Source organism: Streptomyces sp. NPDC002076 (assembly GCF_053593835.1).
In genome coordinates, this window is sequence record NZ_JBSFDI010000026.1 from 1 (window position 1) to 55,759 (window position 55,759).

Sequence of the window (55,759 nt, forward strand, 5' to 3'; positions counted from 1 at the left end):
AGAGCACGCACCTACTGCATACATCAGCCGCTCCGCGGCGGGCGCGAGGCCCGCCCTCCGGGCGGACGGCGGGAGTTCGACGACAGGACCTGGGCCGCGTCCGCGCAGGCCGGCCCGCACGACCCGGTGCCACTCCGTGCGGGGCCGGTCGTGCGGGCCAGGACGCTGTTACGGGCTCTCGGCGGGTTCCCTGCCCTGGACCACGCACAGAGCCCAGATGATGAACCCGGACAGCGCGATCATCACGACGGACCACACCGGGTAGTACGGCAGGGACAGGAAGTTGGCGATGATCACCAGTCCGGCGATGCCCACGCCGGCGACGCGTGCCCACATCGACGGTGTGAACAGGCCGAAGCTGACGATCACGGCGATCGCGCCCAGGACCAGATGGATCCAGCCCCAGCTGGTGAGGTTGAACTTGAAGACGTAGTTCGGTGTCGTCACGAAGACGTTGTCCTGGGCGATCGCCATGATGCCCCGGAACACGCCGAGCAGCCCGGCGAGCAGCAGCATGACGCCCGCGAAGGAGGTCAGGCCACCCGCCCAGGCCTGCTTGGCGGTGCGGGTATGGGCATGGGCGCGGGGTGTCGTGGTCATAGGGGGCCTCGATTCGTTCGTGTCGTTCTCGTGGGCGCGGGTCAGCGCCCGGAGGAGGCGTGGAGGTTCTCGGAGCGCCGGGCCGCGCCGGCGTCGCTGAGGACCAGTTGCTTGGCCCTGCGGAACTCGTCGTCGGTGATGTCACCGCGGGAGCGCATCTCGGAGAGCTTGGCGAGTTCGTCGGCGCTGCTGGTGCCGGTCCCGCCCTGCGCGGTCTGCCGGACGTAGGACTCGAAGGCCTCCTGCTGGGCGCGCGCCTGTGCCACCTCCCGCTCCCCCATGCCCTTGCCGCGGGCGATCAGATAGACCAGGACGCCCAGGAAGGGCACCACGACCACGAAGAGCGTCCAGCCGGCCTTGGCCCAGCCGCTCATGCCGTCGTCACGGAAGACGTCGACGATGACCCGGAACAGCAGGACGAACCACATGATCCACAGGAAGAACACCAGCATGGACCAGAAGACACCCAGCACCGGATAGTCGTACGCGAGGTAGTTCTGCGCGCTCATGTCTTTCCTCCATCCAGGGCACCGGCTCGCGGGGGTTCGCCGGGCCGGTCTCCGCCGTTCTCACCATGCACACGCTCGGAGCGGCACGTCCTCACCCGAGGCGGGTGATCGTGCGCCCGGGTCAGTCCATCGGGCCGGGAACGCCGGGCAGCGCCCCGCTCCTGCGCACCGCGGCCCGCCACGCGAAGGCGACCGCCAGCTCGACCAGGCCCAGCAGCACGAGCCACAGACCGAGCAGCCGGGTCAGCGCCCGCGCCGACTCGGCGGGCAGCGCCAGCACGGCGATCCCGGCCACGATGCCGAGCAGCGCGGCACCCAGGACGACGCCCCGGTGCGGCAGGTCCCTGGCGGCGATCCCCGTGGAGAGGGTGAGCAGGCCGGACACCAGCCACACGAGCCCGACGACCAGCGTCAGCGCGGTGATGGTCTGCAGCGGATGGCGCAGGCAGAGCACGCCGGCCAGGACGTACAGCACCGCGACCAGCAGTCCGGGCAGCCGGTCTCCGTGGTTCTCCCGCGCGAACGCGGTCACGAACCGGATCGCGCCGCCGAGCAGCAGATAGAGGCCGATGAGGACGGCGAGGACATGCAGCGTCTCGCCCGGCCAGACGAGGACCAGCACGCCCGCCGCGAACGTCACGATCGCCGACGCCAGGATCCAGGTCCAGGAACGGGCGATCACCGTCATGGCCTGTGCGGCGCCGGTGCCCGTCTCGCCGGGCGGATACGACAGCCCGGCCCGCGGTTCCTGTCCACGCGGTTCGGTCATGGCTCCTCCTCGCGCGCTCGGCGCGGGCCGCGTACGGACTGCCCGCGGCCCTGGAGCCGACAGCATTCCCGCGGCGGCCGGTGCGCCGGATCACCCGCCGCGGGTGATCCCTCCGCCCGGACCGGGCGGTGGGGTGGAGCGGACGGGCCCACGGCCCGTGTTCCCCGGTCGCCGCGAGAGCCGGCAGGCGGCGGGAGGCAGGCCGCAGGACCAGGAGGGTGGATCATGACCGCACCGAGTGCCGACACCGTCGCCTCGTCTCCGGCCGAACGGGCGGCCTGGGGCAGGAGGGCGCGCAAGCGCGCGCCGCGCTCGGGCCACGGCGTGTTCGAGGCCGCGCCGGACCGTCCGGACGTGGTCGACGTCCTGGAGCGTCAGTCGGCCACGCGCGTACCGGAGCTGGTGCCGATCCGCTACGGCCGCATGCTCGAATCCCCCTTCCGCTTCTACCGTGGCGCGGCGGCGGTCATGGCGGCCGACCTGGGCCGGCTGCCCGGCACCGGGCTCCAGGTCCAGTTGTGCGGGGACGCCCATCTGCTGAACTTCGGGCTGCTGGCCTCGCCGGAGCGGCATCTGGTGTTCGACATCAACGACTTCGACGAGACGTTCCCGGGCCCGTTCGAATGGGACGTCAAGCGGCTGGCGGCCAGTCTCGTCGTCGCTGCGCGGAACAACGGCTTCACGGCGAGGGAGCAGGACGACGCGGTGCGCGCCTGCGTGCGGGCCTACCGGGAACGGATGCGGGATTTCGCCGGCATGCGCACCCTGGACATCTGGTACGCCCGGGACGACGCCGACCGGATGCGCCACCTGCTGGCCGCCTCGATGGACGAGGAGAGCAGGCGTCGTACGGCCGAGGCGGCCGCCCGCGCCCGTTCCCGGACGCATCTGCGGGCCTTCGCCAAGCTCACCCGGCTCACGCCCGAGGGCCGCCGGATCGCCGCGGATCCTCCGCTGCTCACCCCCCTGCGGGAGCTGCGGGGCGCGGCCTCCGCCGGTGAGCCGGACAAGGAGCTCCAGGCGCTGCTGGAGTCGTACGCGCGCACCCTGCCCGCGGACCGGCGGCACCTGCTGCGGCACTACCGGCTGGTGGACATGGCGCGGAAGGTGGTGGGCGTCGGCGGTGTCGGCACCCGGTGCTGGATCCTGCTGCTGCTCGGCCGCGACGACGACGATCCGCTGCTGTTGCAGGCCAAGGAGGCCCAGGAGTCGGTGCTCGCGGCGTACACGGGCGGCGAGCGGTACGACAACCAGGGCCACCGGGTGGTGGCCGGGCAGCGGCTCCTCCAGGCGGCCAGTGACATCTTCCTGGGCTGGACGCACGTCGTGGGCCTCGACGGGTGCGACCGGGACTTCTACGTACGGCAGTTGTGGGACTGGAAGGGCAGCCCCCGGCCGGAGACCTGGGACCCGGATCTGCTGAACCTGTCCGGCCAGGTGTGTGGAGCCGCCCTGGCGCGGGCCCATGCGCGGTCCGGTGATCCCGTCGCCATCGCCGCCTATCTCGGCGCCGGGGACCGCTTCGACCGCGCGCTGACCGGGTTCGCGCAGGCCTATGCCGACCGCACCGAGCGGGACTTCGAGGCGCTGGGCGAGGCGGTGCGCTCGGGCCGGATCGCGGCGGCCGATCTGTGAGGGACGGCCGCTCGGACGCCGGCGAGCGGCTCTCACTCGGGCAGCTGCCGCATCTCCACGACCCGAAGTCCCAACGACTGGCACCGGTTCAGCAGCCCGTACAGATGCGCCTCGTCGATGACGGGACCGAACAGCACCGTCTGACCGGACATCGTCACATGGTCCAGCTCAGGGAAGGCCTTGGTCAGGGTCTCCGACATGTGTCCATCGACGCGGATCTCGTAGCGCATGTGCCGTTCTCCCGCCGCGGGCCTGCTGCGGTCTTGTCCCCGATCCTGCTCCGCACGGCCGCACCGGGCCTCACCCGGCGCAGGTGATCCGGGGGCCCGGGCCTCAGTGCGTCAGGGCGATCTTGAACGTGGTGATCGCCAGGCCGAGCAGCAGATTGACCGCGGCGGTGCCCGCCACCAGCCGCCAGGACGCACCCGCCTGCCGTGCGCCGGCCGCGGACCAGCCCACCTGACCGGCCACGGCGACGGCGACCGCCAGCCAGACCGCGCCGTCGACGCCCAGGCCGAGCAGCGGGCTGACGGCGACGGCGAGGGCGGGCGGGACGGCCGCCTTGACGATCGGCCACTCCTCCCGGCACACCCGCAGGACGGTCGGCCGGTCCAGCGCCTGTTGTGCCAGACGGGCGCCGAACAGCTGGGCGTGGACGTGCCCCACCCAGAAGACGAGGCCGGTGAGCAGCAGCAGGACGACCAGTTCCACGCGGGGGAACTTCCCCAGCGCGCCGGCGCCGATCACCACCGACGCCGCGAGCATCGATCCGTACACGGCACCCGTGTAGTCGGCGTGGGCTCGGCGCTCGGCACGGCGTTCCCGGGCCTCGGTGCGGCCGGTGGGGGACATCGCCCTGCCTTCGTGCTCACTGCGTGGCACCGGCCACTCCCGCCGATGCGCCACCCTTCGCCCCCTGCGGCCGGCGGGCCGGCGCGGTCGGCAGGTGCGGAGTGGCGAGGAGGCTCGCGAGCGTGATGCCTCCGGTGGCGAGGATCGCCGCCTTCAGACCGTCGAGTTGTGCCGAGGCGTACGCGGAGGTGAGGGCGTCGACCTCGGACGGTGGCAGTCCGGCGCGCTGGGCGGCCACGCGCACCTGGTCGGTGGGCACGAAGCTGATCCCGGCCTGCAGGGCGACACTGGTCTGCTGCTTGGTCTGGGCCGACAGCTGGGGGTGGCTCTCCACCCCGGCGGTGAACGCGTGCGCCAGCGCGCCGATGAGCATCGACCCGATGAGCGCGGTGCCCAGCGCCGAACCCAGGTTCTGCGCCGTGAACTGCAGGCCGCCGACCTCGCTGCGCTCGGCCTCACCGGCACTCGACTGGACGACGTTGCCCAGCTGGGAGGCGAGCAGCCCCATGCCGATGCCGAGCACCGCCATGGCGCCCGCGAACTGTGCATTGTCGATCTTCGGTTCGATGGTGGCGAGCAGCCACACGATGGACACGGCCAGCGTCAGCAGGCCCAGCCGGACGACCCGGCGCGGCCCCATGGTGCGGCCGAGCCGGGCGGCTCCGAGGGAGGTGACCAGCATCGTGACGGACACCGGCAGCAGCCGCAGCCCCGTCTGGAAGGCGTCGAATCCCTGGACCACCTGCAGGTACAGCGGGATGGTGAAGAACAGTCCGAGCAGGATCAGGTTCTGGCTCAGCAGGGTGAGCAGACCGGAGCGCAGGGGCGGCCGGCCGAACAGGGACAGGTGCACCAGGGGGTCGGCGCCCGCGGCCTCCCGCCTGCGGTCCCAGCGCACGAACAGGGCCAGTACGGCCACACCTGCGGCGACGACGAAGAGGGTGGGCGCGAAGCCCAGAACGGTGAAGGGCGGGTTGCGCGGGTGCACCCAGCCCCAGGTGCTGCTCTGCAGCACACCGAGCACGCCGAGCCCCAGTCCGCCCGCCGAGAGCACCGCGCCGACCACGTCCAGCCGGGGCGGCGGTCCGGTCCGTTCGGCCTCCTTGATCACCCGGTGGCACAGCAGGACGACGAGGACGACCACGACCTCGCCCGCGAAGACGAGCCGCCAGGTCAGATACGTCGTCACCCAGCCGCCCAGCAGCGGGCCGACCGCGATGCCGGCACCCGCCAGTCCGCCGATCACGCCGTAGGCGACGGCCCGTTCCTTGCCGCGGTAGGCCTCGGCGACCAGGGCCGCCATCGCGGGCAGCACCATCGCGGCGCCGAGTCCCTCGATCACCGACCAGCCCAGGGCGAGCACCCACAGGGTGGGCGCGAGGGCGGTGAGTGCCGAACCGGTGCCGTAGACGATCAGGCCGAGCAGGAACAGTCGGCGGCGCCCGTGGATGTCGCCGAGCCTGCCGCCGATGATCATGAAGGCGGCCATGACCAGCGCGTACAGCGTGATGACGGCCTGGATGGCGGTGACCTCGGTGTGGAAGTCCTCGACCAGCCGGCTGATGGAGACGTTCATGACGGACGTGTCCAGGACCATCAGGAACTGGGCCGTACCCAGCACCATCAGAGTGCGCCAGTGTCCCATGGTGTCCACCGCCTCGCCGCGTACTCCCGTCACTCTCAGGGGAGCGTGCGGTGCCGCCGCGCGCCTCACCCGTCACGGGCGAGACGCCCGGGTCCCGGTCAGATCAGTCCGTGCTCGCGGGCCCGGCGCACCGCCTCGGCGCGCCCGTTCACACCGAGTTTGCGGTAGGCGCTCTTGAGGTGGGTCTTCACCGTGTTGACCGAGACGTACAGGTCGGCGGCGATCTCCTCGGTGGACATCAGGTCGGCCAGCCTGCCCACGACCTCGCGTTCGCGCCCGCTCAGCTCCTCGACGACCGGGGACGAGGGGTCCACGGCCGTCCCCGGACCGCCGGGCGAGGCCCGGCCGGACGCAGTGAGCCAGCCCGCGGCCAGCCCCTGCAGCGGCGGCGTCTCCAGCAGGTGCCGGATGCGCGGTCCGGCTTCGAGGAAGGGGCGCCGCAGCCGTTCCCGCCGGGCCTCCCGCAGGGCCTGGGCGAGCAGTGTGCGCGCGGAGGCGACGTCGGAATCCTGAGCGGCCTCGGCGCGCACCAGCGCGGCCCGGACGATCGCTCTCGGGCCGGTGCGGCCCTGCGTCCGCATGCGGTCGAGCAGTTCGATCGCCGCTTCGCGGTCGCCCGCGGCGAACCGGGCCCAGGCCAGCTCCGCCGCGCACCCGGGATCGTCGTCGCAGGAGACGTCGTCGAGCACCTTCAGGGCGCTGTCCGGGCGCCCCTCGGCCAGCTGGGCAGCGGAGGCGACCAGCGCCGTCTGCGCCGCCGCCCAGGGGGAGGCCACCAGGGCCAGTACGCCGAGGTCGGCCGCCGCCGCGGCGGCCCGTGACTCACCCCGCGACAGCAGCAGCCGTGCCGTCGCGAGGGCCCGGCCGGCGGCCGTCACCGGATCGGCCGGGGTGCCCGATTCGGCCACCTCGTCCAAGAGGGCCTGGGCCTGGTCCGGTTCGCCGCGATCGACAGCCACGGCCGCCAGCACCAGTCGGCCGAGGCCCGAGCCGCAGGACCGGGGGCGGCCGAGGCCGTACTTCTCCGCTTCCCGCAGGGCCGCCCGTGCCTTGCGCTCCGCCGGGCACAGCCGGCCGTTGAGGTAGTCGATCAGCGCCAGCTGTGCGAGGGAGTCCTCGCGTGGCAGCGCCGTGGAGACACCGCTGGGGAATCCGGCCACCTCGGACAGCGCGGCACGCGCCTCCTCGAAGCGCCCGGCCCACAGCCGGGCCGAGCCCAGATGGGTCAGCAGCAGGGCGGTGAACTCGGGGTGCTTCTCCAGCAGGTGGGCGGGGACCTCGCCACGCAGTTCCCCGGCCGTCGTCACGGCCTGCTCGGCCATGCCGGGCGAGCCGGTCAGCCGGCCCGCCAGGGACTGCAGCAGCGCACAGCTCAGCCGGCCCGCGGGGTCCGTCTGCGCGGCGAGGCGCTCCTCGGCGCGGCGCAGATGGACCAGCCCGCGTGCCACGTCGTACTCGGACAGTTCGCACGCGGCGCGCACGAGGTCGGCCGCCGCGGTCGTCGCCTCGGGTCCCATCCGGGAGAACAGCTCGGCGAGGTCGCTCGCGCGCAGGCCGGTGAAGAGCTGGCCGATCGCCAGGTCGTCGACGAGGGCCTGAGCGGTGAAGTTCCAGTCGCCCGCGGCGGCGCCTTGCGCCAGTGCCTCGGGCAGGGCGCCGGAGTCGCGCAGCCACCGCGCGGCGCGCCGGTGGAGTTCGGTCTCCAGCCCCGGTGAGCGGACCCTGAGATGGACCCGGAGGATCTCGCCGAACAGCGGGTGCAGGCGGTACCACGAGTGTCCGAGGTTCTCCACGAACGCGTTCTGGCCGTGCAGTTCGGCGAGGGCCTGTTCGGCGCCGTCGCGCCCGGTCAGCTCCGCCACCAGTGCCGGGGTGAACCGCTCCACGACGCTGACGCGCAGCAGGAGGTCCTGGGTGCGGGCCGGCTGCCGTTTCAGCACTTCTGCCAGCAGGAAGTCGGCGATCGGGCTGCGGCCGGCCTCGAAGTCCTTCAGATACGTCTCGGGGTCCGGGCTCTGCCGGGCGGCCAGGGCGCACAGCCGCAGCCCGGCGGCCCAGCCCCTGGTGCGCTCCACCAGGGCACGGGTGGCCGCCGTGGGAAGCCGCAGCCCGTGCAGGTCCAGGAGCGCGGCGGCCTCGTCGACGGTGAAGGCCAGCTCGGCGTCCCGGATCTCCGTCATGGCCCCGGCCGCCCGGTAGCGGTGCAGCGGCAGCAGCGGCTCGGTGCGGGTGACGAGGACCAGGCGCAGCCCCTGCCCGGCGTGGTGCAGGACGAACTCCAGCTGTTCCGCGGTCCGTGCGGAGGTCACCCGGTCGAACTCGTCCAGCACCAGGACGACGGGCCGCTCCCGCCCGCTCAGTTCGCAGGCGAGACGGGCCAGCAGCTTGTGGTCCACGCGATGGGCCTCGCCGGGGCAGCCGAGGTCGGCCGGGAGCGGTACTCCGGCGGCCCGCAGGGCCTGGAGCACATAGGCCCAGAAGACTCCGCAACCCTGGTTCCCCGCCTCGTCGGTGAACCAGGCGACCGGTTGTCCGAGCCGGGCGGCCCAGTCCGCGACCAGCAGGGTCTTGCCCGCGCCGGCCGAGCCGTTGACCATCGTCAGGGGAGTGTCGAAGGCCTGGTCGAGGCGTTCGGCGAGCCGCGGGCGGCGCAGGAACGTGACCGGCGTGGCCGGCAGGGCGAACCGGGTCTGCAGAAACGGCTCGCCCAAGGGATCGACGGGTGTGACAGCCGGTCCCCTCGTCTGCTTCTGCCGTCTGGTCACAGGGTCACCGCCCTGTCGTCGGGCTTGCGGAGCGGGCTCCACCCGATCAGGATCCCAGCTTTCCGGCCCGCCCGCAGATCGCGCAGGGCCGGCCGGCCCTGTGCACGCCTTACCGCACCGCGCCCGAAGGTCCCGGGGACGGGGCCGCGGCCGTCGGTCGGCTGCGGCGCGTGCCGCCGTCAGTGCCGGTCGCCCGCCGGACCCGGCTTGCCGCGGGCCGCGTCGAGCTGGACGCGGCCCGCGGCCGCCAGCAGCGTGAGCACCGCCAGGACGGCGAGCAGTACGAGGACCAGCAGCAGGACGGTGAGCACCGTCGGATGGTTCCAGAGCGCGAAGACGAGCGCGACGATCAGCAGGGCGAGCAGCGTGACGGCCCGGCGGTAGGCCAGCGCGTACGCGCCGACGCGCCCGGCGCTGATGTGATGGCCGGCCGCCCAGCGCGCCGCGGAGTCCGCCGTGTGGTCGGAGTAGCCGCGGACGGCCACGGGCAGTCGGCCCGGACCGACGAGATAGGCGCCCAGGGCGATGACGACGCCCAGGACGATGGCCGTACGCAGGCTGACCCGCAGAAAGCGCAGCAGGGTGTCGAAGACGGCGGCCGCCGCGGCCCTCGACTGCACCTGGGGCGGCAGGTGGTCGAGGTAGTAGGCGCGCGCCACGACCAGGCCGACGGCCACCACCAGGCAGGCGAAGGCGGCGCCCAGCGCGGTGCGCGCCAGGGCCCTGCGCCGGTGGCGGGCCAGGAACACCCCGGCGGCGCCGAAGAGGACGACGAGCACCGGGAACCAGTTCCCGACGATGTCCAGGAGGTGGGCGCCCTTGCGGAACTTGGCGAGTTCGTCGGAGTGGAACAGCACCAGTTGCTTGTTCACCTGCGGGATCCTGGCGGCGGGTTTCAGGCCGGCGTCGACGAGTTCGTTCTTCACCCGGTCGACGGCGGTGCCCACGTCCAGGGTGACGGTGCCGTCGCTGACCCCGAACGCCCCGCGTCCCTTGCCGGTCAGGGCGTGTACGACGGCGTTGTGGGCGGCGCGGTTGGCGCCCAGCCACACCGTGGCGAAGGCTTGGCTGTGGACGACGCGGGTGGCGATCCTGGTCACGGCCGTGTCGACGGCGGAGTCGATCTGCGGTCCGAGCCGGCTGATCGCGTCGGCGGCGAGCGGCGGCAGGCCCTGGGACTGCAGCCAGTGGGCGATGTCCCCGGCGACCCGTTTGCCGTCGACGTGGGCTCCCACCGCCTCGGTGATCCGGTGGACCGCCGCGTCCTGGACGGCGGGGTCGGTGGCGAGCGGCGCGACCGTGGACACATAGCGGTCGGTGTCGAGCGCGATGTCGTGGACCCAGGTGGCGAGCAGCGCGACGGGTACGAGGATGCAGGTCAGCACGATGAGCACGGCCGAGGCGGCGCTGCGCCCGACGCGCCCGGCGCCGGAGCCCGCGGGGCGGCCCGCCGGCGGCCCGCCACGGCCCGACGCGGGTGGCACCGGGTAGGGCCGCTGCGGGTCCGGACCCGGCCGGCCCGCCTCGCCGCCCGGCCGGCCCGACCGCTCCGAGCCGCTGCCCGGCTGGCCCGAGCCAGGATCCGGCTGTCCCGAGCCGCTGTCCCGCCGGTCCGAGCCAAGATCCGGCCGATTCGAGCCGCTGCCCGCCCGGCCCGAGCCCGCATCCGGCCGATTCGAGCCGCTGCCCGCCCGGCCCGAGCCCGCATCCGGCCGGCCCGAGCCTCCATCCCGCCCATCCGAGCCCGGCTTCGCCCGGCCCGAGCCGCTGTCCGGCCGGTGCGCGGCCGCGTCCGGCTCCTGCCCGTCCTCCGGGCGGTGCGCGGCGGCGTTCCGGCCCTTCGCATCCCCCGGCCCATGCCCGGCAGCATCCCGACCCTGCGCATCCCCCGGCCCATACCCCGCGGCATCCCGGCCCCGCGCATCCCCCGGCCTGGGCGGGTCCGGGTCCGGTGGCTGCGGGGCGGGCGGCTTGGTCACGGGACCTCCGGCGGGTGGTGTGCCTAACATCCCCATTGCGTCAGCCTCGTGGCCACTGCGCGCCCCGGGTGGACCGGACGGGCGACATCGCACCCCCAAAAAAGCGAGGCCTCACGAGTCCTCCGCCGCACGGTCGCGCCGCGGAGGCGGGCTGCCGAGGCGATCCGCCAGGAAGGGCTCCTGCGCCAGTACGGCGCCCACGCTGACGGCGACGGCCGCGGCGACGCACACCACGATCAGCCAGGACAGAAGCACGAACACGGACCCCACGGGGCCGTAGTCGGCGAGGGCGCGGTCGAGGGCCCGCGGCATGTACACGCGCGCGGTCACGGCCAACGCGGTGAGGACGGTCGCCGTGATCAGTGCGCCCGGCAGCAGGGGCTTCCAGCCGACCAGACCGCCGAGCAGCAGATGCTGGGTCCACCACCACAAACCCACCTGGCTGATCCAGGTGAGGGGGATGCCGAGCCAGACGCCGGCCCCGAAGCCGTCACGCAACGGGCCCTGGAGCACCAGGACTCCGACCCACAGGCCGAGCCAGGCCAGCCACCGCCAGGGGGCGATCCGGGTTCCGGTGCGCGGGATCTCCCAGGCTCGCTTGCACAGGCGTTGCATCGCCCGGCTGACGGCGGTGGCCGACAGCAGCACCATCAGTCCGCCCACCACACCGGTGGTCTGCTTCAGGTCGCCGGACGTGGGCTGCAGCGCCCGCTCCAGCTCGGCATGCGTCGCGTCCGTCAGCCCGAAGAGCGCTGTCACCGATGCGACCAGCTGGTGGCGCACCGCCTCCGGGGCATACGCCGCGATGACGAACAGCAGGGGGACGGCGGTCAGGAAGCACTGCGCCGCGAGGCGCGTACCGGAGTCGAAGATGTTCACGGACACCATCCGGTCCGCGAGATGGGTGACCACGGGGAACCGGCTTTCCGCCCGCCGGTGCACCGATTTCGCCCAGGCGGTCAGCTTCCGAGCACGCTGTGCCGTCGCCATCAGGGTCCCGGTGGGCAACTCTGCGGGCACGGCCGGCCCCCGCCCGCTGACGGCACCCCGACGGTCGGCATGACATGGCTCCTTTCGCTGGGACCAGCGTGGAGCGCCGAGCGTCCCGCGGCACCCGGGGGTCGTCCGGTGGGTCGCTGCCCGCCGCCCGCCGCATATGCGGCCCCTCGCGCCCCGTGGTGGACTGGAGAGGCGACGGGGGGCGGCGAGCGTCGGCCGCGGGCCGCCGCCGGGGGGCGACGGGCGGGCGAGCGGTGCCGATCACCTGCGCCTCATGAGGAGAAGTCATGGACAGCGTCGAAGAGATGGGTCCCGTCGACTACCTGGTCATCGAGTTCCCCGGCAACCGAATGACGGGAGAGGCGTTCCCGCTGCTGGTCGATCTCGTCGACCGCCGGATCGTCCGGATCATCGACCTCGCCTTCGTGCGGAAGGAGACGGACGGCTCGGTCGTCGCACTGGAGTTGCAGGACCTCGGCGACGAGACGGATCTGACGGTCTTCGAGGGAGCCTCCGCCGGCGTGCTCGACCAGAGCGACCTCGACGAGGCGGCCAACGCGCTGGAGCCGGGCAACTCGGCCGCGGTGCTGGTCTACGAGAACCTGTGGGCCGCTCCCCTGGCCGGCGCACTCAGGCGCAGCGGGGCGCAGCTCGTCGCGAGCGGCCGCATTCCGGTGCAGGCCTTGCTGGCGGCGTTGGACGCCACGGAGGAGACGGTGCCGCCCGGCGGCTCCGCGGCCGTCTGATCCGGAGCGTCCCGCATCCCGCCGCATCGACCCTTGGGAGATGACCGAACATGCCCGGACTGCTTCGCGGGGTCGCCCGCACGGCCGTCGTCGCCGGTACCGCCACCGCCGTGTCCAACCGCGTCTCACGGCGGCAGGCCGGCCGGTGGGCGCAGCAGGACTACGAACGGCAGCAACAGTACGAGCAGCAGTACGCGCAACCGCAGTACACCCAGCCTCAGTACGAGCAGCCGCAGCAGGCGCCGCCCGCTCCCGCCGCACCGGCCGCCGCAGCCCCCGACGACATGACCGCAAAGATCGATCAGCTCAAGCAGCTGGCGGAGCTGAAGGCCCAGGGGGTCCTGACGGACGAGGAGTTCGCGAGCCAGAAGCGCCTGCTCCTGGGCTGAGCCGCGTCCCCACGACGTACGCTCGTAGCGGCATGACCACCTCGCCCGACTCGCGTTCCCTGGACCAGCGCCTCGACGCCCTCGCCCGGCAGCCGTTCCGGGCCGGGTTCCGGTTGCGCGGCCGGGACCGGGCGACCGCCGAGCTCAGGGGCCCGGCGACGATCCGGTGGCACGCCTACGACCTGATCGCCAGGCGGCTCGCGCCCGCCGAGCCGTACAAGGACGGCAAGCAGACGCCGTACCGCGGCCACCCGGTCTTCGTCGCCCAGCACGCGACGGCCACCTGCTGCCGTGGCTGTCTGGAGCGCTGGCACGGGATTCCCAAGGGACGGGAGCTGACCCGTGCCGAGCATGTGTACGTGGTGGACGTGATCTGTCGGTGGATCGAGCGGGAGTTGACGGGCGGGACCGGTCCCGGCCTCGCCCGCCGGCGCTGATCGCGGCGCCGGCCGAGAACGCCGCTGCCGAGAACGCCGCTGCCGGGAACGTCGCGTCAGAGCGTCGCGGAGTTCTCGTGCCAGTGGCCGCCGCGCCTGCTGTGCGGGGCCATGAGCGACGAGGTGACCGGGGTCACCGTCCAGTCCGGGTGGCCCGGCATGCGCGGGGTCTTCGTGCCGTACAGCCAGTCGCCCAGGAAGCCGGACTGGTCCTGGCCGGAGACCTCCGAGGCGACGGCGATGTAGTCGTCCGTGGTCGCGGAGGAGTTGCGGAAGAGGTCCAGGAAGGCGCGCTCAACGGCGTGGAAGACGTCCTCGCCGACCAGCTGGCGGAAGGCGTACAGGACGAGGACGCCGCCCAGATAGCGCTGGCTGTCGAAGAGGTTCGTGGCGTTCGGTGCGGCCACCGGGCCGGAGTCGTGGCGCCACTGGTCGCCGCGGGCGTAGGTGTCCTTCATCCGGGCCTCCATCGTGGTGAGCCCGAGGGAGTCGGTCCAGCCGCGCTCGTAGCGGTAGAGCAGCCCGTAGAAGTCGGCGTGTCCCTCGTTCAGCCACAGGTCGGCCCAGGTGGCGGGGCTGACCAGGTTGCCGAACCAGGAGTGGACCAGCTCGTGCATCATGTGCGAGCCGATCTTCTTCTCCTCCTGGAGCAGGAAGTTCGGCTTGTACAGGGTGAGGGTCTGCGTCTCCAGGCCGGTGAAGTCGAAGGCGTTCGGGTCGTCGGAGTTGCACGGCAGCAGGCCGTACGTCTCGAACGGGAAGGCGCCGAGGCGGTCCTCCAGCCAGGTCACCAGGCCGGGGGTGAGCGCGAGGGCCGGTTCCAGGGCGGCGGCGCGGGCCGAGGGGACCACGTCGCGCAGGGGCAGGCCGTGCGGCCCCTGCCGGTCCTTGATCGCATAGTCACCGACGGTGATCTGGACGAGTTCCGTGGCGATCGGCGAGACGGAGCGGTACGAGTACGCCGTACGGCCGCCGCTCAGGCTCTCGGTGCAGGTGAGCAGGCCGTTCGCGACCCCGCGCAGCCCGTTCGGGACGGTGATGCGGAACGTGAAGTCCGCCTTGTCCGAGGGGTGGTCGTTGCACGGGAAGACGGTGTGCGCGGAGTTCGGCTGCGGGCAGATCGCGAAGCCGTCGGGGGTGGGCACCCAGGCGGTGTGGGCCAGGGTGGCGCGGGGGTCGACGAAGTAGGTGACGACGACCGGGATCGAGAGCCCGGCGTCCAGCGGCGTGGTGGGCGTGATCCGCAGCTTCTCGCCCACCTGCGCGAAGGAGACGGCGGCACCGGCGACCTGCACGGAGCGTATGTCCAGGCCGAGGGCGTCCAGCGAGAAGCAGGTCAGCGGGCGGTCGGTACGGATCCTCAGGGCGGCGGTCGCGTCGACCTTCCTGGTCGTGGCGTCGTACGCGAAGTCCAGGGCGTAGGACGAGACCCGGTAGCCCTTGTTGCCCAGGGTGGGGAACACCGGGTCGTCGAGGGTCTCCGGGCCCGGGGCCGCCACGGCCGCGCGCGCCGCCGCCGTGCGCGCGGCCGGCGCCGGCGCGGAGGGACGCGCCTGGGCCGGTGCGCCCACCGTCAGTGCCGCCGCCGTCCCCATCAGCGCGGCCGCCGGGGCCGTCACTCTGCTGCGATATCTCATGGTCCGCCTTTGCTCGGGCGGCCCGGGTGGTCGGTCCGGCCGCCGGTCGATGACGATCACCCGTGGTCCGCGGGTGACGATCACCCGTGGTCCGCGGGTGATCGTTTGTCATGACCACCAAAGGCGGCTTCCGGTTGCGCCGACGCGCGACGCTTTCCGGCCGGGACCCCTGTCGAGCCGGACCCGATCACGAGATATCTTGATGTCGAGCAATGTTGCAGACGTGGAGCGGAGCACCCGGTGACTGACTCGACCATCATCTACACCTACACAGACGAGGCCCCGGCCCTGGCGACGCATTCGTTCCTGCCGGTGGTCCAGGCGTACGCCTCGCAGGCCGGTGTGCCCGTGACGACCCGGGACATCTCGCTGGCCGGACGCATCATCGCCCACTTCCCGGAGTACCTGAACGAGGACCAGCGCATCCCGGACGCCCTGGCCGAGCTGGGTGACCTGGCCAAGACCCCCGCGGCCAACATCGTCAAGCTGCCGAACATCTCGGCGTCCATCCCGCAGCTGCGCGCCGCCGTCGCCGAGCTGCAGGGCAAGGGCTACGCGCTGCCGGACTACCCGGACGACCCGAAGACCGACGAGGAGCGCGAGATCCGCGCCCGCTACGACAAGGTCAAGGGCTCCGCCGTCAACCCGGTGCTGCGTGAGGGCAACTCCGATCGCCGTGCCCCGGCCTCGGTGAAGAACTACGCCAAGACCCACCCGCACCGCATGGGCGCCTGGACCCCCGAGTCCAAGACCAACGTGGCGACCATGGGTGAGAACGACTTCCGCTCCACCGAGAAGTCCGTCGTCATCGCCGAGGACGGCGCGCTGAAGATCGAGCTGGTCGCCGAGGACGGCACCACCACCGTGCTGCGCGAGTCCGTGCCGGTGCTGAAGGACGAGGTCGTCGACGCCTCCGTCATGCACGTCGCCGAGCTGGAGCAGTTCCTCGCCGCGCAGGTCGCCCGCGCCAAGCAGGAGGGCGTCCTGTTCTCCGTGCACCTGAAGGCCACGATGATGAAGGTCTCCGACCCGATCATCTTCGGTCACGTGGTGCGCGCCTTCTTCCCGAAGACGTTCGCGAAGTACGGCGAGACCCTCAAGGCGGCCGGCCTCACCCCGAACGACGGCCTCGGCGGCATCCTCAAGGGCCTGGACAACCTGCCCGAGGGCGCCGAGATCAAGGCCTCCTTCGACGCCGAGATCGCCGAGGGCCCGGCCCTCGCCATGGTCGACTCCGACAAGGGCATCACCAACCTGCACGTGCCCTCGGACGTCATCGTGGACGCGTCCATGCCGGCGATGATCCGCACCTCCGGCCACATGTGGGGCCCGGACGGCCAGGAGGCCGACACCCTCGCGGTCATCCCGGACTCCTCCTACGCCGGTGTCTACCAGGCCGTCATCGAGGACTGCCGGGCCAACGGCGCCTACGACCCGTCCACCATGGGCTCGGTGCCGAACGTCGGCCTGATGGCGCAGAAGGCCGAAGAATACGGCTCCCACGACAAGACCTTCGAGGTCCCGGTCGCGGGCACGGTCCGCCTGGTCGACCAGGCCGGCACGGTGCTCATCGAGCAGCCGGTCGCGCAGGGCGACATCTTCCGCGCCTGCCAGACCAAGGACGCCCCGATCCGCGACTGGGTCAAGCTGGCCGTCACCCGCGCCCGCGCCACCGGCGACCCGGCGGTGTTCTGGCTGGACGAGAACCGCGCCCATGACGCGCAGCTCATCGCCAAGGTCCGGCAGTACCTGCTGGAGCACGACACCGAGGGCCTGGACATCCGCGTCCTGTCCCCGGTCGAGGCCACCAAGCTGTCCGTGGAGCGCATCCGCCGCGGCGAGAACACCATCTCCGTGACGGGCAACGTCCTGCGCGACTACCTCACCGATCTCTTCCCCATCCTGGAGCTGGGCACCAGCGCCAAGATGCTGTCGGTCGTCCCGCTGATGGCGGGCGGCGGCCTGTTCGAGACCGGCGCCGGCGGCTCCGCGCCGAAGCACGTCCAGCAGCTGGTCAAGGAGAACTACCTGCGCTGGGACTCCCTCGGTGAGTTCTTCGCGCTCGTCCCCTCCCTCGAGCAGTACGCGACGGCCACCGGCAACGCCCGTGCCAAGGTGCTCGCCGACACCCTCGACCGCGCCACGGCGACCTTCCTCAACGAGGACAAGTCCCCGACCCGTCGCGTCGGCGGCATCGACAACCGCGGCAGCCACTTCTACCTGTCCCTGTACTGGGCGCAGGAGCTGGCGCGGCAGACCGACGACGCCGACCTGGCCAAGGCCTTCGCTCCGCTCGCCGAGACCCTCGCCGCGAACGAGCAGAAGATCGTGGACGAACTGATCGCCGTCCAGGGCAAGCCGGCCGACATCGGCGGCTACTACCAGGTCGACAAGGCCAAGGCCGACGCGGTCATGCGCCCGTCGGCCACCTGGAACGAGGCGCTGGCGTCCCTGAGCTAGTGCCTGCGGCGCCAGTGCCTGCGGCGCCAGTGCCTGCGGCGCCAGTGCCTGCGGCGCCTGAACCGCCCTCGTGAGTGCCCCTCCGCCCCGGCCGGCAGCAACACCGGCCGGGGCGGAGGCATGTGCAGGGCGGCGGGGCAAGCAGATGCCCCGGGCGTGGAGTTGCCGGGCACCGCTCACCAGTCGCGGGTGGCGATCAGCTCCTCCACGTCCGCATCCTCGAAGCCGTAGGCCCGCGCGACGAACCAGAAATCGCCGCCTATCTCCTCGCGGGCCACGGTCTCGATCTCGCTGCCGGCCGCCTCGAACTCCGCTTCCAGTGCGTTGAATTCCTCGGTGGCGGCCTGCGTCAGCCGGTACAGCGCGGTCAGGTCGTCGGGCCGCTCGGCCTCGATCCGCGCACACAGCGCGAGCAGGATCGCCCGGCCCTTGTCCACGACGTGGTCCGGGAAGTACCCGTCCTGGTACAGCCCGTCAAGGAAGGCGTGCTCCGCCACCCTCGGGTTCCTGATCGGCATGCTCCGGTACCGCCCCTCGCTCGGTTGCCGATGTGACACCTTGATCCTGCACCAGACCACTGACAACGCCCCGGAGCCACCTGTGTCCTCCTTCGAACTCCTGCCCGGTGCCCCCGAGTCGCCCGTCCTGCTGCACGTGCCGCACTCGGCGCGGGCGATCCCCAAGGACGTGCGCGGCGGGATCGTGCTGGACGACGCCGCGCTGGAGCGGGAGTTGGACCACATCACGGACGCGCACACCGCCGAGCTCGCCGAGCGGGCCACGGGTCTGGCCGCCGTCACGCCATGGCGGTTCGTGAACCGGCTGTCCCGCCTGGTCGTGGACCCGGAGCGGTTCCCGGACGGGCGCGAGGAGATGACGGCCGTCGGCATGGGCGCCGTATACACGCGGACCACGCACCGGAGCGAACTACGGCCCGCGGACACCGATCCGGGGCCGCTGCTGGAGCGGTACTTCCGGCCTTACGCGCGGGCCATGACCGAGGCGGTCGCGCAACGGCTGGCGGCGACCGGGCGGGCCGTCGTCATCGACGTGCACTCCTATCCGACCCAGCCGCTGCCCTACGAGCTGCACGGCACCGGGCCGCGTCCGCCGGTGTGCCTGGGGACGGATCCCTTCCACACCCCGCCGGAGCTGACGGACGCGGCACGCAAGGCGTTCACGGACTGCGGCGGGATCGGACTGGACAGCCCCTTCGCCGGGACGTACGTGCCCCTGGAGTTCTACGGCACCGATGCACGGGTCACCGCCCTGATGGTGGAGATCCGCCGGGACACCTATATGGCGGAGCCGGGCGGACCGGCCGGCCAGGGACTTCAGCGGCTGGCGGGCGCGCTGGCCGAGCTCATGGACGCGGTCTGAAGCGCCTCAGCGGCACCCCAACAGGCGCCCGGCCCCCCACCTGGCGCACTCCGACAGGACAACGCCCCGCCCCCATACCAGTGTGGTGCGCATGACCGAGGAGACCACGCTCACCGGCCACGCCCCGCCGCCCGTACGGGACTGGCCCACACCCGACCTGGACGGAACGGACTTCGACCCGATCCTCGCAGGCCTGATGCGCGAGGGTCCGCTGACCCGGATCCGGCTGCCGTTCGGCGAGGGCTGGGCGTGGCTGGCGACCCGCCACGACGACGTGAAGCTGATCACCAACGACCCGCGCTTCAGCCGCGCCGAGGTGACCGGCCGCCAGGTGACCCGCATGGCGCCGAACTTCGCGCCCCGCCCGGGCTCGCTCGCCTGGGCCGACCAGCCCGACCACAACCGGCTGCGCAAGCCGGTCGCCGGCGCCTTCACGGTGAGCGCCATGAAGCGGCTGCGGCCCCGCGCGCAGGCGGTCCTGGACGAGCTGGTGGAGGCCGTCGTACGGGACGGGCCGCCGGCCGATCTGATGGAGCGGGTGCTGGAGCCGTTCCCGCTCACCGTGGTCAGCGAGGTGATGGGTGTGCCCGCCGCCGACCGGGCGCAGGTGCACGCCTGGACGCGCGAGATCATCTCCACCAACGGGGCCGAGGCGGCCGGCCGGGCCAAGGAGGGCCTGTACGGGTGGATCACCACGACCGTCCGGGCCCGCGCCCACAGCCCCGGCGAGGACGTCTACTCGATGCTGGGCGGGGCCGTGGCGCGCGGGGAGATCAGCGAGGAGGAGGCCGTCGGGCTGGCCGGCCCGCTGCAGATCGGCGGCGAGGCCGTCACGCACAACTGCGGGCAGATGCTGTACCTGATGCTGACCCGGCCGGAGCTGATGGAGCGGATGCGGGCGCGGCCCGAGGCCCGCGGTCCTGTGCTGGACGAGCTGTTCCGGTGGATCCCGCACCGCAGCTCGGTCGGGCTCGCCCGGATCGCGCTGGAGGACGTGGAGATCGCCGGCCACCGGATCGCCGCGGGCGAGCCGGTCTACGTCTCCTACCTCGCCGCCAACCGCGACCCGGCCGTCTTCCCGGACCCGGACCGCATCGACCCCGACCGCGATCCGAACCCGCACGTGGCGTTCGGCAACGGGCCGCACTTCTGCACCGGCACGCTGCTCGCCCGGCTGCAGACCGAACTGCTGGTGGACACCCTGCTGGACCGGCTGCCCGGGCTGCGGCTCGCGGTGCCGGCCGAGGACGTGCGGTGGCGGCACAGGACAATGATCCGCGGGCCGCGGACGCTGCCCGTGACCTGGTCCGTGTGACGTCGTGACGTCCTGAGCGGGGTCAGGCCCGCAGCCACTCCGTGACGATCACCTCCGCGCCGGTCCGCAGCCTGAGGGCGAAGGGGCCGGCCGGTGGCGTGTCGCTGGTGAAGCGGCCGAGCGTGTCGACCGCGACCGGGAGAGCGGTCTGCGGGCCGCCGAGCACCTCGATGCGCGCGGACTGCGGCGGCAGCACCTGGCCGATCAGCCCGTCCTCGGTGACCTCGACGTCGACGGTGACCTCGCCCGCGCTGAACGTCAGCATCCGCGGGGTGTCCGGCATACCCCGGACCGGCAGCGCGTCCACCAGCGAGTCGAAGGTCAGCTCGGCGATCCGCGCGTCCAGGTCGTGCAACGCGTAGGCGTCCAGGGCCACTTGGAGCAGAGTGTCCGGGACCGGGTCGAGGACGGCGGCCGCCTGGCGCAGCTCCTCCTCCAGCAGGGAGTCCGCCAACTCCTCGTCCGTCGTGCCCGGTTCCGGGAACCGATGGTCGTCGTTCACGCCGCACCCCGTGCGTCCATCCGGGCCCGCAGCCGGCGCAGACAGCGCTGGCGCAGCGGTCCGATGCTGCCGACCGCGATACCGAGCGCGGCCGAGATCTCACCGTAGCTGGGCGGCGGAGAGGCCACCAGCACGCGCAGCAGCTGCCGGCAGCGCTCCCCCATTCCGTCCAGCTCCTGCCACAGGCGGCGCACCCGCTCGGCCCGGTCCGCCTCGTCCTCCGAGTCGATCAGCGACTCCTCCGGGGTCCGCTCGTCGCTGGCCCGGTCCAGCACCCGTGGATCGTCCGTCAGGGTCAGCCGGGTCAGGCTCTTGAGCACTTTCAGGCACTCGTGGCGGGCCGTACTGGCCAGCCAGGAACCCGCCTTGTCGGGTTCGCGGATCCGGCCCAGATGCTGGGCGAAGCGGAACCACACGGTCTGGTAGACCTCGTGCCCGTCGGCGTCGGAGAGCCGGTGTGCGCGCACGACCGACCACACCAGCGGACTCATCCCTTCCACCAGCGCTTTCCAGGCCGCGGCGTCCCCGTCGACGGCGGACTGGACGAGCGCGCCGACCTCTGTTCGGTCCACGGCTCCACCCCTCGTGTACGGCACGTCATCGTACGCCGTGGAGCGGAGCGTTCCGGACCTCATGCGGGCACGGCGGGGGCCACGACCGGGACCGGGCGCCAGCCGGCCGGCCGGAGCGCCGGGACATGCGCCCCGCGCACCACGGCGGTGTCGGTGGTGGCCGCGAGCAGCCGGGCGAGCGCGGTGCGCGGGTCGCGCTCCCCCTGCGCCGCCATCAGCGCGGCGACGAGACCGGCGGCGACCGGGGTGGCGAAGGAGGTGCCGCTCCACTGCGCGAGGCCGTCGAACATCACCTGGTCCGGCTTGGCCCCGGTGCTCTCCCGGCCCTCGCTCAGCACGCCGGTGTGGCGCGGGAACTGACAGGTGCACGGGTAGTCGAAGCCGAACCGGCAGGCGTCGTAGGTGGAGTGCTGGTAGATGTACGGCACGGGGGTGCCAAAGCCGGTGAGGGCGCTGGTGAGGCGCTCGCCGGGGGCGTGGACCCGCACCCAGGGGCCGTGGTTGCTGAAGCAGGCCGCGCCGTCGCCGTCGGCGCGGAGGGCACCGACCGAGAGCACGCTGTCGGCGTACTCGGGCAGGGCGGCGTAGGCGGCGGGCCAGAACGGGGTGTCGCCGGCGTTGTTGCCGGCGGCGGCCACCAGCAGGGTGTGCTGCTCGCGCAGTTCGCGCATGAAGGCGTCCAGGCCGAGCAGTCCGTCGCCGCTCTCGGTCGTGGTGCCGGCGGACAGGCTGATGATGTCGGGCCAGCCGCCCTGGTCGACCGCTTCGAAGAGCCGGGCGCCGAACTCGGACTCCAGGATCGCTCCGGCGTCGTTCAGGGTGCCGCGGACGGTGATGTCGGTGCTGGGCGCGACGGCCGCGAGGATTCCGGCGATGAAGGTGCCGTGGCCGACGTACTGGCGCAGCACGCCGTCGGCGTCGGTCTCGGCCGCCTGGGCGTCGCCCGTGGTGTGGGCGAGCAGCGGATAGGAGCCGTGGTCGTGCACCAGGCCGGTGTCGATCACGAGGACCCCGACGGCGCTGTCCGCATCGTAACCGCCGTCGGCGGCGGCCGGGTTGGCCGGCTGGGTGCGCGCGACCGGCACCGGCTCGTCGCCGGGGCACGCGTTGACCGCGATGTGCACCACATGGTTACGGCTCACCAGCCGGCGCCCCTGGCGGTCCTCGGCCTCCCGCAGGGCGCGCAGCGCGTGCGGGACGGTGTCGTCGCCGGAACTCGGGGCGGCGACCCGGATGCGGGTGACGCCGGTGCGGTTGGTCTCCGGGCCGTCCCGCCGGACATGGTCGGGGACCAGACCCTCGGTCGCGGTGAAGTGGGCGCGCACGGCGTCCTCGACGACCCGGGCCTCCTCGCCGTCCCGGGCCAGCACGACGCCCTTCTCGTAGAGGAAGTGGGCGTCGTCGTCCGGCCCCATGGCAAGGGATGTGTCCGGCATGGAGCGCTGGATGTGCTCGAACTGCTCGTGGAACCGCTGTGGAGCCATGGCCTGTCCTCCCCCTGAAGACGGTGTTCGACAGTGAGAGTCGCGGGGCCACCGTCTGATACAGGTGGCCACTACCATGCGAGACGTGACGGCGGGAAGCGAGTCGGTTCTCGAACTGCTGCCCCTGGTGTTCGCCGACCCGGGCGAGGCCCGGGCACGCGCGGAACAGGTCCTGGGGGCCGGTCCGCCGCCGCTGCACGCCAGCGTCGCCCACCAGGTGCTCGGCATCTGGCAGCGGGACTTCGGGGATCTGCGGATCGCGCTCCGTCATCTGCGCCGGGCCCGGGACCTGGCCGCGCGCGCCGAGTCGGCCGACCGCGAGGCGGATGTGCTCGCCACGCTCGGGGTCGCACTGGTGCACGCGGGGCGCACGCGGCAGGGGCTCACCTCCTTCGAGCGCGGGGTCGCCCGGGGCAGCGGGCACACCCGGGCCCGGGTGCTGTACCGGCGGGCGTACGTGTGGTGGGTGCTGGGACATCACCGGGAGGCGCTGGAGGACGTACGGCGGGCGCTGCCCGTGCTGCGGCAGCTCGGCGACGACATCTGGACCGCGCGGGCGTTGACCCTGCGGGCCACCGTGCATCTGGCGCTCGGCGCGGTGGACCGGGCGGTCGCCGACTTCACGGCGGCCGAGCGACTGTGGGACACCACCGGCCAGGAGCACGACAAGGCCGACGCGGTGGAGAGCCGCGGGCTCGCCGCCTTCCGGTCCGGGGACATCCCGGCCGCGCTGCGGCTGCTGGACGAGGCGGAGGAGCGGTACGCGAAACTCGGCACGCCCACCTACATGCTGGCCCTGCGCCGCTGCGAGGTGCTGATGGCGGCCGGCCTCGCGCCGGAGGCGCTCGCCGAGGCGGACGCGACGATCGCGCTGCTGGACCGGATCGGCGGGCAGTCCACCCGCAAGGCCGAGCTGCTGCTGGCCGCCGCGCGGGCCGCCCGTTCGGCCGGGGACGCGCACACCGCCGTGGCCCGCGCCGCCGTCGCCGTACGGCTGTTCGCGGCGCAGCGCCGGATGTGGTGGGAGCAGCACGCCAGGCTGGTGCTGATCGAGGCGCGGGTGGCGGCCGGGCGCCGCTCGGGGCGGCTGGTGGCGGACGCGGCTGCGGTCGCCGAGAAGCTGGCCTCCTTCGGCTCCCCCGCCGCACCGGAGGCCTCCCTCCTCGCGGGCCGGATCGCGCTCGCACTGGGCTGGACCGCCGACGCCGAACGCCACTTGGCGGTGGCCGCGCGCAGCCGGTACGGCGGCCCGCCCCCGGCCCGGGTGACGGGCTGGGCGGCGCAGGCGCTCCAGGCGCGCGCGGCCGGGTCCCGGCGGGGCGTGCTGGAGGCCTGCCGGCGCGGCCTGGACGTGCTGGACGACCACCGGACGACCCTCGGCGCCTCCGAACTGCGGGCGCACGTCACCGCGCAGGGCGCCGAACTGGCGGCGCTCGCCCAGGAGGTGAGCCTCGCCCACGGCGGTCCCCGCCGGCTGCTGGAATGGAGCGAGCGCTGGCGGGCGACCGTGCTGTCCGCGCCGCCCACCCGGCCGCCCGCCGACCCGGCACTGCTGAGCGGCCTGACCGCCTACCGGGAGATCGCGGCCCGCGCCGAGGAGGCCCGGATGGAGGGCCGTCCGGTGCCCGCGCTGGAGCGCGAACAGCGGCGCCTGGAACGGGAGATCCGCTCCCGCACCCACCACATACGCGGCTCCGCGCCGCACGAGGGCGACCGCTTCGAGGTGGCCCGGCTGCTGGACCGGCTCGGCGAGGCACGCCTGGTCGAACTCGCCGTGGTCGGCGGGCGGGTGCACGTCCTGCTGTGCGGACAGGGCCGGGTGCGGCGGTTCACCGGCGGCCCGCTGGCCGAGGCGGTGGCCGAGGCCGAGTACGTCCAGGCCGGTCTGCGGCGCCTCGCCCACCCCGGCGCCGAGGCCCGGCTGCCGCTGGTGGAGGCGGCCGGCCTGCGGCTGCAGGAACTGCTGCTGGGCGGGGCCGTACCGCATCTTGGCCCGGGCCCGGTGGTGGTCGTGCCACCGGGGGCGCTGCACCGGGTGCCGTGGGCGCTGCTGCCCGCGCTGCGGGACCGGGTGCTCAGCGTGTCCCCGTCGGCGGGCAGCTGGCTGCGCGCCCGCGAGACCGAGCCGCCGCCGGGCGGCCGGCCTGTGCTGGTGCGCGGGCCCGGCCTCGCGACCGGCGGCGCGGAAGTACCGGAACTGGCCGCCCGCTACGGCACGGCGACCGTCCTGGAGGGCGACGACGCCCAGGTCCCGCGGATCCTGGAACACCTCGACGGCGCGGCACTGGCCCACCTCGCGGCCCACGGCACGTTCCGCGCCGACAGCCCGCTGTTCTCCGCCCTGCGCATGGCCGACGGCCCGCTGATCGTCCACGACTTCGAACGGCTCACCCGCAGCCCGTACCGGATCATTCTCTCCAGCTGCGACACCGCCCGCCTCGCCTCCGTCGGCGCCGACGAACTCCTCGGCCTCGTCACCGCGTTGCTGCCGCTCGGCACGGCCGGGGTGGTGGCGAGCAGCGCACCGGTCAACGACGCTGCCGTGGTCCCCCTGATGCTGGCCCTGCACAAGGGCCTGGGCGCGGGGCTCTCGTTGGCGGAGGCACTTCGGGACGCCCGCAGCGCGCTGCCAGGCGACGCGGTGCACCAGGCGACGGGATGGGCCTTCGCGGCCTTCGGGGCGGCGTGAACGTCCTCACGCCGAAGCACAGAGCAACGGCAGCGCTCCCCGATCAGCGGTGCCGAGCCGGCTGTAGGCGCTGTACAGATGATTCCCCACCGTCCGCACGGACAGGGTCAACCGCTCGGCGATCTCCCGGTTGCTCAGCCCCGCCGCCGCGAGCGCGACGATCTGCCGCTGGCGGGCGGTGAGTTCGCCGAGGACCAGCCCGGCCAAGGCGGGTGTCCGCGCGCCCTGGCAGCGGCGCGCGAGCGCCACCGCGCGGGTCCGGGACACCCGCGCGGCACGCGGATCGCGGTGCACCCGCACGGCCTGCGCCCGGGCCTCGGCCGCGAACAGCAGGAAGCCGTGCTCTTCCAGGGCCTCGGCGACCCGGTCCAGGCCGTCCCCGTCCCTTCGCGCCAGCGCGTCGGCGTGCCGCGCGAACACGCTCCCCGCAGGCAACCGCCCGGCCGCCCGTTCCGGGTCACCGAGGCGTACGGCGTCGTACCGGGCGTACACGTCGTCGTCCCCGCTCGGACCCGACTCCCCACCGGCCCGGCGAAGTTCCGCACGGCATCCGTCATCTCCCGGCGCCGCCCGCAGCCCCTCCCGCGCCCAGGCGGCGGCGTCCCGAACCTCCCCCCGCAGCCATGCGAACCGAGCGCGCACGGCGGCGTACCCGGCCGGGAGCACCGCACCCTCCGCCACCAGCCACTCCCCCACGGGGGTGGGCACCGAGCGGACGTCCAGCCGCTCGATCGCGCGCTCCAGGAGCCGCCGTTCGGCCTCAAGGGCCGGACCGTGGTCGCGCGGCGCGCCGGCCAGCCGACGGGCCCGCAGCCGGCCGGCCGTGACGCGCAGGGCCGCCCCGTGCAGGGGGTGGGCGAGGGTGACGGCGCCGTCCTGGTCGTCGACATCGATCAGACCGTCGGCCTCCAGCGGCTCCAGGACATCCGGTTCGAGGTCGTCCAGCGGCAGGGGCAGCGGCTCGGCGAAGGCCAGGCGCTCCAACGTGTCCCGTTCACCCGAGCCGGAGCGTTCGAGCACCGGGGCGAGCCGCTCCCGTACGGCCGCGGTGACCGGCAGCGGCCCCCGCCAGGCCCGCTCCTGCGTACCAGGTACGGGAATCAGCCGCCCCGTCCTGCCCAGCGCCGCGACCAGGTCGCGCAGCAGCCGCAGATCGCCCCGGCACATCCGGTGCAGGCGGCGGACGGTGAGCGGTTCCAGCTTGGCGGCGGCGAGCAGCTGGGCGACGTCCTCGCCGGGCAGCGGTTCGAGGGCCAGCCGGGGCAGCAGCTCGCCGGTCCACAGCCGGGAGACGGCGCCGGGCGCGGGCACGCCGTCCACCGCGGCCACGACGAGCCGGGTGCGGCCGTGCACGGCGAGCTGGTGGACGAGGGCGGCGGAGGCCTCGTCCAGCAGATGCGCGTCGTCGACGACGAGGAGCCGTACACCGGACAGGGTCCGCACCGCGCGGTGCAGCGAGACGGTGTCGGGCAGCAGGTGGGCGAACGCCGCGAAGGGCAGGCTCCGGGTCTCGGGCGTGCCGGTGACCAGGGCGTGCTCCGTGCCCCGGACCGCCTCCGTGATCAGCCGGGTCTTGCCGTGGCCGGCCGGTCCGGTCACCACGATGCCGTGCCCGCCGCCGGCCGACGAGGCGCGGACCAGTTCCAGTTCGTCCTCCCGCCCGGTGAACGGCCAGGGCAGCTGAAGCGTCTTGGCGTCCTGCTCGTAAGTCCTCACATCATGCAGAGCGCGGGTACTCAGGTTTGATACAGGGCGACTTGAGTAGCCCCCGACTCAGGCGCCCGGCCGCGGGGGCGGGCACGCTGGCCGCATGACCCGACGCCTCTGCTCGCTCCCACGGCAGCCGGCCCCGTGCTTCGCACCGGGGCTGACCGCCGAGCGGCAGTGCGCGCTGCTCGCCGGGCGGCGGATGTGGGTCAACGGCACGGTCCTGCACTACTACCTGTACGACGGCTCCGACGCCTCGGTGATCCCGGTCCCCGGGACCGGTGAGCTGCGCCGGGTGCCGTGGGCCGGCGGCGAGGAGCAGCGGGACATGGTCCGCGAAGCCTTCCGCGAGTGGCAGGGACTCGGCATCGGCGTGACGTTCGCCGAGGTCGGCGACCCGCGCGAGGCGGAGCTGCGGATCGGGTTCCAGGCCGGCGGCGGTTCCTGGTCGGCGGTGGGCCGGGAGGCGCTGTCGGTCGGCCGGAGCGAACGCACCATGAACCTGGGCTGGGACGTGACCGGGCCCGGGGAGCGCGGCACGGTGCTGCACGAGATCGGGCACGCGCTCGGCATGGTGCACGAGCACCAGAACCCGTACGCCGGGCTGCACTGGGACGACGAGGCCGTCTACGCCGAGCTGGCAGGCCCGCCGAACTTCTGGAGCCGCGAGACGGCGTACACGAACGTCCTGCGCGAGCTGGACGCGGGCGAGGCGAGCGGCTCGGTGTGGGATCCGCAGTCGGTGATGACGTTCCCGTTCGGGCCGGGGCTGGTGCTGGAGCCGGAGCAGTACCGCGGGGGGCTGTCTCCGTCCGGTGACCCGTCCCCGGCCGACAAGGAGTTCGTGCTGCGCTGGTACCCGCCCGCCGACCCGGCCGGTCCGGCCGAGCTGGTGCCGTTCCGGTCGGCGCCGCTCGGCCTCGGGCCGGGCGAGCAGGCCGACTTCACCGTCGAGCCGCCGGAGACCCGCGACTACGCCGTGGGCACCTTCGGCGACGCCGACACGATGCTCGTGGTCTTCGAGGAGCGCGACGGGGTGCCGCGCTTCCTCGCGGGCCACGACGACGGCGGCACGCCGGACAACGCCGCCGTCGGGGTCCGGCTCGTCAAGGGCCGCCGCTATGTCGTCCGCGTCCGCCTCTACTCCACCTGGGGTTCGGGGGAGACAGCGGTCATGTGCTGGTGACAGCACACGGGCGAACACCGACCACATGTCCGGCACCGGGGGAGCGGTCGCGGTCGTCACCTACGGGGGAGGTGACGACCGCGACCACGCTTTGCCGGTGATCGCGAGGAACCTCACGATGCGGCCCGTGGGCGCGAGGCGCCGGAGTCCGCGTCCGGGTGGGCGAGGCCGAGGTGGTCGCGCAGGGTCGTCCCCTCGTAGTCGGCGCGGAACACGCCCTGTTCCTGGAGCAGGGGTACGACCTTGTCGGCGAAGGGGTCGAGGCCGCCGGGGGTGATGTGCGGGACGAGGATGAAGCCGTCGGAGGCGTCCGCCTGCACGAAGTCGTTGATGGTCCGGGCGACGGTCGCCGGGGAACCGACGAAGGTCTGCCGGTTGCCGGTGTTGATGACCAGGTCACGGATGGACCACCTGTTGGCCTCGGCGAGCTGCCGCCACTCGCGGGCGATGGCGATCGGGTCCCGGTACATCCGCACCTGGGCGCGGCCCCGGGAGATGTGCTCCTCGCTCACCACCGGGTCGACGTCGGGCAGCGGCCCCTCCGGGTCGTACGCCGACAGGTCCCGGTTCCAGACGAACTCCAGGTGCTTGAGGGCGGTCGCACCGCTGACCTGCTGCCGGCGCACCTCGCGGGCGAATTCGGCGGCCTCCTGGTCGGTGTCGCCGAGGACGAAGGTGGCGGCGGGCAGGATGAGCAGGTGGTCGGGGCGGCGGCCGTACTTGGCGAGGCGGGACTTGACGTCCGTGTAGAAGGCCTGGCCCTCCTTCAGCGTCGAGTAGCGGCTGAAGATCGCGTCCGCGCCGGACGCCGCGAACTCGCGGCCCTCGTCGGAGTCGCCGGCCTGGAAGATCACCGGGCGGCCCTGCGGGGAACGCGGGACGTTGAACCGGCCGTGGATGTCGAAGTGCTGCCCCTGGTGGACGAAGGCGCCGGCCTTGGCGTCCCGCAGGAAGGTGCCGGTGGCCTGGTCGGCGACGATCTCGTCGCCACGCCAGGAGTCGAAGAGTTCGTGCGCGGTGGCGAGGAACTCCTTGGCGCGGGAGTAGCGCTCCTCCTGCGGCAGGAAGCCGCCGCGGCGGAAGTTCTCGCCGGTGAAGGCGTCCCAGGAGGTGACCACGTTCCACGCGGAACGGCCGCCGGAGAGGTGGTCGAGGCTGGCGAACTGGCGGGCCACCTCGTAGGGCTCGTTGAAGGTGGAGTTGATGGTGCCGGTCAGGCCGAGCCGGTCGGTGACGGCGGCCAGTGCAGCCAGCACGGTGAAGGTGTCGGGGCGGCCGACGACGTCCAGGTCGTAGATCTCGCCGCCCTGTTCGCGCAGCCGGAGTCCCTCGGCGAGGAACAGGAAGTCGAACTTGGCGCGTTCGGCGGTCCGCGCGAAGTGCGCGAAGGAGCTGAACTCGATGTGGCTCCCGGCGGCCGGGTCGCTCCACACGGTGGTGTTGTTGACGCCGGGGAAGTGGGCGGCCAGATGGATCTGCTTCAGCGGCTTACTCATGGTGCGGTCGTCCTCTCCGGCTGCTCAGGCGATGGCTGCTGCTGCGTAGCGGTTGGCGGGGCGGGCGAGGCCGAGCAGGCCGCGCAGGGTGTCGGCCTCGTAGGCCTCCCGGAAGCGGCCCCGGCGCTGCAGTTCGGGCACGAGGTCACGGCTGATGCGGGGCAGATCGTGTCCGGCGACGGCGGGCCGCAGCCGGAACCCGGTCAGACCGCTCGCGGCCAACTCCTCCAGCAGATCGGCGAGTTGGTCGGCTGCACCGGTGAAGATCCGGGCGTCTCCGGTGTACGGCTCCCCCGCGAGCGCGTCCAGCCGCTCCCGCCTGGCCTCGGCCTCGACCCGGCTGTCGTCGAGGAAGACGACGAGGTCGCCGAAGATGTGCAGGGTGTCCCCGGCACGGCCCGCCGCCCGCTGCTCGGCGCGGATCTCGGCGACGATCGCCCGGGCCTGCTCGGCGTCGTGCGGGGTGACATAGCCGACGTCGGCCTGGCGGGCGACGAGGCGGTACGGGACGGTCGAGTGGGCGAGGGCGGTGACCAGCGGCTGGCCCTGGGGCGGGCGGGGTGTGATCGAGGGGCCCTTGACACTGAAGTGACGGCCCTCGAAGTCGATGTAGTGCAGCTTGTCCCGGTCGATGAAGCGGCCCGTCGCCGCGTCCCGGATCTCGGCGTCGTCCTCCCAGCTGTCCCAGAGCCGGCGCACCACCTCCACATGGTCGGCGGCCTCGTCGAACAGCTCGGTGACGATGTCCTGTGCGGCCGGGCTCTCGTAGGCCTCGATCCGGCCGATGGTGCGGCGGCCGAAGTGGGCGGCCTCGTTCGGCCGGGCGCTGATCTGCACCCGCAGCCCCGCGCGGCCGGTGCTGACGTAGTCGAGGGTGGCGATCGCCTTGGAGATGTGGAACGGCTCGGTGTGCGTGGCCACCACGGTCGGGACCAGACCTATGTGCCGGGTGAGCGGGGCCACCCGGGAGGCGACGAGGACCGCGTCCAGCCGGCCGCGCACCTGGTCGGTGCGCTCGTCGGGGTCGAGGAAGTGCGCGGACTGCGGCCCGAGGCCGTCCTCGATGGTGACGAAGTCGAGGAGGCCGCGTTCGGCCTCGGCGATCAGATCGGCCCAGTAACCGGCGGTGAACAGGTCCCGGGGGCGGGCGACCGGCTCACGCCAGGAGGCGGGGTGCCAGCCGGTGCCGTCCAGGGCGACGGCAAGGTGCAGAGGGGAAGCAGGAGTTGAGGACACGTCGGTGCCTTCCTTGATGTCCATGGCGGATGTCCGTGGCGAGAACACCGGCTCGCGAGGGCGGGCGTCGGCGAGGGCGAGCGCGGCAGGGGCGGACCCGGGCCTTGGGGCTCGTCAGGCCGGGGAGAAGGTCAGTGGCGACAGAGCGCGGCGGACACGCGCTGGAGATCTATGTGCGGCCGGGATATCAGACGGACGGAGCGGTACGGACGCGGAGCGCGCAGCGCGAGTACACGTGTCACGCCCGTCACCTCCGTCCGTCGGGCGGGGCGGGCCGGTTGGGTGACCGCCTCGCGGATCTCGTCATGACTCACAACGCGCGGCCGAACGCGGTTGTTCCCACCCGGCCGTCCGCGATCGCTCCCGCGCTGCGAACCCGCTCGCGTGTCTCCTCGCTGCGGACCTGCACGATCCGCGAGCGGCGGCGCAGGGTGAACCCGATCGACTCGTACAGCCGGATCGCCGGCGTGTTGTCCGCGGCGGCGTGCAGGAACGGGCTGTCCCCGCGCTCCCGGATCCCCCACGCGACCGCCCGCACCAGCCGGGTGGCCAGCCCCCGGCCGCGGTGATCCGGGTCGGTGCACACGGCGCTGATCTCGGTCCAGCCGGGCAGCCGCAGCCGCTCCCCCGCCATCGCGATCAGCCGCCCCTCATGCCGTATGCCGAGATAGGTGCCCATCTCGACGGTCCGCCGCAGGAACGGGCCTGGCCGGGTCCGGGCGATGAGGCCGAGGATCTCGGGGACGTCGGCGGGCCCGAGCCGTACCGCGTCCGGGGCGGGTTCGGCGCGCAGCGCGGTGTCGACCAGCTGCACGCCCTCCCCGCCGACTTCGACCCGCCAGCCGTCGGGCACCCGGTCGACGGGCTTGACCCGTACAGCGGTTCCGGGGCCGACGAGGGCACGCAGGTCGTCCCAGGCGGCCGGGTCCGCCGGGTCGGCGAGCGCGGCGAAGGCGTAGACGCCGTCCCGGTAGCGGGCGGCACGGCCGAGGCGTTCGGCCAGGTGGGCGTGCGGACCGGACAGGGCGGCCCAGACTGCGTTGTCGAGCACATGGGTGCCGGACGGGGCTCCGCCTCCGCGGAGGTCGGTCTGCTGGGGCACGGAGGCGGAGTCCTCTCCACTCGACTCGAACGGGGCTGCGTGGGTCAGGAGTTGTCCAGCGGCAGCCCGGGCGGGTTCACCTCGGACTTGGCGACGGCCTCGTTGGAGAGGTTGTAGGCCTTGAGCCACTCGGCGTACTGGCCGTTCTTGATCAGGTAGTTGATGGCGTCGGCGAGCGGCTTGGCGAGACCGCTGTCCTTCTTGGCGGTCGCCGCGATCAGGCCCTGGAGGGTCTCGCCCGCGCCGGAGAACTTGCCCGCGTTGCGGGTGGCGTTGGGCGTGTTCGCGACCTGGGTGATGTGGTACGCGATTCCGGGATTGGGGCCGAAGTAGGCATCGATCTTGCCGCCGGCGAGGGCCAGGTAGGTGCTGTTGTGGTCCTGGTAGTACTTGATGTCGAGCTTCTTGCCCTCCTTGGCCAGCTTGGCCTTCCACTCCAGGAGGATCCGCTCCTGGTTGGTTCCGGAACCGACGGAGACGGTCTTGCCCGCGAGGTTCTCGTAGTTGCCGTCGAAATTCCAAGTGCTCTTCTTCGGCACCTCCCAGGCGAGGTTGTCCTGCCGGTAGGAGGCGAACTCGTACTTCTTCTTGCGCTCCTCGGTGTCGGTGACGTTGGAGAAGGCGACGTCGACCTTGCCGCTGTCGATGCCGACGAAGAGGTTCTCCCAGGTGAAGTTCTTCAGCTCCGGCTTGAGGCCGAGAACCGCGGCGACCAGGCGGCCGAGGTCGGGTTCGGAGCCGGTGAGGGTCCTCTGGTCGCTGCCCACGTAGGCCAGCGGCGGGAACCCGGCGGGCAGGGCGCCCTCGCCGATCACTAGCCTGCCGCTCTTGCGGACGGAGGCGGGCAGTTCGGCGCTGATGGACTTCACTTCGGACACCTTGATGGCGGTCTGCCTGGCGGCGCCGTTGGAGACCTGACCGACGACGACCTCACCGGACCTGGCGCTGTCGGTGGTGGTGGCCGCGTCGCTGTTGCCACCGCAGGCGGCGAGCCCGGTGGCGAGGGTGGCGGCTGCGGTCGCGGCGGTGATGCCGCGTGTCAGGCTGCGTCGGGAGAGGTGGCTGCGCATGGCTGTCCTTGTCGTTCGGAAACTACGGGGGGAGCTACGGGGGTCACGGGGAGGTCAGAGGACCTTGGCGAGGAAGTCGCGGGTCCGTTCGTGGCGGGGCCGGTCCAGCACCTCTTCCGGCGGGCCTTGTTCGACGATCCGGCCGCCGTCGATGAAGACGATCCGGTCGGCCACCTCGCGGGCGAAGCCGATCTCGTGGGTGACGATGACCAGGGTGGTGCCGCTGGTGGCCAGGTCCTTGATGACCGAGAGCACCTCGCCGACCGTTTCGGGATCGAGCGCGGAGGTCGGCTCGTCGAAGAGGATGATGCCGGGGCGCAGCGCGAGGGCGCGGGCGATGGCGACGCGCTGCTGCTGTCCGCCGGAGAGTTGGCGCGGATAGGCGCCGGTACGGTCGCGGAGGCCGACCCGGGTGAGCAGTTCCCGGGCGAGTTCGCGGGCCTCGGACCGCGCGAGCCGGCCGGTGGCGACGGGCGCGGCGGCGACGTTGTCGAGGACGGTCAGATGCGGGAAGAGGTTGAAGTTCTGGAAGACGAAGCCGATCCGGCCGCGCTGGGCCAGGATGGCGCGCTCGCTGAGCTCCTTGAGCCGGCCGCCGTTGCCGCGTTTGACGCCGATCAGCTCGCCGCCGACGCTGACGTGGCCGACCTCGGGTTTCTCCAGGTGGTTGATGACCCGCAGCAGCGTGGACTTGCCGGAGCCGGAGGGCCCGATGACGACGGTGACCTCGCCGGGCCGCACGGTCAGATCGATGCCGTCCAGGACGCGATGGGTGCCGTACCACTTGTGGACGTCGTGGACCTCCAGCGCGGCCGGGGTGGTCTCCAGGGTGGCGGTGGCGGTCATACGGCGGCCTCCCTGCGCAGCCGGGCCCGGAACTCGGCGGCGCCCGCGCGCGCCTTCTGCAGCGGGGTCGGCGGCAGGGTGCGGGTGGCGCCCCGCGCGAAGTACCGCTCGACGTAGTACTGCACGACGGACACGGCGCTGGTGAGGATGAGGTACCAGACGGTGGCGACCAGCAGCAGCGGCACGATGTCGCCGGGGTAGGTGCTGCCCATGGTCTGCACGGAGCCGAAGAGGTCGAGCAGCGAGACGTAGAACACCAGCGAGGTGCTCTTGATCAGGCCGATGAGCTGGTTGACGTAGTTCGGCGTGATGGACCTGAGGGCCTGCGGGAAGACGATCCGGGTGAACTGGTAGCCCCTGGGCAGGCCGAGCGCGGCCGCAGCCTCGTGCTGGCCCTGGTCGACGGAGAGGATTCCGCCACGGACGACCTCCGCCGCGTAGGCCGCCTCGTTGAGGCTGAGTCCGACCACGGCGACCGTCATGTCGGTGGCGAGCCTGGACTCGTCGAAGGTGACGAAGGCGGGGCCGAAGGGGATGCCGAGGCTCACCGTCTTGTACAGGGCCGAGAAGTTGTAGAGGAAGATCAGGACGACGATCAGCGGCACCGAACGCAGCAGCCAGGTGTAGGTCCAGCTCACGGCGCGCAGCACGGGGCTGCCGGACTGCCGGCCGAGGGCCAGCAGGATCCCGCCGAGGAGGCCGAAGACGGCGCTGAGCGCGGCGACTTCGAGGGTGACGAGGAGTCCGTCCAGGACGGTGGGGCGCAGGAACCAGTAGCGGAAGCGGTCCCACTGGTAGAACGGGTTCGTGGCCAGTCCGTGCAGGAACTGTGCGACGAGCACGAGGACGACGGCCCCGGCGATCCAGCGGCCGGGCCGACGCAATGGTTGAACTCGCTGTGGCTTCAGAGACTTTGACGGTATGTCGGCTGGTGGCGTCTCGGCGAGGGAGACGGTGGCGCCTGGGGGTTCACTCATGGCGGGCTCCGGCGGAGTCGGACACCCCGGTCGCGGCGCGCGGGCGCGGGCGCCGCGACGGCACTACGGCACGAGGCGGCGCACGGCGGCGGACGGGAACCGTGGGCAGGGCGGGCGACGGCACACCGGCGCAGCGGTGTGCGTCAGGAACACGGCGGCTGGAGAAGGTGGGGCTGGAAAGGGTCGTCAGCCCCGGCAGCGGGCAGAGCCCGGTGCGGTACACAGTGCGCTGTTGACGCGGAGCAGATCGACGGCGCGGTCGGCGACGAGGAGCCCGGCGTACGACCGTACGCAGCCCTGGGCGCGGCTCGCGGCCGTCCTGGGAGCTGCGTACATGGCGTCACCTGTCACTGTTCCGGCCCCGCGGGGCCCTCGCGCTTACCGAAAACGTCATTCCGGTCCGGTCGTCACCTGGGGCACCCCACCGCGATGCGAGGGTTGCCGGTCAGCGAGCCAGGGCTTGGCGCTGACGCTCATGACCGTTCTGAGCCGTAAGTAAGGCAGTTGTCCGTTCGAATGTCAACGGTCGTCCGCAGAGTGGACGCCTCCCGACCGTTTCTCACCTGCGGGAAGTGTCTTCGGCGTCCGCGGCGTGGGCCGCCCAGTCCAGGATCTGGACAGCGGCCCCGGCGGCCTCCAGGCCCCGGCAACGGCCGTGGTGGCGGCGGGAGATGCCGTCGAGGTCGAGATGGCGGCCGAAGGCGGGATGGGCGGCCAGGCGCCGGGCGTAGGCCCACAGGGCGCGGTGGCCGGCGATGCGCTGGACGGCGGAGGCGTCGAGGTGACAACGGTGGACGGTGTCCAACTGCACCAGGCTGACCCACAGTTCGACGTCGGCGGCGGTGAGAAGGTCGTCGACCAGGTGCTCCTCTCCGGCCAGTCGGTTCTCCAGCCGGCCCAGGGTGTCCAGGAGCACGTCCAGGGCGGCGGCCCGCCCGGCGGGGTCGGTGCCGGCCTGCCCGGCGCGCTGCGCGGCCTGCTCGATCCCCTCGGCGCACATCCGCTCGACGGCCTCGATCACCGACTCCAGGCCGCTCGGGTACAGGGCGGCGCGGCCCTCGTGCGGGAAGCGGTCGAGGTCGCGCAGGATGTCCCGGGCCTGGGTGCTGACGATGCGTCCGGACCAGTCGTCGCTGAGCACGGGCGCGAGGGCCGGGCCGGTGTAGCGGTGGGCGCTCGCCTCGTACAGCGGGCGCAGCGCGGAGTGGCCGCCGCCGGGACAGTCCGGTACGGCGGGCAGGACCGTGACCGGACAACTGCCGTCCAGACCGAGGAGGCTGTGTCCGACGGCCAGGCGCAGCCCATCGGGGCAGGCGGTCGACAGATGGAGCCGGTAGCGGTGCGGCACGGCGTAGTGGCCGCCGCTGCGTGCGTCCCGGCCGATCCGGCCCCGGAAGACGGAGGCGGCGCGGTGGGCGGACGGGAGGGTGGCGAGCGGAGTGATGGACATGCGTCTCCCCGGTGGTGGGCGTGCGGATATGCGGCGTCGGCCGATGGGCGCGCAGCGCCTCGGCTCAGCGGTGGGCGCTGATCGCGCTGCAGACACGCAGCAGGTCGATGTGCCGGCGGGAGGTGAGCAGGGGCGCGCGCAACGGCGTACGGCCCGCGAGGCCGGTGACCGTTCCGAGGCGCGTCATCATTCCCTACCTGTTCACTAGGATTCCCACCCTGGAGTGTCGATCCGGCATCAGGCGACGTCAAGGGGGCGTCCACGCCTGGGACATGTGCGCGACCGGCCGAGAGTGTGCGAGGTCTCCCCAGAACCAGCGCCATGTGACATAGTACTGCCCGTGACAAAGGGACTGACCTGCGATGTCGTGGTGGTCGGAGCCGGCATGGTCGGCGCGGCCTGCGCCCTGTACGCCGCACGGGCCGGGCTCGATGTGCGGGTGGTGGACCGGGGCCCGGTGGCCGGCGGCACCACCGGCGCGGGCGAGGGCAACCTGCTCGTCTCCGACAAGGAACCGGGCCCCGAGCTCGATCTCGCCCTGTTGTCGGCCCGATTGTGGACACGGCTGGGCGACGAGCTGGGAGCGGCGGTCGAGTACGAGCCCAAGGGCGGCCTCGTGGTCGCCTCCACCGCCGAGACCCTCGCCGCGCTGCACGCGTTCGCAGACGGCCAGCGGACGGCGGGAGTCACGGCCGACCCGGTGAGCGCAGACGAACTGCCCTCTCTCGAAGCCCACTTGGCCCCCGGCCTGGCAGGCGGGGTGCACTATCCGCAGGACGCCCAGGTCATGCCCGCCCTCGCCGCCGCCCATCTGCTCCGCGCCTCCGGCGCCCTCCTGCACACGGGGTGGACCGTGACCGGGGTGCTGCGCACGGCCGCCGGCACGGTGGCCGGCGTCCGCACCGACCAGGGCGAGCTGCACGCACCGGCGGTGGTGAACGCGGCCGGCACCTGGGGCGGCGGCCTCGCGGCGCTCGCCGGCGTCCGGCTGCCGGTGCTCCCCCGGCGCGGCTTCGTCCTGGTCACCGAGCCTCTGCCGCGGATGGTGCGGCACAAGGTGTACGCCGCGGACTATGTGGCCGACGTCGCGAGCGACTCGGCCGCCCTGCGCACCTCGCCGGTGGTGGAGGGCACGGCCGCCGGTCCGGTGCTGATCGGCGCGAGCCGGGAGCGGGTCGGCTTCGACCGCTCGCTGTCGCTTCCGGCGGTACGGGCGCTCGCGGCCGGGGCGATCGGGCTGTTCCCGTTCCTGGAGCGGGTGCACGCGCTGCGGACGTACGCGGGCTTCCGGCCGTATCTGCCCGACCACCTCCCGGCGATCGGCCCCGACCCCCGCGCGCCGGGGCTGTTCCACGCCTGCGGACACGAGGGCGCCGGCATCGGACTGGCCGCCGGCACCGGGCAGTTGATCGCGCAGGCACTCACCGGGAAGACACCGGAGCTGGATCTCACGCCGTTCCGGCCGGAGCGGTTCGAGGGATACGACACCGACGGAGGCGACACGCCGTGAATCCCCTGGAGTTGGCCCGGGCCCGCCCCGGCGAGGCCTTCACCGTCACCTTCGACGGGCGGCCCCTCGCGGCCCTGCCCGGGCAGACGGTCGCGGCTGCGCTGTGGGCGGCGGGGGTGACCGCCTGGCGCAGCACCCGCGGGGCCGGCCGGCCGCGCGGGGTGTTCTGCGGGATCGGGGTGTGCTTCGACTGCCTGGTGACCGTCAACGGACGCGTGAACCAACGGGCCTGCCTGCTGCCGGTGCGGCCGGGAGATGTGATCCGCACCCAGGAGGGAACGGGACGGGACGATGACTGAGCGAGCGCGCCTCGCCGTCCTCGGGGCGGGCCCGGCGGGGCTCGCCGGGGCACTGGCGGCGGCGGCCCGGGGCGTGCGGGTCACCCTCGTCGACGCGGCCGAGCAGGCGGGCGGCCAGTTCTACCGGCAGCCCGCCCAGGCCCTCGGTGCTCGCCGCCCCGAGGCCCTGCACCATCAGTGGAAGACCTGGGAGCGACTGCGGGACGGCATCGACCGGCACATCGCCGCCGGACACATCACGCATCTGACGGGCCACCATGTCTGGTGTGTGGCACGGGAGTCGGACACCTTGGCGGTGCACGCCCTGCGCGGCCCCGACCAGGAGGAGGGGGTCGCCGTCCGCGCCGACGCCGTCCTGCTCGCCACCGGCGGGTACGAGCGCGTGCTGCCCTTCCCCGGCTGGGCGCTTCCCGGTGTCGTCACGGCGGGCGGCGCACAGGCCATGCTCAAGGGCGGCCTGGTGCTGCCCGGCCGCAGGGTCGTGGTCGCCGGCACCGGACCGCTGCTGCTGCCGGTGGCCACGGGGCTCGCCGCGGCCGGGGCGCGGGTGGCCGCGCTGGTCGAGTCCGCCGACCCCGGGGCCGTGCTGCGCCGTACACCGGCCCTGGCGGCTGAGCCCGGCAAGCTCGCCGAAGCCGCGTGGTACGCGGGGCAGTTGCTGCGGCACAGGGTGCGCATGCTGGCCCGGCACACCGTGCTGGAGGCACATGGCACCGACCGGCTGGAGGCGGTCACCGTCGCGGCGCTGGACAGGGAGGGGCGGCTCAGGGCCGGCAGCGCTCGCCGCATCCCCTGTGACACCCTCGCCGTCGGACACGGCATGCTGCCGCACACCGACCTCGCCGAGACCCTCGGCTGCACCCTGACCGGCACGGACGTACGGGTGGACGACGAGCAGCGCACCGATGTGCCCGGGGTCTGGGCCGCCGGCGAGACCACCGGGATCGGCGGCGCGGCCCTCGCGCTCGCCGAGGGACACATCGCAGGCCGCTCGATCGCCGCCCGCCTGCGCGGCACCGCCCCCGACCCGCGCTCCTGGGCGGCGGCTGCCCGGGCCAGGACCCGTCAGCGGGCGTTCTTCGCGGCCTTGGAGACGGTGTACGCGCCGCCGCCGGGCTGGGCGGACCGGATCACGGACGACACGGTGGTGTGCCGGTGCGAGGAGGTCACCGCCGGTCAGGTGCGTACGGCAGCCGGCGGGCTCGGCGCGGGTGATCTGCGCACCGCGAAGCTGCTCACCCGGGCCGGGATGGGCTGGTGCCAGGGCCGGATGTGCGCGCCCGCTGTGGCCGGCCTGACCGGATGCCCGCTCACTCCGGGCCGCCGCCCCTTCGCCCGGCCGGTACCGCTCGGCGTCCTGGCCGCGCTGCCGGAGGACTGAACAACCCGGCCCGAATCACCCGAACAGAGCCCGGACCAAGACCTGTCCACAGGTCACGGCACTCAGTAATATGTCACACCTCATTGGATGGGGGATCCCCGCATGACCCAGTCACCGAACCGCCCCTGGCGCGGCGTGCTCGTCGCCACCGCCCTGCCGCTGCGCGACGACCTCTCGATCGACTACGACCGCTATGCCGAGCACTGCGCCTGGCTGGTGGCGGGCGGCTGTGACGGTGTCGTACCGAACGGCTCGCTCGGCGAGTACCAGGTGCTCACCCCCGAGGAGCGCGCCCGGGTGGTGGAGACGGCCGTGGCGGCGATCGGCGGCGAGCGGGTGATGCCGGGCGTCGCCGCGTACGGCTCGGCCGAGGCCCGGCGCTGGGCCGAGCAGGCGGGCGAGGCGGGCTGTGCGTCGGTGATGCTGCTGCCGCCCAACGCCTACCGCGCGGACGAGCGTTCCGTCCTCGCCCACTACGCCGAGGTCGCCCGCGCGGGCCTGCCGGTGGTGGCGTACAACAACCCGATCGACACCAAGGTCGACCTGGTGCCCGAGCTCCTCGCCCGGCTGCACGGCGAGGGCCACATCCACGGCGTCAAGGAGTTCTCCGGAGACGTCCGCCGCGCCTATCGCATCGCCGAACTCGCCCCGGAACTGGACCTGTTGATCGGCGCCGACGACGTCCTGCTGGAGCTGGCCGTGGCGGGCGCCAAGGGCTGGGTGGCCGGCTACCCGAACGCACTCCCCCGGGCCTCGGCGGAGCTGTACCGTGCCGCGACGGCCGGGGACCTGACCACCGCCCTCCCCCTGTACCGGCAGCTGCACCCGCTGCTGCGCTGGGACTCACGGGTGGAGTTCGTGCAGGCGATCAAACTCTCCATGGACGTCGTCGGCCGGTACGGCGGCCCGGTGCGCCCGCCGCGCGTGCCGCTGCTTCCCGAGCAGGAGGCGGCGGTCCGGGCGGCCACCGAGAAGGCCGTCGCAGCGGGCCTCGCATAAGCCGGGAAAGGGAGGCGGACCATGCGCAGCAAACTCGTCCTGCACGCCGTCGACTCGCACACCGAGGGCATGCCGACCCGGGTGATCACCGGCGGGATCGGCACCGTACCGGGTGCGACGATGAACGAGCGGCGGCTCTACTTCCGGGAACACCGCGACCACATCAAGCGGTTGCTGATGAACGAGCCGCGGGGCCACTCCGCGATGAGCGGCGCGATCCTGCAGCCGCCGACCCGTCCCGACTGCGACTGGGGCGTCATCTACATCGAGGTCTCCGGCTATCTGCCGATGTGCGGGCACGGCACCATCGGGGTGGCGACGGTGCTGGTCGAGACCGGCATGGTGGAGGTGGTGGAGCCGGTGACCACCATCCGGCTCGACACCCCGGCGGGGCTGGTGGTCGCCGAGGTGGCGGTGGAGAACGGGGCCGCGCGGAACGTGACCCTGAAGAACGTGCCGTCGTTCGCCGTGGCCCTGGACCGCAAGATCACCCTGCCCGATGGGCGTACGGTCACCTACGACCTCGCGTACGGCGGCAACTTCTACGCCATCCTCCCGCTCGACGCCTTCGGGCTGCCCTTCGACCGCGCCCGCAAGGACGACATCCTGGCGGCCGGTCTGACGCTGATGGACGCCATCAACTCCGAGGCCGAACCGGTGCATCCGGAGGATCCCTCCATCCGCGGCTGCCACCACGTCCACCTCTACGCGCCCGGCGCGACGGCACGCCACTCCCGCCACGCGATGGCCATCCACCCCGGCTGGTTCGACCGCTCCCCCTGCGGCACGGGCACGAGCGCGCGCATGGCGCAGTTGCACGCACGGGGCGAACTGCCGCTGCACACCGAGTTCGTGAACGAGTCGTTCATCGGCACCCGGTTCACCGGACGGCTGCTGGGCACGACGGAGGTCGCGGGCCGCCCGGCCGTCCTGCCCAGTTTCACCGGCCGCGCCTGGATCACCGGCACCGCGCAGTACCTCCTGGACCCCACCGACCCCTTCCCGGAGGGCTTCGTCCTCTAGCCCGTCCTCTAGACTCACCCGGTGATGCGTGACATGGCACCCGACACGCGCGGCACGCAGATGCCCGCGCTCCCCCGGCTGGGCGGCCGGCGCAGCAGCTACCGCGAGCGGGTCGCCGACGCGCTGCGCGCCGCGCTGATCGCCGGTGAGCTGCGGCCGGGCGAGGTCTACTCCGCGCCCTCGCTCGCCGCCCGCTTCGGCGTCTCGGCGACGCCGGTGCGGGAGGCGATGCTGGACCTCGCCAAGGAGGGCCTGGTCGACACCGTGCCCAACAAGGGCTTCCGGGTCACCGTCGTCTCCGAGAAGCAGTTGGACGAGTACACGCACGTCCGCGCCCTGATCGAGATCCCGACCGTGGTCGAACTGGCCCGCTCCGCCGACCGCGTCTCGCTGGAGGCGCTGCGTCCGGCGGCCCGCGAGATCGTCACGGCGGCGGTGGCGGGCGATCTGATCGCCTATGTCGAGGCCGACACCCGCTTCCACCTCGGCCTGCTCGCCCTCGCGGGCAACGCCCATCTGGTCGAGGTGGTCGCCGACCTGCGCAAACGCTCCCGCCTGTACGGTCTGACGGCACTGGTGGAGGCCGGCCGGCTGCTCGCCTCGGCCGAGGAGCACCTGGAACTCCTCGACGCCCTGCTGGAACGGGACGAGAAGGCCGTACACGCGATCATGACCCGGCATCTGGGGCATGTGCGCAGTCTGTGGGCCGAGGGCACGGACCGCGGTTAGCCGAGGCCGCCGGTCCGAGCGCGGGGGCGCGCGGGCCGTCGGGAGAGGGAGCGCGCGTCCACCCCTGGGCGCCGAACATCTCGCGGTGCAAGCGCCGTGCCAGTGCACTTTTTCCACCGTCAGGGGGGCCGGACGGCACAAGAAGCGGCGATTTTGCGGTGGGCAAGGGCATACCGGACCATTGCAGCGTCCCGGCGATCCTGGGACATCTGTTCGATGAGAGGCGCACCACCCATGCACGTCACCGGAACCGCCCCGCAGCCGGCTCCGGCCCCTTCCGAGGACCACACGGCCGTCGTCGGAAACCTTGGCGACACCACCGGCGTCACCGACGCCCACGGCACCACCAGCAAGCACGCCCGCCGCTTCGGCCTTCCGGTCGCGACCGCGCTGGTCATGGGCAACATCATCGGCGGCGGGATCTTCCTGCTCCCCGCCTCCATCGCCCCGTACGGCTGGGTCAGCCTGATCGCCTTCGGTGTGCTGACCGTGGGGGCCATCGCGCTCGCGCTGGTCTTCGGCCGGCTCGCCGCGCGCGACCCCCGTACCGGCGGCCCCTATGTCTACGCCCGCGAGGCCTTCGGCGACTTCGCCGGATTCCTCGCCGCCTGGGCGTACTGGATCACCACCTGGGTGTCGAACGCGGCGCTCGCCGTCGCCGCCGTCGGCTACCTGGACGTGCTGATCCCGGTGAACGACCACAAGTGGACCGCGTGCCTGGCCGCCCTGGCCCTGCAGTGGCTGCCCGCTCTCGCCAACTTCGCCGGCACCCGGTACGTGGGCGCGGTCCAGCTGGTGTCGACGGTGCTGAAGTTCGTACCGCTGCTGCTCGTCGCGGTCGGCGGCCTGTTCTTCTTCGACCCGTCCCGGCTCGGGCCGTTCAACGCGAGCGGGCACAGCGCCATCGGAGCCGTCTCCGCCTCCGCCGCCCTGCTGCTCTTCTCCTACCTCGGGGTGGAGTCCGCCGCCGTGAGCGCCGGTGAGGTCAGGGACGCCCGCCGCAACGTGGGGCGCGCCACCGTGATCGGCACCGCGGGCGCCGCGCTGGTCTATCTGCTGGGCACGCTGTCCGTCTTCGGCACGGTCGCGCACAACCGGCTGGTGGCCTCCACGGCCCCCTTCTCCGACGCCGTGAACACGATGTTCGGCGGCAGCTGGGGCGGTACGGCGGTGGCGCTCGCGGCACTGGTGTCGATGACCGGCTGCCTCAACGGCTGGACGCTGCTGAGCGCGCAGACCCCGTATGCCGCGGCCCAGGACGGCCTGTTCCCGGCCGCCTTCGCGCGCCGCCGCCGGGGCGTGCCGACGGTGGGCGTCGGCGTCACGGTCGTCCTGTCCTCGCTGCTCACGGCGTACAACTACCTGTCGGGCTCGGCGAAGGTCTTCGACGTCCTGGTCCTCGTCACCACGTTCACCGCGACCGTGCCGTACCTGCTGGCGACGGCGGCGCAGCTCTTCCACCTGGTCTCCGGCAGGTCGGTGGACCGGCCGCGGCTGGTACGGGACTCGGTGATCACCGCGATCGCGGCCGCCTTCTCCGTCTGGCTGATGGCGGGCGCCGGTTATGCGGCGGTCTACCAGGGCGTGCTGTTCCTGTTCGTCGGCATCCTGGTCTACGCGGTGATGGCGGCGCGGCGGCAGCGCAGGCCGGTGGAACCGGCCGAGGCCGCATCCCGCGCCCGGTGAACAAGCCGGTCGTCGGGAGGACGGGTCCGCCGCTTCAGGTGACGATGCGATAGAGGTGCTCCGGACGCCCGGCCGCGCCGTACCGGAGCTCCAGGCGGACCATGCCCTCCTTGACCAGGTAGGACAGATAGCGCTGAGCCGTGGCGCGGGAGACGCCGGTGAGCTCGGCCGCCTCCGCCGCCGACACCGGCCCGCTCGCGGCGCGCAGCGCCTGGTGGACCAGGGTCAGCGTGGGCGCGGAGTGGCCCTTGGCCGGTACCCGCGGCACGGCGGGCGGCCGGGCCGCACTGAACAGGGCGTCCACATCGGCCTGGTCCGTCTCGGCGGCCGGGCCGAGCAGCTCCACGCGGTGCTGCAGCTCCCGGTAGGCGGTGAGCCGCTCGCACAGGTCGGGTGAGCCGAACGGCTTGACCAGGTAGCCCACGGCACCGAGCTTCATGGCGGTGCGCACCGACTCGATGTCCCGGTCCGCGGTGATCATCAGGGCGTCGGGCCGGGCTCCGCCCTCGTCCCCGGTGAGCCGGCGCAGCACGTCGAGTCCGCTGCCGTCGGGCAGGAAGATGTCGAGCAGCAGCAGGTCGGGGCGCAGGGTGCGGACCGCCTCCAGTGCCTCGGCGACGCTCGCCGCCTCGCCGACCACGCCGAATCCCGGGACGCGGCTCACGTACTCGCTGTGGATGTGGCTCACCCGGAAGTCGTCGTCCACGACCAGGGTCCGGATCATCAGCGCTCGCCTCCCACCGGCAACGCCGTGGTGAACAGTGCGCCCCGCGGCGCCGAGGCCGTCTCGGGGAGGGGCAGTACGACCGTGAAGACCGCGCCGGGTCCCTCGCTGACCGTGATGGTGCCGCCGTGCCGTTGCACCAGCCGGTGCACCAGGGCCAGTCCGAGGCCGCGCCGGGCGGTGCCCCGTTCCGGCCGGGTCGACCAACCGTCCTCGAAGATCGACTCGACCGACTCCGGCGGGATCCCCGGACCGGTGTCCGCGACCCGGACCCGCACCTCGTGGGAGCTCTCGGTCAGGGTGAGCCGTACCTCGCGACCGCCCGCCGGGCGCGGGCCCTCGCCCGCCGCGTCGACCGCGTTGTCCAGCAGATTGCCGGCGATGGTCAGCAGTCGGTGCAGGTGCGGCGGGTCCTGGCCGAGGGCCGAGTCGTCGGTCAGCACGATCCGTACGCCGCGTTCGGTGGCGACGGTGGTCTTGGCCACGATCAGACCGACCATGAGCGAGTTCCCGATCCGCTTGCGCACGGACTCGGTGAGCGCCTGGCCGGCGCCGGCCGCGCCGACGGCGAACTCGTAGGCGTCGTCGTACTCCCCGATGTCGAGCAGACCGGCCAGGGTGTGCATGCGGTTGGTGAACTCGTGCTGCTGAGCCCGGAGCGCGTCGGTCAGGCCACGCACGGAGTCCAGTTCGCGCAGCAGTCCGACCAGCTCGGTGCGGTCCCGTACGGTGACCACGGCGCCGAGTTCACGGCCGTGCAGGGTGACCGGCATGCGGTTGACGACGAGGCAGTGCTCGTCGGTCAGGACGCTGACGTCGGCGCCGGTCAGGGTGCCGTCCAGGGCGCGGCGCAGCCGGCCGTCGGGCAGGACCTGCTCGACGGTGCTGCCGAGTGCGGTGCCGAGGCCGAGCAGCCGACGGGCCTCGTCGTTCACGACGGTGATCCGGCCGTCGGGGTCGAAGGCGACCACGCCCTCGCGGATGCCGTGCAGCATCGCCTCTCGGTCCTGCAGCAGTCCGGCGATCTCCTCCAGCTCCAGCCCGAACGTGGTCCGTTTCAGCCGTCTGGCCAGCAGATAGGCGGCCGCGGCACCGAGCGCGGTGGCGATCGCGGCGTACAGGCCGAAGGTGGGCAGCTCGCGCCACAGCTCGCTCAGCACATGCCGTTCCGGGATGCCCACCGACACCTCGCCGACCAGCTTGCCCGTCGGCCCTTTCAGCGGGGCCTTGCCGTTGGCGGACCGCCCGGTCGCGCCCTGGTCGGTGCCGACGTGCGTCCGGCCGTCCAGCACCACGATCGGCTCGGTCACCGGCGAGCCGACCAGCTCCGGCATGGGATGCGAGTGGCGGATCCCGTGCAGGTCGATCACCACCACGTACGACGCCCCCGACGCCTTGCGGATCCGCTCGGCGGCGGTCTGCACCACGGCACCGCCGTCGCCGTACTCCATGGCCCGCCGGATCTGCGGGTCCGCGGCCGCGGTCTTCGCGATGGCCACGGCCCGCTCCTCGTAGGTGCGGTCGAGTGCGGAGCGCTGCGCGAAGGCGAACAGGACGAAGCCGATGGCGCCGGTGAGCGCCAGGATGACGAGCTGGCTGGTGAGGATCCGCGCGGAGAGTCTCCCCCTCCCGCCGCGCCCGATCCGCATACGGATGGGTGTCACAGGTGCCTCTTCGCCTCTGTCCCGCCGGGTGCCGGGCCGGCCCTGCGCCGCACCCGTGGTGGCGTGATTGTGCCCGATGGCTGAAATCCTGCCCAGCCCCGTATCACTGAGCAGAATGAGCAGAACCCCGGTTAACGCGGCTTTCGCGAGATACCTGGGAAACAGCGACGTAACACTGGGTGGCCTCTAGCGTCTGCCTTCCTCGACCCCACGAGGTGTGGAAGGAGACGGCCTCACATGGCTTCGCGAAACGATGTCGCGAGGAGCCCGATCGCCGATGCAGCAGAGCGCGAGGACGCGCGCATCGAGATCTCCGGGCTCACCAAGCGATTCCTGACCCCTGCCGGTGAGGTGTTCACGGCGCTGCAAGGCGTTTCGTTCACCGTGGAGCCGGGTCAGTTCTGTGCGGTGGTCGGTCCCACCGGCTGCGGCAAGTCGACCACGCTCAGCATGGTGTCCGGCCTCGACCGGCCCAGCGAGGGCTCGGTCAAGGTCGGCGGCCGTGAGGTGGAGGGCATCACCGACGGCGTCAGCTTCATGTTCCAGGCGGACGCGCTGCTGCCCTGGAAGACGGTCCTCGGCAATGTGCTGATGGGCCCGGTCTTCCGCGGCGTGCCCAAGCAGCAGGCCCAGGCCTCGGCCCGGGACTGGCTGCGCCGCGTCGGCCTCTCCGGCTTCGAGGACCGCTATCCGCACCAGCTCTCGGGCGGTATGCGCAAGCGCGTGGCGATGGCCGCGGCGCTGATCAACGAACCCAAGATCCTGATCATGGACGAGCCGTTCGGCGCCCTGGACGTGCAGACCAAGGCGATCATGTCGACCGAGCTGCTGGACCTGTGGGAGCAGATCCGGCCCTCCGTCATCTTCATCACCCACGACCTCGACGAGGCCGTGGCGCTCGCCGACCGGGTCGTCGTCATGACGTCCAGCCCCGGGTCGGTCAAGGCCGTCTTCGACATCGACCTGCCGCGGCCGCGCGGCTCGGTCCAGGAGATCCGCTACCAGCCCCGCTTCATCGAACTCCAGCACCAGATCTGGGACACGCTGCGCGAAGAGGTGGAGCGCGCCTACGCACGCACCTCAGGAGGAAAGGCATGAGTACGACGTCCACCGCTTCCACCGTCCCGGTCGCCGACGGCGGGCCCGCCTCGGCCGCGTCCGCCGCCAAACGGGCCGCACGACGTCGGGTCGTACTGGTGTGGGCGGGCCGGCTCGGCCTCGCCGCAGTCGTCATCGGCGGCTGGCAGGCCTTCACCACCTGGGGCATCGTCGACCCGTTCTTCTTCGGGCAGCCGTCCGGGATCTGGCAGCGGCTGATCGACCTCTTCCAGAACGGCACCGAGTTCGGGTCCTTCTACGCGAACATCTGGACCACCATCCAGGAGGCGCTGATCGGCTTCGCCCTCGGTGCCGGCACCGGAGTTGTCTTCGGCGTCGCACTGGGCCAGAGCCCCTATCTGTCCGACGTCCTCGGTCCCTACATCAAGATGGTCAACGCCATCCCGCGTATCGTCCTCGGCTCGATCTTCATCGTCGCCTTCGGCATCGGCGTGACCCCGAAGATCCTGCTCGCCGCCGTGCTGGTGTTCTTCATCGTCTTCTTCAACGCCTTCCAGGGCGTCCGCGAGGTCGACCGCAACATCCTCGCCAACGCCCGGGTGCTCGGCGCCTCCCAGCTGCAGATCATCCGGCATGTCATCGTGCCGTCCGCGCTGACCTGGATCATCGCCAGCCTGCACAGCGCCTTCGGCTTCGCCATCGTCGGCGCGCTGGTCGGCGAGGTGCTCGGCGCGCAGAGCGGCCTCGGCCTCGTCATCAAGACCGCGCAGAACAACTTCGACCCGAACGGCGTGTTCGCCACGATGCTCGTCATCGCGGTGATCGTGCTCGGCGCGGAGTGGCTGATCGGCAAGCTCGAGCGCCGGCTGCTCTCCTGGCGCCCCCCGGCCCCCTCCGAGGCCAACAGCCTCTGATTTCCCAGCCCTTCGCACCTTCCGCTCCCGAAAGACCGACAACGAAAGAGCAGCCATGTTCAAGAGAACCCTCACCGCCTCCCTCGTCACCGTCCTCGCCCTCGGCGCGGCCTCCGCGTGCTCCAGCAGCTCCTCCGGCTCCGGCTCGGGCGGCTCCGGCGGTACCCCGACCGTCAAGATCATGGTCGGCGGCATCGACAAGCAGATCTACCTGCCGTACCAGCTCGCCCAGAACCTCGGCTTCTACAAGAAGTACGGCGTCAACGTCGTGCTCAGCACCGAGCAGGACGGCGGCACCGGCGCCGAGGACGCCATGGCCTCGGGGCAGGTGGACATGGCGGGCGCCTGGTACAACCACACGATCGACTTCCAGGTGAAGGGCAAGGCGGTGGAGGACGTCGTCCAGCTGTCCGGCGCGCCGGGCGAGCGGGAGATGTGCGGCACCAAGAGCGGGGTGCACTCGGCCGCGGACTTCAAGGGCAAGACCCTGGGCGTCACCGACCTCGGCTCGGGCACCGACACGCTCACCCAGTTCCTGGCCGCCAAGAAGGGCGTCAAGACCGCGGACTTCCACCGGATCGGGGTCGGCGCGGGCTCCACCGCCATCGCCGCGCTGCAGAACGGCAAGGTGGCCTGTGTCATGACGACGCAGCCCACGGTCGCCGCGATCCAGAAGAAGGGCATCGGCTACTCGGCGGTCGACGTGGCCACCACCTCGGGTGCGACGGCCGCGACGGGCGGTGCCTGGCCGGCCGCGGGTGTCATCGCCCGTACCGACTGGGTGAACTCGCACAAGGACGCGGTGCAGAAGGTCGTCGACGCGCTCGTGGCCACCATGCACTGGATCGACAAGCACAGCGCGTCCGACATCGCCGACAAACTGCCGCAGTCGTTCGTGCAGAACCAGCTGGTCACCAAGGCCGACTACATCTCGGCCCTGACGCAGGACAAGGGCCAGTTCCTCCCGGACGGGATCATGCCGGCCGGCGGCCCCAAGAACGTCCTGTCCACGGAGGAGCTGGTGGGCCACGCGACCTCGAAGGTGAACCTCGGTACGACGTTCACCAATGACTTCGCCATCGCGGCCAACAAGAAGGAAGGCTTCACCACGACGACGACCCCGGCGGGGACGTCCGGCTGAGTCTCCGTCTCACACGGGACACTGACGGGAATCACCAAGCGGCCGTGCCGGATCACTCCGGCACGGCCGCTGATCCGCGCCTCCGCACTGATGCCCCACAGGTCGCAGGTCACAGGTCACAGGTCGCAGGTCACATGGATAGCCGACCGGTCCATTAATGCTAGGCGATCGGTCGTATACTCCGGGTCATGGGACGTACCAGTGATGCGAAGGAGAAGATCCTCACCGCCGCGCAGTCGCTCATCGAGCTGCGCGGCTACTCCGCGCTGGGCGTGGCTGAGATCTGCAAGGCCGCCGGCGTGCCCAAGGGCAGCTTCTACTACTTCTTCGAGTCCAAGGAAGCTCTTGCCCTGGCCGTGCTGGACGAGCACTGGCAGGCCCAGCGCAATGACTGGGCCCGGGCCCTGCACAACGATGCGGAGCCGCTCTCACGGCTGCGCCGGCTGTTCCAGGAGACGGAGGCCGAGCTGCGCGCAGGCCAGCAGAGCTGCGGGACCGTCTCCGGCTGCATGTTCGGCAACCTCACCCTGGAGCTGAGCAACCAGACCGAGCCCATCCGCGAACGCCTGCAGCAGATCTTCGAGGCCCAGGTGGCGATGGTCGAGAAGGTCGTCGCCGAAGCCCTGGAGCGCGGGGAGGTCACGGTCGGGGACACCCGGGAGGCCGCCCGGTCGGTGGTCGCCCAGCTCGAGGGCCAGGTGCTGTTCGCCAAGCTCTACAACAACACCCAGCACCTGGACGCCCTGTGGGAGAACTGCTTGTCGCTGCTCTCCGCACACCGTCCGGACGTGGCGGCCGTCGACTCCTGACCCGGCCACAGCGGCACCCCATGCGCGTCCCCCAGGCGACGGGCGGAGGTCCTTCCCGCACCGGGATGTCGGGCCTCTCATCGCGCGTAGCATGACCGGCGTGGAATTGCGTCAAGTGCGGTACTTCCTCGCGGTCGCCGAGGAGCTGAACTTCGGCCGCGCCGCGAGCCGGCTCCTGATCGCGGGTCCGTCCTTGTCCCAGCAGATCAAGGCGCTGGAACGCGACCTCGGGGTGCGGCTGTTCGACCGGGACCGCCGCTCGGTCACCCTCACACCGGCCGGAGCGGCGCTCCTCCCGCACGCCCGCGCCCTTGTGGACAGCGCCGACGACCTCCGCGGGCGCGCGGCGCGGCTCGCCGGCTCGGAGCCGGTCCGGCTCGGCTACGTCAGCCGGCTGCCCGCGAACCTCACCGCGCGGACCTCGGCCGTGGCGCGTGTGCACGTCGATGCCTGGGTCGCGCCCTCGCACACACAGGCCGCCCGGGTCGCGGACGGCAGCCTCGACCTCGCGGTGTGCCGGGTCCCGCGCGAGGACCTGGACGCACGGGATCTCACCTCCCGGCTCATCGGTGCCGACCGCCTGTACGCGGTCGCCGTCGGCCATGAGGCAGCCGAGGTCCGCGCCCGGGACGTCGTCGTCCTGCTGGAGGACGACGACACTTCATGGCGCTCCTGGAACGTGTTCGCCGAGCAACTCGCCCGCGACACCGGCGCCCGTACGGCGCACATCTCCGACGGCGGCATCACCGGGCCGGCGTTCTTCGACCATGTGCGCCGATCGCGCCGACCGATCCTCAACTCGCCGAAGGCGCAGACCACTCCGCTCCCGCCCGACCTGGTCGCGCATCCGGTGGTCGAGCCGAGGGTCTACTGGGCCTGGTCCCTGGTCCGGCGGCGCGGCGAGGTGCGCACGGCCGTGCTGAACACCGTCGACGCCCTTACGGACGGCCTCGGCGACCTCGGCATCCACGACCCTGACGCCTGGCTGCCCGACGACGACCCGTACAAGCGGTAACTGCTTCTTCGGCTGCCCCGAGCCGTGATCCGGGGACACGGGCCGAGTTCGGCAGAAACGCGGGGCGGGGCTGGCCCATCGGCCCCTGGGAGGCTGAGGCTCCCAGCAGGGAGGAAGCAGGTCGTGGAGTCCGGCCAGGTGACGGGCGCAGTCTGGGGCCATGGGAAACGGGCAGCAGGTCGAGGAACATCGCATGACCGCAACACCGTCGCGAGATCCGGCCTCCACCGCGGAAGGAGCGGTCAACTCACCCTGGGTGCACGTCGGGCAGGCCGCTGCCGCGCTGGCGACCGGCATGGGCGTGGGTCGCTTCGTCTACACCCCGATCCTCCCGCTGATGCACGCACAGGCCGGACTGTCCGCCGGGGCGGGGGCGAATCTGGCCACCGCCAACTACGTCGGATACCTGCTCGGGGCTCTCGCCGGGACCTTCCTGCCCCGGCTGGTGCGTTCCGCGGGCGTGCTGCGCGGCAGCCTGCTGGCGCTGGTCGCCTCTCTGGCCGCGATGCCGCTGACTCACTCCACCACCCTGTGGTTGCTGTTCCGGCTGGGCGCGGGAGTCTTCAGCGCGCTGATCTTCGTCATCGCCGCCGGCTCACTGCTCAGCCACCTGCGCGAGCACCCGGCCCACCTGCCCGGCTGGGCGTTCGGCGGAGTCGGCGCGGGGATCGCCCTGTCGGGCCTGCTCGTCCTGGCGCTGCGCACGGTCGGCACCTGGCAGGCCGCGTGGTGGGCTTCCGCAGCCCTGGCCGCGACGCTCACCCTCGCCGCCTGGCGTCTGCGACCCGAGCCCGCCCCCGGTCCGGTCTCGTCCGCGGCGGGAACAGACGTACGGGTGTCCGGGCCGCGCACCCATCGCTGGTTCGGCGCCCTGTTCGCCTCCTACACCCTGGAGGGCATCGGCTACATCATCGCCGGCACCTTCCTGGTCGCGGCCATCGAGCAGACCTCGCCCGGCTGGATCGGCAGCGGCGCCTGGGTGCTGGTGGGTCTGGCGGCCGTTCCGTCCGCCGCGCTGTGGGCCTGGCTGGGACACCGATGGTCCCGCCCCGACCTGCTGCTTGCCGCGCTCGGCGTGCAGGCCGTGGGCATCGCCCTGCCCGCCCTGGTGGGCGGGGTCGCGACCGCGCTGATCTCCGCGGTGCTCTTCGGGGCGACCTTCATAGGCGTGAGCACGCTGGCCCTCGCGGCCGGCGCGCACCTGCGGTTCCCTCGCGCCGTGGCGCTGCTGACCGCCGGATACTCGGTCGGCCAGATCCTCGGCCCGCTGGTCGCCACACCCCTGCTCCGCCACGGCTACCACCAGGCCCTGATCCTGGCCTCCGCCGTCGTCCTGACCGCGGCGCTCGCCGCCTTGCTGCTCCGCATCGGATTCCCGCACCGCATACCGACAGCGACTAGTCGACCGGTCTACTATAATCAGGGACCGGCCGGATCCCCCACGGAACCGAGAGGAAAAGGACCATGAAAGAGTTCCTGGTCGAGCTGACCACGACCGTGCCCGAGGGCACCGACACCACCGAGGTCAGCCGGCGCCGCGCCGCCGAGGCCGTCCGGGCGAAGGAGCTCGCTGCCGCGGGACGCCTGGTCCGGCTGTGGCGCCCGTTGGGCGAACTCCGCAGCATCGGTGTGTGGCGTGCCGACGACGAAGCGGATCTGCGTGAGAGGGTCCTTGGCACCCTGCCCCTGTGGCCCTGGATGACCGCGGTGGTCACCGCCGTACAGCCGCACCCCAACGACCCGGGCACAAACGGCTGGACGGCCTGATGAGCGAGACAACGAGGACCCTCATGAACAACACGGCAGCACAGGAATCGACCCTGCGTGGCGTCATGGACCGGTGGAAGTCCGCGGTCGACGCACATGAACCGCAGCGGGTCGCCTCATGTTTCACCGAGGACGCCATCTTCCAGGGACTTCATCCCTACACCGTGGGCCGTCCGGGAGTCGCCGAGTACTACGACTCCCAGCCTCTCGGCTTGACGGCGGACTACCAGGTGCTGGAGACACGGCAGTTGGCCGAGGACGTCCTGCTCGGCTGGCTGGGCGTCGACTTCTCATTCACCGACCGGCCGACGCTCAGGGTCACTCTCGGCGTGGTCCTCAGACGTGAAGCCGACCAGTGGCACATCGCTCACTATCAGGTGTCCAAACTCGCGTCCTGAAGTAGTCGACCGGTCTACTTCATCTCTCGGCCAGTTTCGAAAAGCCGGTTCACCTCCCCCTCAATGGAAAGAACCACCATGAACACTCCCGACCAGAAGGTCGCCGTCATCACCGGCGCGTCGCAGGGCATCGGCGCCGGCCTGGTGGACGCCTACCGCAAGCTCGGCTACGCCGTCGTCGCCACCTCCCGCGGCATTGCCGCCTCGCAGGATCCGGACCTTCTCACCGTTCAGGGCGACATCGCCGACCCTGCCACCGCCGAACGTGTCGTCGCCGCCGGGCTCGAGCGCTTCGGCCGTATCGACACCCTGATCAGCAACGCGGGCATCTTCGTCGCCAAGCCGTTCACCGAGTACACACAGCAGGACTACGACGCGGTCACCGGCGTCAACCTGACCGGGTTCTTCCGCATCACCCAGCTCGCCGTCGAGCAGATGGTCCGCCGGGGAGGCGGACACGTCGTCCAGATCACCACCAGCCTGGTCGACCACGCCAATTCCGCGGTCCCCTCGGTGCTGGCCTCCCTGACCAAGGGCGGTCTGCAGTCCGCCACCAAGGCACTGGCCATCGAATACGCCGCCCGCGGCGTCCGCAGCAACGCGGTCGCACTCGGCGTCATCAAGACGCCCATGCACCACGAGGACTACCACGACACACTCGCCGCGCTGCACCCGGTCGGACGGATGGGCGAGATCAGCGACATCGTCGACGCGGTCGTCTACCTCGAGAACGCCCCCTTCGTCACCGGAGAGATCCTCCACGTCGACGGCGGCCAGAGCGCCGGCCACTGACGCCGGACACCAGTGCCAAGGGCGTTGCCCGTACGCCCGCTCAGAAGGGCCTGCCCGGGCGCCACACCTGGCGCCCGGGGCGCCAGGCTCTGGCTCCGGGCCACGCCAGGGGGATGCTGCTGGACTTCACGGACGAGCAGGCGGTGACCGCCGCGGCCGGCCGGATCGAAGAAGAGGTCAGTGCCATCGCTGTGCTACTGAGCTTGAAAGCGTGATGTCGTTGCAAGGAGGCGGCCCGGTCGGTTCGGGGCCGCCTCCTTGCGTGTTGCGCTGCGGCCGGTCCTTCTCGGCTGGTCTAGGCGTCGAGGGACTCCGCGGCCTCACGGATCACATCGAGGACGAAGTCAGGATGCGAGAGCATGGGAACGTGGCTGCTGTCCACCGGACGGATATTGGCGCCCATGCGCTCGGCGGCGGACCACTCCAGGTCGGGGTGCACGGTGCGGTCGTTGTTGGCGACGATGTACCAGCTTGGCGTCGTCCGCCAGGCGGTGCCGGGAACCTGCTGGTTGAACAGGTCCGCCACTGGCACAGCGCCTGTCGCCAGGACGAGCTTCTGCTCCGCTTCCGGGAGGTCGCCGCAGAAGTGCGGGATGCCTGAGGGCTTGAGCCACACACGGCCGTCAGCGACGTCCACGTGCTCGAAGATGGGCGTGCGGGGGAATTTGTCCTGCTGTGCCTGCGACGTTTCGTCCTCGTCTGGGGCGAGCGCGGCGATGTACACCAGAGCACCGACGCGGTCGTGGGTGCCCGCTTTGGTGATCAGGGTCCCACCATAGGAGTGACCAACCAGCACGATCGGGCCGGGGACGTGGTTGAGCGTGAAATTGACGCACGCGACGTCGCTTTCGAGCGAGTTGAGGCCGTGCTGTGAGGCGAAAACCTCATGGCCTTCAGCCTGGAGCGTGGGGATGAGCTTGTTGAAGCACGACCCATCCGCCCAGAGTCCGTGGGCGAAGACAATGCTGGGCTTGCCCGCCATGACATTTCCTCCTACGGAGAGAACAAATTTGTAGCATTGCAGCATATTGCCCGTTCAGTGCGTATATTTGCGTGATGGCCAGGCGTGTCACCCCATCCCAATCGTTGGGCCTACGAGGTGGAACGTGTTGTCGTGGTGGTCACGTGTTGATGATCAGGCCCGTTTCGGCGAAGCAGCCGCCTATGAGATCGCCGCGGTACTGGATGTGGCGCAGGCCGCGTCGGATGCGCTGGATGAGGTGCTCTGGCGTACTGAAAGCGACGTTGGAGAGCCAGCCCCGCCGCAACAGGGACCATATGCCTTCGACGGGGTTGAGGTCGGGCGCGTAAGGCGGCAGGCAGTAGGTGGTCAGCCAGTCGCGTGAGGCGGCGAACTCCCGCAGCCCGGCGGTCTTGTGACGTTGAGGATGCCCCTATGTTGCGTCAAGCGGCGG

The 55,759-nt window shown here is 72.3% G+C and carries 53 protein-coding genes, 1 pseudogene and 1 riboswitch; of the genes and pseudogenes, 25 read left to right on the forward strand and 29 right to left on the reverse strand.

The window, feature by feature from the left end; translation table 11 throughout:
- Positions 1-168 precede the first annotated feature (168 nt).
- The 3 genes from ACWCQS_RS37900 to ACWCQS_RS37910 all read right to left on the reverse strand — a co-directional run bounded on the left by ACWCQS_RS37900 (position 169) and on the right by ACWCQS_RS37910 (position 1,797).
- Complete coding sequence (locus tag ACWCQS_RS37900) at positions 169-600, reverse strand: DUF7144 family membrane protein (RefSeq protein ID WP_450981803.1); 432 nt, start codon at positions 598-600, stop codon at positions 169-171.
- 41 nt (positions 601-641) lie between these two features.
- On the reverse strand, positions 642-1,109 hold the full coding sequence (locus ACWCQS_RS37905; protein WP_451008701.1) for an SHOCT domain-containing protein: 468 nt from the start codon (positions 1,107-1,109) through the stop codon (positions 642-644).
- 121 nt (positions 1,110-1,230) lie between these two features.
- Positions 1,231-1,797, reverse strand: coding sequence for an HdeD family acid-resistance protein (locus ACWCQS_RS37910; protein WP_451008803.1), 567 nt, complete (start codon positions 1,795-1,797; stop codon positions 1,231-1,233).
- A 306-nt stretch (positions 1,798-2,103) separates the two neighbouring features.
- Between ACWCQS_RS37910 and ACWCQS_RS37915 the strand changes: the two genes are divergently transcribed.
- Complete coding sequence (locus tag ACWCQS_RS37915; protein ID WP_451008702.1) at positions 2,104-3,513, forward strand: DUF2252 domain-containing protein; 1,410 nt, start codon at positions 2,104-2,106, stop codon at positions 3,511-3,513.
- A gap of 32 nt (positions 3,514-3,545) precedes the next feature.
- On the opposite strand, the gene ACWCQS_RS37920 is transcribed toward ACWCQS_RS37915, so the two are convergent.
- The 6 genes from ACWCQS_RS37920 to ACWCQS_RS37945 form a co-directional block, all read right to left on the reverse strand.
- Positions 3,546-3,743: a hypothetical protein gene (locus ACWCQS_RS37920; RefSeq protein ID WP_388626712.1), complete on the reverse strand. Its 198-nt coding sequence runs from the start codon at positions 3,741-3,743 to the stop codon at positions 3,546-3,548.
- A 103-nt stretch (positions 3,744-3,846) separates the two neighbouring features.
- Complete coding sequence (locus tag ACWCQS_RS37925) at positions 3,847-4,365, reverse strand: hypothetical protein (RefSeq protein ID WP_451008703.1); 519 nt, start codon at positions 4,363-4,365, stop codon at positions 3,847-3,849.
- A gap of 16 nt (positions 4,366-4,381) precedes the next feature.
- Positions 4,382-6,010: an MFS transporter gene (locus ACWCQS_RS37930; RefSeq protein ID WP_451008804.1), complete on the reverse strand. Its 1,629-nt coding sequence runs from the start codon at positions 6,008-6,010 to the stop codon at positions 4,382-4,384.
- Between the two features lie 98 nt (positions 6,011-6,108).
- Entirely contained in the window at positions 6,109-8,721 is a 2,613-nt protein-coding gene (locus ACWCQS_RS37935) for a LuxR C-terminal-related transcriptional regulator (protein WP_451008704.1), read from the reverse strand.
- Positions 8,722-8,954: 233 nt separating this feature from the next.
- Positions 8,955-10,160, reverse strand: a complete 1,206-nt coding sequence (locus ACWCQS_RS37940) for a hypothetical protein (protein ID WP_451008705.1) — start codon at positions 10,158-10,160, stop codon at positions 8,955-8,957.
- Positions 10,161-10,865: 705 nt separating this feature from the next.
- A complete protein-coding gene (locus ACWCQS_RS37945) occupies positions 10,866-11,774 on the reverse strand; it encodes a YhjD/YihY/BrkB family envelope integrity protein (protein ID WP_451008706.1) in 909 nt (302 codons plus the stop codon).
- Between the two features lie 266 nt (positions 11,775-12,040).
- Here ACWCQS_RS37945 and ACWCQS_RS37950 point away from each other — a divergent pair, with 266 nt between their 5' ends.
- Genes ACWCQS_RS37950 through ACWCQS_RS37960 form a run of 3 tightly spaced genes read left to right on the forward strand, consistent with a single transcriptional unit; the run spans position 12,041 to position 13,325 of the window.
- Positions 12,041-12,499 (forward strand): DUF6325 family protein, encoded by a 459-nt coding sequence (locus tag ACWCQS_RS37950; protein WP_451008707.1) that lies wholly within the window; start codon positions 12,041-12,043, stop codon positions 12,497-12,499.
- A 50-nt stretch (positions 12,500-12,549) separates the two neighbouring features.
- On the forward strand, positions 12,550-12,888 hold the full coding sequence (locus ACWCQS_RS37955) for an SHOCT domain-containing protein (protein WP_451008708.1): 339 nt from the start codon (positions 12,550-12,552) through the stop codon (positions 12,886-12,888).
- A gap of 32 nt (positions 12,889-12,920) precedes the next feature.
- Positions 12,921-13,325, forward strand: a complete 405-nt coding sequence (locus ACWCQS_RS37960) for a DUF4186 domain-containing protein (RefSeq protein ID WP_451008709.1) — start codon at positions 12,921-12,923, stop codon at positions 13,323-13,325.
- Positions 13,326-13,381: 56 nt separating this feature from the next.
- Here ACWCQS_RS37960 and ACWCQS_RS37965 read toward each other — a convergent pair whose 3' ends face one another.
- Positions 13,382-14,944, reverse strand: coding sequence for a M1 family metallopeptidase (locus ACWCQS_RS37965; RefSeq protein WP_451008710.1), 1,563 nt, complete (start codon positions 14,942-14,944; stop codon positions 13,382-13,384).
- Positions 14,945-15,202: 258 nt separating this feature from the next.
- On the opposite strand from ACWCQS_RS37965, the gene ACWCQS_RS37970 reads away from it, so the two are divergent.
- Positions 15,203-17,422, forward strand: coding sequence for an NADP-dependent isocitrate dehydrogenase (locus ACWCQS_RS37970; RefSeq protein ID WP_451008711.1), 2,220 nt, complete (start codon positions 15,203-15,205; stop codon positions 17,420-17,422).
- A 176-nt stretch (positions 17,423-17,598) separates the two neighbouring features.
- Here ACWCQS_RS37970 and ACWCQS_RS37975 read toward each other — a convergent pair whose 3' ends face one another.
- Complete coding sequence (locus tag ACWCQS_RS37975) at positions 17,599-17,940, reverse strand: DUF5713 family protein (protein WP_451008712.1); 342 nt, start codon at positions 17,938-17,940, stop codon at positions 17,599-17,601.
- Between the two features lie 82 nt (positions 17,941-18,022).
- On the opposite strand from ACWCQS_RS37975, the gene ACWCQS_RS37980 reads away from it, so the two are divergent.
- Both ACWCQS_RS37980 and ACWCQS_RS37985 read left to right on the forward strand, forming a co-directional pair.
- Entirely contained in the window at positions 18,023-18,802 is a 780-nt protein-coding gene (locus ACWCQS_RS37980) for an N-formylglutamate amidohydrolase (protein WP_451008713.1), read from the forward strand.
- A 91-nt stretch (positions 18,803-18,893) separates the two neighbouring features.
- The gene (locus ACWCQS_RS37985) at positions 18,894-20,117 is read left to right on the forward strand and encodes a cytochrome P450 (protein ID WP_451008714.1); all 1,224 of its coding nucleotides are present in this window, start codon (positions 18,894-18,896) and stop codon (positions 20,115-20,117) included.
- Positions 20,118-20,139: 22 nt separating this feature from the next.
- On the opposite strand, the gene ACWCQS_RS37990 is transcribed toward ACWCQS_RS37985, so the two are convergent.
- Genes ACWCQS_RS37990 through ACWCQS_RS38000 form a run of 3 tightly spaced genes read right to left on the reverse strand, consistent with a single transcriptional unit; the run spans position 20,140 to position 22,675 of the window.
- The gene (locus tag ACWCQS_RS37990; protein ID WP_451008715.1) at positions 20,140-20,619 is read right to left on the reverse strand and encodes a hypothetical protein; all 480 of its coding nucleotides are present in this window, start codon (positions 20,617-20,619) and stop codon (positions 20,140-20,142) included.
- Entirely contained in the window at positions 20,616-21,254 is a 639-nt protein-coding gene (locus tag ACWCQS_RS37995) for an RNA polymerase sigma factor (protein WP_451008716.1), read from the reverse strand. Before ACWCQS_RS37995 ends, ACWCQS_RS37990 begins: the two co-directional genes overlap by 4 nt.
- The gene (locus tag ACWCQS_RS38000) at positions 21,251-22,675 is read right to left on the reverse strand and encodes a S8/S53 family peptidase (RefSeq protein ID WP_451008717.1); all 1,425 of its coding nucleotides are present in this window, start codon (positions 22,673-22,675) and stop codon (positions 21,251-21,253) included. The genes ACWCQS_RS37995 and ACWCQS_RS38000 overlap by 4 nt, the downstream gene beginning before the upstream one ends.
- Before the next feature lie 85 nt (positions 22,676-22,760).
- Here ACWCQS_RS38000 and ACWCQS_RS38005 point away from each other — a divergent pair, with 85 nt between their 5' ends.
- A complete protein-coding gene (locus ACWCQS_RS38005) occupies positions 22,761-25,364 on the forward strand; it encodes a CHAT domain-containing protein (RefSeq protein ID WP_451008718.1) in 2,604 nt (867 codons plus the stop codon).
- Between the two features lie 6 nt (positions 25,365-25,370).
- Here the strand turns inward: ACWCQS_RS38005 and ACWCQS_RS38010 are convergent, their stop codons facing one another.
- Positions 25,371-27,080 (reverse strand): LuxR family transcriptional regulator AbsR2, encoded by a 1,710-nt coding sequence (locus ACWCQS_RS38010; RefSeq protein WP_451008719.1) that lies wholly within the window; start codon positions 27,078-27,080, stop codon positions 25,371-25,373.
- A 94-nt stretch (positions 27,081-27,174) separates the two neighbouring features.
- Between ACWCQS_RS38010 and absR1 the strand changes: the two genes are divergently transcribed.
- Positions 27,175-28,257 carry a beta-glucuronidase AbsR1 gene (absR1, locus tag ACWCQS_RS38015; protein WP_451008720.1) on the forward strand — a complete coding sequence of 361 codons (1,083 nt, stop codon included), beginning with the start codon at positions 27,175-27,177 and terminating at the stop codon, positions 28,255-28,257.
- 113 nt (positions 28,258-28,370) lie between these two features.
- On the opposite strand, the gene ACWCQS_RS38020 is transcribed toward absR1, so the two are convergent.
- The 10 genes from ACWCQS_RS38020 to ACWCQS_RS38065 form a co-directional block, all read right to left on the reverse strand.
- On the reverse strand, positions 28,371-29,753 hold the full coding sequence (locus ACWCQS_RS38020) for an NtaA/DmoA family FMN-dependent monooxygenase (RefSeq protein ID WP_451008721.1): 1,383 nt from the start codon (positions 29,751-29,753) through the stop codon (positions 28,371-28,373).
- Positions 29,754-29,777: 24 nt separating this feature from the next.
- Positions 29,778-31,013 (reverse strand): LLM class flavin-dependent oxidoreductase, encoded by a 1,236-nt coding sequence (locus ACWCQS_RS38025; protein ID WP_451008722.1) that lies wholly within the window; start codon positions 31,011-31,013, stop codon positions 29,778-29,780.
- Between the two features lie 107 nt (positions 31,014-31,120).
- Positions 31,121-31,303: a putative leader peptide gene (locus ACWCQS_RS38030; protein WP_451008723.1), complete on the reverse strand. Its 183-nt coding sequence runs from the start codon at positions 31,301-31,303 to the stop codon at positions 31,121-31,123.
- A complete protein-coding gene (locus ACWCQS_RS38035; RefSeq protein ID WP_451008724.1) occupies positions 31,300-32,091 on the reverse strand; it encodes a GNAT family N-acetyltransferase in 792 nt (263 codons plus the stop codon). Before ACWCQS_RS38035 ends, ACWCQS_RS38030 begins: the two co-directional genes overlap by 4 nt.
- Positions 32,092-32,135: 44 nt before the next feature.
- Entirely contained in the window at positions 32,136-33,161 is a 1,026-nt protein-coding gene (locus tag ACWCQS_RS38040; RefSeq protein WP_451008725.1) for an ABC transporter substrate-binding protein, read from the reverse strand.
- 54 nt (positions 33,162-33,215) lie between these two features.
- Positions 33,216-34,007 carry an amino acid ABC transporter ATP-binding protein gene (locus ACWCQS_RS38045; protein ID WP_451008726.1) on the reverse strand — a complete coding sequence of 264 codons (792 nt, stop codon included), beginning with the start codon at positions 34,005-34,007 and terminating at the stop codon, positions 33,216-33,218.
- A complete protein-coding gene (locus ACWCQS_RS38050) occupies positions 34,004-34,984 on the reverse strand; it encodes an amino acid ABC transporter permease (protein WP_451008727.1) in 981 nt (326 codons plus the stop codon). Before ACWCQS_RS38050 ends, ACWCQS_RS38045 begins: the two co-directional genes overlap by 4 nt.
- Positions 34,985-35,170: 186 nt before the next feature.
- Positions 35,171-35,320, reverse strand: a complete 150-nt coding sequence (locus ACWCQS_RS38055; RefSeq protein WP_450986156.1) for a hypothetical protein — start codon at positions 35,318-35,320, stop codon at positions 35,171-35,173.
- 33 nt (positions 35,321-35,353) lie between these two features.
- Positions 35,354-35,465, reverse strand: a riboswitch (SAM riboswitch).
- A gap of 78 nt (positions 35,466-35,543) precedes the next feature.
- Entirely contained in the window at positions 35,544-36,434 is an 891-nt protein-coding gene (locus tag ACWCQS_RS38060) for a glutathione S-transferase C-terminal domain-containing protein (RefSeq protein WP_451008728.1), read from the reverse strand.
- A 64-nt stretch (positions 36,435-36,498) separates the two neighbouring features.
- Complete coding sequence (locus tag ACWCQS_RS38065) at positions 36,499-36,621, reverse strand: putative leader peptide (protein WP_388626761.1); 123 nt, start codon at positions 36,619-36,621, stop codon at positions 36,499-36,501.
- Between the two features lie 153 nt (positions 36,622-36,774).
- Here ACWCQS_RS38065 and ACWCQS_RS38070 point away from each other — a divergent pair, with 153 nt between their 5' ends.
- The 7 genes from ACWCQS_RS38070 (at position 36,775) to ACWCQS_RS38100 (ending at position 44,061) form a co-directional block, all read left to right on the forward strand.
- The gene (locus ACWCQS_RS38070) at positions 36,775-37,944 is read left to right on the forward strand and encodes an NAD(P)/FAD-dependent oxidoreductase (RefSeq protein ID WP_451008729.1); all 1,170 of its coding nucleotides are present in this window, start codon (positions 36,775-36,777) and stop codon (positions 37,942-37,944) included.
- Positions 37,941-38,243, forward strand: a complete 303-nt coding sequence (locus ACWCQS_RS38075; protein WP_451008730.1) for a (2Fe-2S)-binding protein — start codon at positions 37,941-37,943, stop codon at positions 38,241-38,243. The genes ACWCQS_RS38070 and ACWCQS_RS38075 overlap by 4 nt, the downstream gene beginning before the upstream one ends.
- On the forward strand, positions 38,236-39,624 hold the full coding sequence (locus ACWCQS_RS38080) for an FAD/NAD(P)-dependent oxidoreductase (RefSeq protein WP_451008731.1): 1,389 nt from the start codon (positions 38,236-38,238) through the stop codon (positions 39,622-39,624). Before ACWCQS_RS38075 ends, ACWCQS_RS38080 begins: the two co-directional genes overlap by 8 nt.
- A gap of 102 nt (positions 39,625-39,726) precedes the next feature.
- Positions 39,727-40,623: a dihydrodipicolinate synthase family protein gene (locus tag ACWCQS_RS38085; protein ID WP_451008732.1), complete on the forward strand. Its 897-nt coding sequence runs from the start codon at positions 39,727-39,729 to the stop codon at positions 40,621-40,623.
- 21 nt (positions 40,624-40,644) lie between these two features.
- Entirely contained in the window at positions 40,645-41,646 is a 1,002-nt protein-coding gene (locus ACWCQS_RS38090; protein ID WP_451008733.1) for a proline racemase family protein, read from the forward strand.
- Between the two features lie 24 nt (positions 41,647-41,670).
- Positions 41,671-42,375, forward strand: coding sequence for a GntR family transcriptional regulator (locus tag ACWCQS_RS38095; protein WP_451008734.1), 705 nt, complete (start codon positions 41,671-41,673; stop codon positions 42,373-42,375).
- A gap of 234 nt (positions 42,376-42,609) precedes the next feature.
- Positions 42,610-44,061 carry an amino acid permease gene (locus ACWCQS_RS38100; protein ID WP_451008735.1) on the forward strand — a complete coding sequence of 484 codons (1,452 nt, stop codon included), beginning with the start codon at positions 42,610-42,612 and terminating at the stop codon, positions 44,059-44,061.
- A gap of 34 nt (positions 44,062-44,095) precedes the next feature.
- Here the strand turns inward: ACWCQS_RS38100 and ACWCQS_RS38105 are convergent, their stop codons facing one another.
- A complete protein-coding gene (locus ACWCQS_RS38105; protein ID WP_451008736.1) occupies positions 44,096-44,785 on the reverse strand; it encodes a response regulator in 690 nt (229 codons plus the stop codon).
- Positions 44,785-46,449, reverse strand: a complete 1,665-nt coding sequence (locus ACWCQS_RS38110; protein WP_451008737.1) for an ATP-binding protein — start codon at positions 46,447-46,449, stop codon at positions 44,785-44,787. Before ACWCQS_RS38110 ends, ACWCQS_RS38105 begins: the two co-directional genes overlap by 1 nt.
- A 237-nt stretch (positions 46,450-46,686) precedes the next feature.
- Here ACWCQS_RS38110 and ACWCQS_RS38115 point away from each other — a divergent pair, with 237 nt between their 5' ends.
- The 9 genes from ACWCQS_RS38115 (at position 46,687) to ACWCQS_RS38155 (ending at position 54,344) form a co-directional block, all read left to right on the forward strand.
- Positions 46,687-47,547 carry an ABC transporter ATP-binding protein gene (locus tag ACWCQS_RS38115; RefSeq protein WP_451008738.1) on the forward strand — a complete coding sequence of 287 codons (861 nt, stop codon included), beginning with the start codon at positions 46,687-46,689 and terminating at the stop codon, positions 47,545-47,547.
- Positions 47,544-48,422: an ABC transporter permease gene (locus ACWCQS_RS38120; protein ID WP_451008739.1), complete on the forward strand. Its 879-nt coding sequence runs from the start codon at positions 47,544-47,546 to the stop codon at positions 48,420-48,422. The genes ACWCQS_RS38115 and ACWCQS_RS38120 overlap by 4 nt, the downstream gene beginning before the upstream one ends.
- Positions 48,423-48,477: 55 nt before the next feature.
- The gene (locus tag ACWCQS_RS38125) at positions 48,478-49,563 is read left to right on the forward strand and encodes an ABC transporter substrate-binding protein (protein ID WP_451008740.1); all 1,086 of its coding nucleotides are present in this window, start codon (positions 48,478-48,480) and stop codon (positions 49,561-49,563) included.
- Positions 49,564-49,751: 188 nt separating this feature from the next.
- Positions 49,752-50,372, forward strand: coding sequence for a TetR/AcrR family transcriptional regulator (locus tag ACWCQS_RS38130; protein WP_451008741.1), 621 nt, complete (start codon positions 49,752-49,754; stop codon positions 50,370-50,372).
- Between the two features lie 91 nt (positions 50,373-50,463).
- A complete protein-coding gene (locus ACWCQS_RS38135; RefSeq protein WP_451008742.1) occupies positions 50,464-51,387 on the forward strand; it encodes a LysR family transcriptional regulator in 924 nt (307 codons plus the stop codon).
- Between the two features lie 295 nt (positions 51,388-51,682).
- Positions 51,683-52,855: a YbfB/YjiJ family MFS transporter gene (locus tag ACWCQS_RS38140; RefSeq protein ID WP_451008805.1), complete on the forward strand. Its 1,173-nt coding sequence runs from the start codon at positions 51,683-51,685 to the stop codon at positions 52,853-52,855.
- Complete coding sequence (locus ACWCQS_RS38145) at positions 52,852-53,154, forward strand: muconolactone Delta-isomerase family protein (RefSeq protein ID WP_450986139.1); 303 nt, start codon at positions 52,852-52,854, stop codon at positions 53,152-53,154. The genes ACWCQS_RS38140 and ACWCQS_RS38145 overlap by 4 nt, the downstream gene beginning before the upstream one ends.
- Positions 53,155-53,177: 23 nt before the next feature.
- Positions 53,178-53,552 (forward strand): YybH family protein, encoded by a 375-nt coding sequence (locus ACWCQS_RS38150; protein ID WP_451008806.1) that lies wholly within the window; start codon positions 53,178-53,180, stop codon positions 53,550-53,552.
- Between the two features lie 78 nt (positions 53,553-53,630).
- Complete coding sequence (locus ACWCQS_RS38155) at positions 53,631-54,344, forward strand: SDR family NAD(P)-dependent oxidoreductase (RefSeq protein ID WP_451008743.1); 714 nt, start codon at positions 53,631-53,633, stop codon at positions 54,342-54,344.
- A 295-nt stretch (positions 54,345-54,639) separates the two neighbouring features.
- On the opposite strand, the gene ACWCQS_RS38160 is transcribed toward ACWCQS_RS38155, so the two are convergent.
- The gene (locus ACWCQS_RS38160) at positions 54,640-55,326 is read right to left on the reverse strand and encodes an alpha/beta fold hydrolase (protein ID WP_451008744.1); all 687 of its coding nucleotides are present in this window, start codon (positions 55,324-55,326) and stop codon (positions 54,640-54,642) included.
- A 139-nt stretch (positions 55,327-55,465) separates the two neighbouring features.
- Positions 55,466-55,723: pseudogene (locus ACWCQS_RS38165) on the reverse strand (transposase); the annotation flags it as partial.
- Positions 55,724-55,759: the final 36 nt, after the last annotated feature.

Bases quoted from the DNA above. Each gene is read 5' to 3' on its own strand.
- ACWCQS_RS37900 (WP_450981803.1), bottom strand. From the start codon at position 600: ATGACCACGACACCCCGCGCCCATGCCCATACCCGCACCGCCAAGCAG.
- ACWCQS_RS37905 (WP_451008701.1), bottom strand. From the start codon at position 1,109: ATGAGCGCGCAGAACTACCTCGCGTACGACTATCCGGTGCTGGGTGTC.
- ACWCQS_RS37910 (WP_451008803.1), bottom strand. From the start codon at position 1,797: ATGACGGTGATCGCCCGTTCCTGGACCTGGATCCTGGCGTCGGCGATC.
- ACWCQS_RS37915 (WP_451008702.1), top strand. From the start codon at position 2,104: ATGACCGCACCGAGTGCCGACACCGTCGCCTCGTCTCCGGCCGAACGG.
- ACWCQS_RS37920 (WP_388626712.1), bottom strand. From the start codon at position 3,743: ATGCGCTACGAGATCCGCGTCGATGGACACATGTCGGAGACCCTGACC.
- ACWCQS_RS37925 (WP_451008703.1), bottom strand. From the start codon at position 4,365: ATGTCCCCCACCGGCCGCACCGAGGCCCGGGAACGCCGTGCCGAGCGC.
- ACWCQS_RS37930 (WP_451008804.1), bottom strand. From the start codon at position 6,010: ATGGGACACTGGCGCACTCTGATGGTGCTGGGTACGGCCCAGTTCCTG.
- ACWCQS_RS37950 (WP_451008707.1), top strand. From the start codon at position 12,041: ATGGACAGCGTCGAAGAGATGGGTCCCGTCGACTACCTGGTCATCGAG.
- ACWCQS_RS37955 (WP_451008708.1), top strand. From the start codon at position 12,550: ATGCCCGGACTGCTTCGCGGGGTCGCCCGCACGGCCGTCGTCGCCGGT.
- ACWCQS_RS37960 (WP_451008709.1), top strand. From the start codon at position 12,921: ATGACCACCTCGCCCGACTCGCGTTCCCTGGACCAGCGCCTCGACGCC.
- ACWCQS_RS37975 (WP_451008712.1), bottom strand. From the start codon at position 17,940: ATGCCGATCAGGAACCCGAGGGTGGCGGAGCACGCCTTCCTTGACGGG.
- ACWCQS_RS37985 (WP_451008714.1), top strand. From the start codon at position 18,894: ATGACCGAGGAGACCACGCTCACCGGCCACGCCCCGCCGCCCGTACGG.
- ACWCQS_RS37995 (WP_451008716.1), bottom strand. From the start codon at position 21,254: ATGAGGTCCGGAACGCTCCGCTCCACGGCGTACGATGACGTGCCGTAC.
- ACWCQS_RS38000 (WP_451008717.1), bottom strand. From the start codon at position 22,675: ATGGCTCCACAGCGGTTCCACGAGCAGTTCGAGCACATCCAGCGCTCC.
- absR1 (WP_451008720.1), top strand. From the start codon at position 27,175: ATGACCCGACGCCTCTGCTCGCTCCCACGGCAGCCGGCCCCGTGCTTC.
- ACWCQS_RS38020 (WP_451008721.1), bottom strand. From the start codon at position 29,753: ATGAGTAAGCCGCTGAAGCAGATCCATCTGGCCGCCCACTTCCCCGGC.
- ACWCQS_RS38025 (WP_451008722.1), bottom strand. From the start codon at position 31,013: ATGGACATCAAGGAAGGCACCGACGTGTCCTCAACTCCTGCTTCCCCT.
- ACWCQS_RS38040 (WP_451008725.1), bottom strand. From the start codon at position 33,161: ATGCGCAGCCACCTCTCCCGACGCAGCCTGACACGCGGCATCACCGCC.
- ACWCQS_RS38045 (WP_451008726.1), bottom strand. From the start codon at position 34,007: ATGACCGCCACCGCCACCCTGGAGACCACCCCGGCCGCGCTGGAGGTC.
- ACWCQS_RS38050 (WP_451008727.1), bottom strand. From the start codon at position 34,984: ATGAGTGAACCCCCAGGCGCCACCGTCTCCCTCGCCGAGACGCCACCA.
- ACWCQS_RS38055 (WP_450986156.1), bottom strand. From the start codon at position 35,320: ATGTACGCAGCTCCCAGGACGGCCGCGAGCCGCGCCCAGGGCTGCGTA.
- ACWCQS_RS38060 (WP_451008728.1), bottom strand. From the start codon at position 36,434: ATGTCCATCACTCCGCTCGCCACCCTCCCGTCCGCCCACCGCGCCGCC.
- ACWCQS_RS38065 (WP_388626761.1), bottom strand. From the start codon at position 36,621: ATGACGCGCCTCGGAACGGTCACCGGCCTCGCGGGCCGTACGCCGTTG.
- ACWCQS_RS38080 (WP_451008731.1), top strand. From the start codon at position 38,236: ATGACTGAGCGAGCGCGCCTCGCCGTCCTCGGGGCGGGCCCGGCGGGG.
- ACWCQS_RS38085 (WP_451008732.1), top strand. From the start codon at position 39,727: ATGACCCAGTCACCGAACCGCCCCTGGCGCGGCGTGCTCGTCGCCACC.
- ACWCQS_RS38090 (WP_451008733.1), top strand. From the start codon at position 40,645: ATGCGCAGCAAACTCGTCCTGCACGCCGTCGACTCGCACACCGAGGGC.
- ACWCQS_RS38095 (WP_451008734.1), top strand. From the start codon at position 41,671: ATGCGTGACATGGCACCCGACACGCGCGGCACGCAGATGCCCGCGCTC.
- ACWCQS_RS38100 (WP_451008735.1), top strand. From the start codon at position 42,610: ATGCACGTCACCGGAACCGCCCCGCAGCCGGCTCCGGCCCCTTCCGAG.
- ACWCQS_RS38105 (WP_451008736.1), bottom strand. From the start codon at position 44,785: ATGATCCGGACCCTGGTCGTGGACGACGACTTCCGGGTGAGCCACATC.
- ACWCQS_RS38115 (WP_451008738.1), top strand. From the start codon at position 46,687: ATGGCTTCGCGAAACGATGTCGCGAGGAGCCCGATCGCCGATGCAGCA.
- ACWCQS_RS38120 (WP_451008739.1), top strand. From the start codon at position 47,544: ATGAGTACGACGTCCACCGCTTCCACCGTCCCGGTCGCCGACGGCGGG.
- ACWCQS_RS38125 (WP_451008740.1), top strand. From the start codon at position 48,478: ATGTTCAAGAGAACCCTCACCGCCTCCCTCGTCACCGTCCTCGCCCTC.
- ACWCQS_RS38130 (WP_451008741.1), top strand. From the start codon at position 49,752: ATGGGACGTACCAGTGATGCGAAGGAGAAGATCCTCACCGCCGCGCAG.
- ACWCQS_RS38135 (WP_451008742.1), top strand. From the start codon at position 50,464: ATGACCGGCGTGGAATTGCGTCAAGTGCGGTACTTCCTCGCGGTCGCC.
- ACWCQS_RS38140 (WP_451008805.1), top strand. From the start codon at position 51,683: ATGGGCGTGGGTCGCTTCGTCTACACCCCGATCCTCCCGCTGATGCAC.
- ACWCQS_RS38145 (WP_450986139.1), top strand. From the start codon at position 52,852: ATGAAAGAGTTCCTGGTCGAGCTGACCACGACCGTGCCCGAGGGCACC.
- ACWCQS_RS38150 (WP_451008806.1), top strand. From the start codon at position 53,178: ATGAACAACACGGCAGCACAGGAATCGACCCTGCGTGGCGTCATGGAC.
- ACWCQS_RS38155 (WP_451008743.1), top strand. From the start codon at position 53,631: ATGAACACTCCCGACCAGAAGGTCGCCGTCATCACCGGCGCGTCGCAG.
- ACWCQS_RS38160 (WP_451008744.1), bottom strand. From the start codon at position 55,326: ATGGCGGGCAAGCCCAGCATTGTCTTCGCCCACGGACTCTGGGCGGAT.